This window comes from Brevibacterium sp. AGC70 (genome assembly GCF_057334195.1).
Genome location: NZ_JBHFIH010000006.1, coordinates 154,956 through 211,480 on the forward strand (window position 1 = coordinate 154,956; position 56,525 = coordinate 211,480).

Consider the following 56,525-nt stretch of genomic DNA (forward strand, 5'->3'; position numbering starts at 1 on the left):
AATCTGACTTCGACTGTGGAACACGGTGCTCGGATCTATCCACACCCTCATACGCGCAACTCGGAGGGCCCTCGGGCCTCACTCCCGGTGCAGCCAGGCCTCGTAGATCTCACGTTTGGACAGTCCGAACTGCTTCGCGACCTGCCCCGCGGCATCTTTCGCGCGCACTCCTGACTCCACGAGTTCACCGACGGCGTCGAGGTGGTCCTCTGGTGCCGTCTCGACCGCGGTTGCTCCGGCGAGTACGAGGGTCAATTCCCCGCGCAGTCCGTCGGCTGCAAGTTCGCGCAGCGAGGACACGGTGCCGCGCAGGGTCTCCTCGTAGGTCTTCGTCAGTTCGCGGCTGATGCTCATCGGTCGATCTGGCCCGATGACCGTGAGGAAGTCACCCATCGTGTCGGCGATACGGTGGGGGCTTTCGAAGAACACCATGGTCCGCTTCTCACCGCGCAGCTCCTCGAGGAGGTTCTTGCGTGCCCCGGATTTGCGCGGCAGGAAGCCTTCGAAGCTGAATCGGTCGCTGGGCAGCCCGGATACTGCCAGCGCCATGAGCACGGCTGACGGTCCGGGTGTGGAAGTGATAGGAAGTCCGGCCTCCGCGCATGCCTTGACGACGCGGTACCCGGGATCTGAAACAGCCGGCATACCAGCGTCGCTGAGCAGGACGACGGTCTGGCCGGAGCGGATGAGTTCGACCAGCTCGGGCGCGCGAGATTGTTCGTTGTGGTCGAAGACACTGATGACACGTTTGGTGTGCGTGAGTTCCAGACGCTGCGTCAGCGACAGAAAACGGCGAGTGTCCTCGGCTGCGATGACATCGGCGCCGGCGATGGCGCGTTGCATGCGCTCGCTCGCATCGCCGAGGTTGCCGATAGGAGTCCCGACTAGGACGAGTTTGCCGCCGGCTGAGGCTGAGGCTGGGTCAGGACCCGTTGGGTCGAACTCAACCTGCACCTCGTCCGCGTCCTCCTGCACAACCAGGGATGAGTCTGCATCATCGGCGGCGTGATCGTCGGCGGCGGCGTGATCGTCGGTGGCGGCGTGATCCTCGGCGGCGGTGTGATCCTCGGCGGCGTTGTCATGAGTGGCGTCGGCGTCCGGTCTTCCGGACATCAACCGGCCGACCCCGCACCGATCATAGCGGCCCCGAAGACGAGAACCATGATTCCGACGTAGCCGACCCAGAACAGCACCCACAATGCGGTGCCGACGTAGCCGACCCACAGCGCGGCTACGGCCATACCGTCTCCGCGTTCACCTGACTGCCGGATCTGCTTCCGGGCGATATGGCCCATGATGATTCCGGCGATGCCCGCGAGGAAGATGCTGCTCATCACTCCGAAGATCGAGGCGACGAGGGCAATGATCGCCAGAGTGTTCGTAGGAGGAAGCGGCTGATAGGCGTAGGCCGCCCCTGGTGCCCCACCGGTGTACTGGGCGTTGGGGTTATATGCGGCGTTGGGGTGATAGCTTGCAGCGCCGTAGTTGGCATTCGCATTGTTGTAGCCGCTGCCCGTTGCGGGGCCCGACTGCGGCTGTTGGTAATACATGTCTGGATTGTTCCAGTTGTTCTGACTGCTCATGGCGCGATCTCCTTGCGTATGCCTACAACGGTACCGAGTCGTTCTCTGGGACAAAAGATGAGGTTGTTACAGATGCGTCTCAGTTCAGTCAGTAGCTCGCTTCTTCAGCAGCAACGCCCGCCATGATTGCCAGCACCATGACCCCGATGTAGAGACCCCAGAAGATCAGCCAGAATCCAGCACCGAGGTAGCCTGCCCAGAGTGCGGTCAGCGCCATCGCGTCTCCCCGTTCACCCCGCTGACGTATCTGTCTGCGAGCGACATGGCCCATGACGATCCCCGCGATGCCTGCGGGGACAAAGGACGTCATGGCCCCTGCAAGTGACAACACCATGGCGATGATCGCCACCGTGTTGGTCGGCGCGATCGGCTGGTAGATGTACGTGACGGGGCCCGCGAACCCTGGGGCGGGTCCGAATCCTGGATTGGGTCCGAACCCTGGCTTGGGTCCGTATGCGGCCGACTGTGGGTAGGCGGAATAGCCTGAGTAGCCACCAATTGCCGAATGACCCGAAGCTGCTTTGCTGCCGCTGGCGGACAGTTGCCGAGTGTACATATCTGGTTCGCTCCTGTTGCTGTGGCTGCTCATGGGATGAGCCCTGTTGAAGGGATGCTCCCCTTGCGTCTGACTACAACGCTATCGAGCCGCACAGTTCCGACGGGGCCGAACCTGTTGCAATCCTGCACCACCGGTGTCGGGGCAGAAAATGGATTCTCATGAGCTGTGCCTCCAGAAGTCGGTTTCCCAGCACTTGGTTCCCCAGAATACGATCCTGACGTTCCCTCAGTAGCCCATCCCGGCAGCGAGGAATCCGAGACCCAGAACGCCGACGAAGACGACGATCATCAGCAGAGCGAAGCCGATGCCGATGTAGCCCATGACCAGCCCTGCGGTGGCCTGGCCTCGGCCGTCTTCGCCGGTTCTCTTGATCTGGCCGCGAGACACGTGGCCGAAGATGACGGCGAGGATCGGGGCGATCCATAGGAACATCGCCACGATTGAGAACAATATGCCGATGACAGGGACCAGGGAGAGGATGCTGCAGACCAAGCCGCCGCCGAGCCCGATGATGCCCATCCACATCGCCCAGCCCGACAGGGTGTTCACTGCTGGCCGCACCATCATCGGTGCCCCGTAGGTCATCGGCTGGCTGTATCCCGCCGGCTGGCTGTACCCGTACGCGTCCGGCTGGCTATAACCATACGTGCCCGGCTGGCTGTAGACCGCTGGGCCGGACTGGGTCTGCTGATACGGGTTCGGGTTCGAATACTGGTTCGGGTTCGAATACTGACCCTGGCCCTGATACTGGCCTGAGCCGTACCCCGTCTGCGGCTGTGACGCGCCGTACCCATTGTTGAACTGTTGGGATCCGACCTGTGGTGGATCGCTCGGGCGATAGTTCGGGTTGTATGACACGCTCTTCACCGTTTCATTCGTTTGCCGCCTGTTGATGACTACCCTAGTCGTCCCAAGGGCCCGAACGACAATACACCGACGTCCCCAACCCGCCGCTCGCGCCGATCTCCCGGCCCACATGAACGACTCACCCTGAGGACCAGATGGGAAGAAGCGTCTCCCCGGACCTTAAACTTGACGATAATGACTCAACCCGAAGATCCCCAGGCGCCGAGGTGGTCCACTGACCCCGCGGATGAGTCCACCGACCCCACACACTCCCCAACCGACTCCCCCTCATCCCCAACGACTCCGGTAACCGACGCACCCTCGTCTGCAACGGCTTCGCCTGCCGCCAGGCTCATCGCCCGGGAACGTCGTGCTGACCGGCGCGAATCGATCCGCGCCAATGCCGCTGCCATCCGCAGGCGCACCTTCAGCGCCGGAATGTGGGCGACTCGCGCACCGGTCTGGATGTGGCCGGCCCTGCTGATCATCACAGCTATCGGTGGTGTACTCCGACTCTTCAATCTCGACTTCCCTCACCGTCTGATCTTCGACGAAACCTATTACGTCAAGGACGCCTACTCCGTCTTCAAGTTCGGCTACGAACGCTCCTGGCCGGAGAATGCCGATGACTCCTTCAACGCCGGTGACCCGAGCGTCATCGAGTCCACTCCTGAATATGTCGTCCACCCGCCGTTGGGCAAATGGATCATCGGTGCCGGCATCCACCTCTTCGGCGCCGACGATTCCTTCGGCTGGCGGTTCTCCGTTGCCATCGTCGGCACCCTGACGATCTTCCTCATGGGCTTCATCGCGTGGAAGCTCTTCCGCTCCGCGTTCTTCGCCTGTGTGGCCGCTGGCCTGCTTTCGATCGATGGTGAGCACTTCGTGCATTCGCGCACGAGTCTGCTCGACATCATCCTCATGGCCTTCGTCCTCCTTGCCTTCGCCTTCATCGTGCTCGACCGAGAGTTCGTCACGAAGCGCCTCGCCCGTTTCACAGCGTCGGTCGCTCCCCCGGACCGATCGCGCTCGTACTCTCTGACTCCCGCCTCGGAACGGCGCACCCCCGCCGAGGCGGTCGAAGCCTCGCCGGCAGCCCCGAACGCTGAGTCCTCCGAGGCCGCCGCCCGGCCCCCTGAGTCCGCCGGGGCGCCACCCGCCTCGTCCGGCGACTCGTCGGCAACCTCTTCGGCGGGACTTCCCGTCCGCGGTCGCGACCGTCACCCATCGCGAAGCAAGGACCTGATCAATTTCGGGCCCCGCCTCGGCGTGCGCCCCTGGCTCATCGCCGCAGGCATCAGCCTGGGTCTGGCAATGGGAGTGAAATGGTCGGGGCTCTATGCCGTTGCCGCATTCGGGATCCTCGTCGTCGCCTGGGACGTGCATTCGCGCCACCGCTCCGGGACCGTCCACCCCTGGCTGGGCATGCTCATCCGCGACAGCATTCCTGCGTTCATCAAACTCGTGCCCGTGGCGCTGCTGACCTATGTCGTCACGTGGTCCGGGTGGATCCGATCCGATGATGCCTGGGACCGGCAGTGGGCGTTCGAGAACGGCGGCTGGTGGAGCGCACTGCCGGACTGGCTGCTGTGGCTCCCGTCTCTGGCCCACTACCACTACACGGCATATTCGTTCCATGTCGGCCTCGACTCGGAACACCCCTATATGTCGAATCCGTGGGGGTGGATCGTCCAGTGGCGGCCGACCTCCTTCTACTACGAATCCCCTGACCAGGGAAGCATGGGCTGCGCGGTTGAGCACTGTTCTGCGGCGATCACCTCGCTCGGCAATCCGGTCATCTGGGGGCTGGCGCCCATCGCCATCCTGGTCGCGCTGATCGCTTGGATCATCCGCAGAGATGTTCGCGCCGGAGTCATCCTGGCCGGACTCGCCGCGACGTGGCTGCCCTGGTTCGCCTACCAGGAACGCACAATCTTCACCTTCTACACGATCGTCATGGTCCCCTTCGTCGTCCTCGCGTACACCTACTGCCTGACGCTGCTGTGGGGCCGAGTCCCCACCGCTGCGAATGCGGCCCCGACGGCGGCGGGTAACCCTGCAGGCTTCTTCGACTCCGCGCCCAAACCGCGGGGCCTCGTGTTCGCCGGTCGCGGCACGCGAATCCCCTGGTCCCTGTTCGGCCGTCGGATGGCCGTGGGGCTCATCCTTGTGGCCGCGATCATGGCCTTCGCCTACTTCTGGCCGGTCTACACCGGCGAAGTCATTCCGTTCGACGCCTGGAACAACCGCATGTGGAACGTCACCTGGCGCTGACCGCTCCCAGCTGTTCCGGCGTCACCTGGCGCTGACCGCTCAGTCCCGCCTCGGGCGACAAACCCGGCCCCACGGCACCTCGACACACACCCGCCACGAAGGCGTCGCCTGTGCGACATTGCTCGTTCACCTGGGGGCCACATGCCGTCGTTAGCGTCGAATCATTGTGAACTACCAATCGACTCTGACTCCCCCAGCGCCCACCGATCGCGTGGCCACAGCGCCCGCTGACAATGAGAGCGCAGCACGGCCGCATCGGGCCGTGGCGATCATTCCCGCCCGGGGCGGCTCCAAGGGAATTCCGCTGAAGAACCTGCAGAAGGTCGCCGGGGTCTCGCTTCTTGCGCGCGCGATCAACGCAGCCAATTCAACACCGAGCATCGACCGCGTGGTCGTCTCGACCGATCATGAGGGCATCGCCGCAGAGGCGATTCGCGCCGGCGCCGAGGTGTGCCACCGTCCCGCTGACATCGCCGGTGACACCGCGACCAGCGAATCGGCCCTGATCTACACGCTGGCCAACCTCGGCGAGGAATTCGACACCACCGTGTTCATGCAGTGCACCTCGCCGTTCATCGACTCAGCCTCGATCGACAACGCGATCGCCGCCGTGCGAGACGGGGACGCCGACGTCGTGTTCTCCGCCGTCGAGGACCACTCGTTCCTGTGGCGCCTCGATGACGGCAATTCGGCAGTCGCCGTCGGTCACGAAGCCAGCTTCCGGCCCCGCCGCCAGGACCGTGCCAAGCACTACAACGAGACCGGCGCGTTCTACGTCATGCGCACCGAAGGCCTGATCGAACACGAGCACCGCTTCTTCGGCCGCGTCACGATCGAAGAGGTCCCACCCGAGCACGCCCGCGAAATCGACGACATGTCCGACCTGTCACTGGTCCGCGCGATCGCCTCCACGCAGGAGACCGCGCAGGTCATCGACGTCGACGCCCTCGTCACCGACTTCGACGGAGTCCACACCGACGACGGTGCCTACGTCGACGAGGACGGCAACGAACAGGTCCGCGTCCATCGCGGCGACGGCATGGGAGTCTCACGCCTCGTCAGATCAGGACTGCCTGTCATGATCCTGTCGAAGGAACGCAACCCAGTCGTCACCCGCAGGGCGGAAAAACTTCACGTAGACGTAACCCAGGGCGTCGACAATAAATCGAAGGTCCTGCAGTCGTGGATCGAGGAACAGGGCCTCGACGCAACCCGAGTGGCCTACGTCGGAAACGACATCAACGACCTCGAAGCCTTCGACGTCGTCGGCTGGCCCATCGCAGTCGCGGACGCCCACCCCAAGGTGCTCGCAGCGGCTCGAGTAGTCCTCGATCGGCCCGGCGGAAAGGGAGCGGTCCGCGAAGTCTGCGACCTCATTCCCGTGCCCGACCAGGCAACGCAGCAGCTGCCGACGCGGGGCCTGACATCCGTACTGGACTCCGACTCACACCACACCAATGCTCACCGACCATCCATCCAGCAGCAACAGCCGTTGCTCACGAATCACGCAGCAAGTTTGCGTACCAATCGAAAGCAGGTTTCATGACTGATCAACTCGCCCCCGTGGCCTTCGGAGATCACCTCGTCGGCCCGAATCAGCCCGTGTACATGATCGGCGAAATCGGCATCAACCACAACGGCGACGTCGAGATCGCGAAGCAGCTCATGGATGTCGCCGTCACCGCCGGTGCCCAGGCCGTGAAGTTCCAGAAGCGCAATCCCGATGTGGCTGTGCCCGAACACCAGAAGTCGAAGATGCGCTCGACCCCTTGGGGCGAGATGACTTACCTCGACTACAAGTGGCGCGTCGAGTTCGGCCAGGAAGAATACGCCGAGATCGACCGCTACGCCAAGGAAGTCGGTCTGCAGTGGTTCGCCTCCCCCTGGGACACTGACTCCGTGGACTTCCTCGAAAACGAGTTCGACGCACTGACCTACAAGGTCGCCTCAGCTTCGCTGACCGACTTCGAGCTCCTCCGTGCAATCGCCGCCACCGGCAAGCCCGTGTTGTGCTCCTCTGGCATGTCCGACTGGGCCACGCTCGATGCAGCCGTCGAGGTCTTCGACCGCGACAAGCTCGTCCTCATGCACGCCACCTCGACCTACCCGCTGCCTCCCGAAGAGGTCAACCTCAAGGCAATCCCGGCAATGCGTGAGCGTTACGGTGTGCCCGTGGGCTACTCCGGCCACGAGCTGGGCCTCGAGATCTCCTTCGCCGCCGCGGCACTGGGCGCCGTGACCATCGAACGCCACATCACCCTCGACTCCTCGATGTGGGGCTCGGACCAGTCCGCCTCGATGGAACCACGCGAGTTCACCTCGCTCGTCAAGGGCGTGCGCGTCCTCGAAACCGCCTTCGGCGACGGCGAGAAGCGCGTCATGCCGGGCGAAGAGTCGAAGATCGATTCCCTCCGCAAGGTCAGCGTCTGAGCAAGATCAGCGTCTGATCTGACCTGATCCTCGGCTGGTCTGATCGCGCTCTGACCTGATCAGCTGACAACGGCCCCACCACCTCGGCGAGGTGGTGGGGCCGTTGTCGTGTCCGCGCCTCAGCACCGGGTTCCTTGTCAACGGGAGCCTAGGCCGGGCGATGATCGCCGGCTCCGTCTTCCGAGGCGCGCCGTTCTTCAGCGCCCGAACTTGCGCTTGATTCTCCGCGCTCTCCAAGCCAGCCCATGCGCCGTCTTGTCGACGAGGACCTTCGCTTCGGCGGTGGCTGTACGGTCCGTGACCAACCTGAGCTGGGCATCAGATTTCTCGAGCCGCTTCCGCAGTCCGGCTGCCTCGCCGGCGTGACGATTCTTCTCAGCTGTTCGAGCATCGAGTTCTGTGGTCAGGGCGGCGAGCTCAGCAGATTGCTGCTCGAGCTGAGCTTCTTTCTGGCTGAGGTCATGTCGAAGGTTCTTGCGATCAGCTTCGAGGTCCTTACGCTGCGTGGCGGCGTTGTCGAGCTTCTGCTTGTGCTTGCGACGGATCTTCGAGAGTTCTCGCGTCTGAGCGGTGCTGAACTCCTCAGCCTCGGCGACTGCCGCGAGGTAGAATTCCTCGGCTCGGATGTCGAAGCCTGTACGCAGATCCACGTCTGCGCCCGGGCTCCCGGCATCCGCGGGAAAGTGCCCCACATCCGCACCGACACCGACACCGAGGCTTTCCGCATCTGTCCCCTGTCGTCCAGTGCCCGACGCGGGCCGCAGCGCATCGTGGATATCGGCGTGGTTCTCTGCCGTGATGTCGAAGAGCCTCTGCCGCGTCGATGCGAGGTCATCTTGCAGGTCATTGCCCTGCGCGTAGGCGTGCTCGATCGTGTCGACGATCCCCTGGGCCAAAGCTTGTACCCGCCGTGCGACGTCGCCGCTGACAGCGTCGCCGCTGACGCCGGTGCCATCACTGTCCTCGCCCGCACTTTCCGCCGTCATTCCTTCCTGCCCCACCGGCACGACGAATTCCGGGTGCCCGATGTCGTGTGCGAAGTAGCCCAGCTTGGCGTGCAGGTCGAGGGAGATCGGGATCGAGCCGACTCCGAACGGAATCATCTGCGCGTGCCCGCGACCGCCCAACACATAGGGGATTGTGGCGAACAGGTCGAAGCCGGCGAAGAACCCGACGTCGGAGCCATATAGCCTGACCTCCTCGATTTCGGGCACCTCGGCAATCAACTGCTGCGACACCTCGGCGTCATCAGGATGGAAGGGAACGCTGAGGATGGTCCACCCCTTGGCCACAAGCGTGCGGGCGGCTTCGATCGTTGCCCGGTGGATCACCTCGGCGTCATAGCCGGCAGCCTCTTGGCGCGGATGAACGAGCATCTGGATGGCCAGGACCTTCTGGCTCGGATCGGGACGTCGACCAAGCAGAGGTTCGTAGAGCAGACCCGCGATGGTCGTCGGGCAGGGTTGGAAGCGAATCGAGTCAGTCCTCGAATTCGACGACTCCCCCATACCGTCCTCTTCGATACCGAGGAACCGGGACATCGTCTCGATGCTGCCGGTGTTACGCAGGCCGAAGAACACGGACTGGTCGAGGACCTGGCTGACATGGGTGCGCATCAGTTCGTCGAATTCGGGCTGGCCGGGGAACCGGTTGTCGCCGAGCGCATAGACGATCAACGGGACCTCGATGGCGGCGAGCGCCTCGGCGGAGATCTTCCACTGCCAGCCAGAGAGCCGATTCGGGTTCGTGTCCTGGAGGAACAGTCCGCCACCGCCGATGACCACGGCATCGGCCGATGAATTGATCCGCTCGACCAGGGCCATGTCCACCTCGCGTCGCAGGGCTGCCGCCGAGGTGAAATCGACCTCTCCGACCGACTGCCCCGAGGAACCTGAGGCGGCCGAACCACCCGTGCCCATCACTCGGAAAGCGTCTCTGACCACGGGGAACAGGGCCTTGTCGCCATAGTTTCCCCAGGTCGGGATGTCGAAGTGGAACAGCTTCAGGTTCGGCATCACATCAGGCTATGAGTGGTCGACAACGTGATCGTGGGCGGCAAGCGAACGCCGGGTGAATTCGCGCTGTCTGAACCGTCAACCTCGGCGCAACCCACCGTTCGCTTAGGAATTCTACGATCAATCGAATGCGAACCACACAGCCCGTCCGCCCAGGAGAACACGTGCATGCACCAGCGCACGCGACGAGCTCCATGACAGAAGAGCACCACCGCGAAAGGACCCAATGACAGTCCCAGTCGTCAGTGTCATCATCGCTGCGAAGAACGCCGAGGAAACGATTGGCGGGAGCCTGAAGAGCCTGGTCAACCAGCGCTTCACCCGTGACGAACTGGAAGTCATCGTCGTCAACGACGGGTCCACCGATGACACCGCGGGAGTCATTGCCGAATTCGCCGACCTCCTCAACCTGGTGACCATCCACAACACGGAGTCACGCGGCGTCTCCACAGCACGCAACAGCGCGCTGGAAGCTGCCACAGGTGAGACGATCACCTACCTCGACGGCGACGACTGGTACGCCCCGGGCCATCTGCGCTCCCTGACAGATTCGATCACAGGTCTGGGCGTGGACTTCGTCAAGACCAACTACCTCATCGTCAACGGGTTCAAACGCAAACTGCGCACGGCCCCCTGCCTCACCCACAACACGGCGCTCAATCCCAGGGATTTCATCCTCCCCCACGATGCCTCGACGATGGTCGACTTCCCCGAGTGCTGGACCGGCATCTACTCCCGGTCCATGGCGCAGCGGGGCCTACTCGAGTTCAACCCGGCACTGCGGACCTGCGAGGATCGCCCCTGGACCTGGCGCCACCACCTCGAGACCGACAGCTTCGCCGTCGTCGACACCGCCGGCCTGTGCTATCGCAAGGGCAGCGCCACCTCGTTGACGGCGATCTTCGACGAACGTCAGCTCGACTTCATCCCCGCCTTCCGCTCCGTGTTCGCGATGCTCGAGGAGAAGCCGGAGTTCCGTCGCTTCGAACGCAAGGCCGTCCGCAACTTCCTCTCCATCCTCTACTTCCAGATCCATAACCGCGGCTCCTCGATGAGTCACGAGGTCAGGTCGAAGCTCAACGTGGGTGCGGTGAACACCTTGCAGGGCGTCGACAACGACATCATCGACCAGGCCCTGCACAACTACGGGGAGCACCGACTGCCCGTGATCGAGTCGATCGTCAGGAGGGCCCGCTGATGACCCAGATCATCCAGATCTCCACCCAGTACCAACTCGCGAACATCGTTGCCCTGATCCGCGCCGGACGCCTCGGTGAGGCGAAGGAGCGGCGGATCCTCGTCATCGCCAACAACTCCTTCGCCCCCGAGCTGACCCCGGCCGCCGATGACATGCCCGGCTCGGCCGGCCTGCTGACCCACTTCGATCTCATCATCGACTGGAACGCCACCATCTGGCCCAACCATCCGAAGGCCTTCGGCATCTCCGGCGAACGTGCCCCGCTCATGCAGCGCTCACTGCGCTCGGGATGGGCGATCGCCGATGACGAGCCCATCGATCTCATCGTCGAGTCCCTGCCCGGTCATCCGGCCGGTGTGCTCACCCAGATCTTCACCACGGCGAGGATCTCGGTGCACTCCGATGGGCTGATGAGCTACGGCCCGATCCGCAATCCGCTGTCCCTGCCGCAGTACCAGCGGCTGTCGACGATCTACTACACGGATCTTCTGCCGGGCATCACCCCACGTCAGCTTGCCGAGCACTCCCCCGATCGTGTGGTCCTGCCGGCTGCGGATCTGAAATCGGTCATCGAGGACATGGCCGCCGAGGTGGCTCCGGACCTGGCGGCGGCGCATCTCGCCGATCCGATCCCCGACGCTGCCATGGTCCTCGGCCAGTACCTCGCTCAGATCGACCTCATCACCGCCGAGGAGGAGCTGGATCTGCACCTGCAGATGATCGATGAGGTCAAGGCTCGCGGACTCTCCACTGTCATCTTCAAACCCCACCCCACCTCGGCGCGGACGACGATCGAACCATTGCGCCAGCGCAGCCACGAACTGGGACTGGAATTCGTCCTCGCCGATGTCCCCCTGCTGGCCGAGATCGTCATCGCCACCACCCGACCGCAGCTCGTCGTGTCCTGCTATTCGACGGGACTCGCGACCGCTCGTGCCCTGTTCGGGACCGCCACGGCCGCGATCGGCACCTCGATGATGCTGGAGGTCCTGGCTCCGTACCAGAACAGCAACCGGATCCCGCTGACGATCGTCGATGCCCTGCACTCGGGCGGATATGCCCTGAAGGACCTGGGCCCGCTCATCGACGCCGTCACCTACTGCATGCAGTCCGAGACCGCTTCCTACCTGCGGGACAACGCGATCGAGTTCCTCGAATCGGCCGTCGGCGGTGAGGACATGAAGTACTTCAAACGCAAGCGCCTGTCGAAGCTGGACCTGCCCGGACAACTGGAGATTCCAGCGCATCGCAAGGGGCTCAGCTCGGCCAAGCGGCGTCTGCGCACGCAGGCGAAGCGCGCTCAGCACACCCTGAAGACCTACGGGATCTCCATCGACACCCCGAAGCTCGTCCCGAAGGTGAAGTCGACGCTGAACTCGAAGCTGAGTATGAAACTCAGATCGGAGCCGGACCGATGATGTCCAAGAAGGGTTCGGCGAAGAAGGACTCTAAGAAGAAGCCGAGCAAGAAGCAGTCGGATAAGCAGAAGTCAGCTGAGAAGAAGTCAGACCCGAAGGAAGACGAGGTCACCATGACTATCACGCAGGATGCGCAAGCCCCCGCACAGAAGACGAAGAAGGCGAAGGAGATTCTGTTCGCTTCGATCGCCTTCGTCGAGTCTCCCCTGCAGTTCCTCTCCGCTCTCGAGGCCCACGACCCCGCTGAGGACCTGCTGATTCGGGCCCGCGCCAACGCGAAGGGCATGACCTCGTTCCTCGACGCCTTCGACTCCGCATGGCTGCCGGAGAACATCACCCTCGAACGTGTCGGAGCCAAGCCCGGAATCCTGCGCAGACAGAATTTCGACCGCATCTACATCGGCGACGCCTGCTCAGGGCAGGTCCACAAGGCCCTTGCGCTGGCCTACCTGGAGCGTCGCATGCCTGAAATCGTCATCCTCGATGACGGTCTGGCCACCTATTCGACCATCGAAATCCTCACCGCCAGACGTGGACCCCTTGTGCGTCCGAGGCAGAAGCTCAAGGCCTCCCGCGCAATCATGTCCGCACATGTCGCGGACCGTCTGCGCGGGCTGGCACCGGTAGGCAAACTGCGCTGGCACACCGCACTGCCGGTCTCGAAGGCCATGCGCAAGGCCTTCCTCAAAACTGGTGCGGAGATCACCCGCCACAAGTTCGAGCACCTGCAGACCCTGCCCACCGGCGGCAGCCACCCGCGGGACAACCCTGTCATCGGCTCGGCCCTGGTCGCCGACGGGCTGATCCACGCAGATTCCTACCGTGCCTGGCTCGAGGAACTGATGGCCAATGGTCCGATCACCTACTACCCGCACCGCCGCGAGACCGACGAGTTCCTCGCCGAGCTCAGCCGTGACGAGCGAGTACGCATCAAACACGTCGGTCTGCCGATCGAACTGCGCCTGGTCAACCTGCCGCCGAACTCCACCATCCGCAGCCTGCCCAGCACCGCAGCGATCTCCCTGGCAACGCTGAACCCGGACGTGACGATCTCCGTCACCGAGATTCCGGCAGAATGGTGGACCGGTGCCTCAGCCGATAGTCTGCGTAAGTCCCTCAACGCCCAATCGGTCAAGGCAGATGTCGATACCTGAACCACCATCGCGCTCAGACGCACCAATCCGAATCGTCTCCATCTCCGACAGCGAGTCCTACCTCAAATGGGCAACTCAGCTGCTGAGTTGCCTGCCCGGCGTCGAGGCCCATGTCTATCTCATCGACAGCCCGATCCTGCCCACCCCAGAGCAGATCACCCATGCCATCGCCGGCACCGCCTGGGCCGGTCGCACGATCCCCGTCGTGACACGCACCGACCTGGCCCGCATCATCGCCGACCATCACGCCGACATCGTGCTCGGGGCTGCCACCGGACCGATCGTCGCCCAGCTCTTCCTCACCGCGCATATGCACAAGCACCGCCCGGCACTGATCTCGGGCCTGCCCGGCATGGGGCTTCCAGCCAGCACCAAAGGCATGAACTATCGCCGTCTGATGGATGGGTTCATCACCCATTCCTTCGCCGAGGTGGCCCAATACACCGAGGTCAGCGCGCTCACTCAGGTGCCGTGCGAGATCTACCTGGCCCGCCTGCCGATGCTGCGCTCACCCGAAGTGCCTCAGCGTGCCGCCGCAGCTGCTTCCCCCGTCATTGCTGATGGTTCTGTGCCACTCAAGCGCACCGAAGTCCCCCAGACACTGGTATTCGCTCCGCAGGCCAAGGTGCCCGAGTCGCTGGAAGATCGCGAGGCGATCATTCGCGCCCTCGCCGAATTCGCCTCCCGTCACACAGACTCGAACGCGGTCATCAAGATGCGCTCGAGGCCCGGTGAACACGAAACTCATCACGAACAGCACTCCTACGTCGACATCCTCGACTCCCTGCGTGTACAGGGTGTGCCTGGCGCAGAGCGCATCGGGCTCGGCTATGGTCCTCTCGATGAGTTCCTCGTGCCAGGTGCCGCCCTGGTCACCGTGTCATCGACGGCCGCGCTGGAGTCCTTCGACCGGGGTGTTCCCACCCTGCTGATCTCCGACTTCGGCTACGACAGAGATCTGCTCAACGAAGCCTTTGCCGATTCCGGTGCCACCGGCACCCTCGCCGAGGTTGCGGCCGGGTCCATCGGATTTCCCACCTCGGCGTGGTTGGCTCAGAACTACTTCCATTCCGATGACGGGAGACTCCGTCACCATCTGGAGCTGCTGGCCACGCGTGCCCGGGCATGTCAGCTGCCGAACCGGCGCAGCGCCGTATGGAAGCAGAAGCGTCTGCTCATCCGCGCCGAGCTGCGCACCTTGGCCCCCACCTCAGTCGTCCGCGCCTACCGGAAACTGCGTACGCTGCGCTGACAAGGCCAGCTGGCGCGGGGCCACCTAGCCACTGCGCGTCGATACGACGGTGGAGCCCCCACAGCACTGTGCACGCACCGGAGTCTCGAAGCTCCGCCGTTGCGTCGATGGCACCAGCGCGGCAGGTTCAGGCACGTTTCTGCAACTGAGTCTCCACACCGAGGATGATGGTCTCGAGCCCGTATTCGTAGATCGCTCTGTGGCTGGTCACCGCTTGGTACTTCTCCCCCACAGCTGACCCCACCCTGCTCGATATGGGAAATGAGCCTGCGGGCATCACCTGTTCCAGCAGTGGAGCATTGGCGCTCCACCACTCGAGGTCGCTCACACCCGAACCGGCCATGAGCCTCTGCGCATTGATGCTGCCGGCCGCGCTGGCCGAGGCAAGCGATTCGATGAGCGAGACCGTGTGGTCCATGGCGATGTCGTCGAGTCCGGTGCCCTCGAAGGCCTCGAGCGCCCATTCATAGCGGGCCGAGATCCCGGGTCCGATCCACGGCCGGTGTGACTGTGTATCGACCAACCACGGATGCCGGTGATACTCGTCCCAGAGGATCCCCGAGAAGGTGCGCACCCGGTCCGCCAGCGACCCCGAATGCTCAGGCTGCGGACTGAGCCCGATGACCTTGTCGACCATGAGCCCGATCAGACCGGATCTGTGCGGCACGTAGCTGTACAGGGTCATGACCGAGACTCCGACCGCCTCGGCGACCTTGCGCATCGAGAGCGCCTCAAGTCCTTCCGCGTCGGCGAGGACGATCGCGGCATCGATGACCTGATCGACGCTGAGCTTCCGCCGCGGACCGCGCCGGCCTTGCTCCACGTCGAGATGCTCACGCCACAGCAGGCGCAGGACCACGTCGGCACTCTCCGGATCGAACCGTTGCGAGTCGGCTTCGGAATTCATTCTTGCAGTCTACTCCGTGCGGTGTACAATGTTTCAACCAGAACAATTCCGTACAGTGTTACTAGTTAGGAATCGGAATGCGCCAAACAGGCGAACGACACCTGGGAAGTCCGGCAGTGCGAGCCTCGGGGCTGATAAAGACCTACGGCAAGATGCGTGCTCTCGACGAACTCTCGATTGAGTTTCCAGCAGGACGGATCCATGGCCTGCTCGGACCAAATGGAGCTGGGAAGTCGACACTGATCAACATCCTGAGCACGCTCGTCGACGTCTCCGAAGGCAGCGCAGAGGTCGTCGGCTTCGACGTCAGCGCCCAGGCGACCGAGGTACGCCGGCGCATCGGACTGATCGGCCAGAGCGCAGCCCTCGATGAAGTCCTCGGCGGCCGCCAGAATCTTGTGATGTTCGGCCAGCTGTTCGGACTCTCTCGCCGTGACGCCAGATCGAGGGCCGATGAGCTGCTTGAGAAGTTCTCCCTCACCGAGGCGGCGGACCGTGCTGTGAGCACCTATTCGGGAGGAATGCGTCGACGCCTCGACATCGCCGTGGGAATGGTCCTTGACCCCGAGATCCTCTTCCTCGACGAACCGACCACCGGTCTCGATCCGCGCGGGCGCACAGATGTGTGGAACTCTGTGCGCGAGATCGCCAGCCGCGGCACGACCGTACTGCTGACCACCCAGTATTTGGAGGAGGCAGATGTTCTGGCAGATCGGATCTCGATCATGAAGTCGGGCAGGATCATCGCCGAGGGCACCCCGAGCGAACTCAAACAGCAGCGCGGAGGTGACCGAATCGAGATCACCGGAGGCGACGAGGCCAAGGCCCGGGCCATCCGCGATGCACTGCGCACCGGAGCAGCAGACGACGAGGCTGGCGAGATTGATCTGAACGAGGAGACCGGTGTCGTCACCTACCCTGCGACACACGGCTCGCGTGATCTCAGCACGGTCATCCGCCGCCTCGACAATGCAGGAGTCATCGCAGACGACATCATCCTGCGCCGACCTACTTTGGACGAGGTCTTCCTCGCCCTGACCGAGAAGGAGCATGCATGAACATTGTCAGAGAAGGCCTCATCCTCACCCGCAGAGACCTCGCCCATTGGGTGCGTCAACCGTGGTCACCGATCTTCGGCCTGCTGTTCACCATCATGTTGCTGCTCATGTTCGCATTCATCTTCGGCGGATCCATCCAATTGCCCGGTGGTGGCGACTACATTCAGTTCCTGCTGCCGGGCATGATGACGCTGGCGATGATGTTCGGACTCGAATCCACCATGACGACGATGGCGGCTGATGCGAAGAAGGGGATCACCAACCGCTTCCGGTCGATGCCCATCAGTGACGCATCTGTCTCGCTGGGACGAGTCGGCGCAGACACGGTCAGCTCGATGGTCGAGATCGCGATTCTCATCATCGGCGGTCTGCTGCTGGGGTGGCGGGCCACGAACTCGCCGCTGGCGGCACTGGTCGCAGTGGCACTGCTCCTGTGGCTGCGCTTCGCCGTTCTGTGGGTCGGCATCTTCCTCGGGCTCACTGCGGGGCGGAATGAGGGAGCGACCGTGCTTGTGCAGGTTCTCGTCTGGCCGGTCGGGTTCCTCTCGAACGTCTTCGTCGCCCCGGAGTTCATGCCCTCGTGGCTTGGAGCGCTGTCGACATGGAATCCGATCTCGGCCACCTCGACCGCTGTTCGCGAGCTGTTCGGCAATCCCTCCGGAATGACCGGCGGGTGGCTGGCCGACTACGGGATCGTGGCAGCCATCGCTTGGCCGTTGGTGATCACTGCCGTGTTCATGCCGCTGTCCGCTCGGGCCTACCGGCGGCTGAGGAAATGATCGTCAACGAACCACCAGCGTTCAGCTTGTCGCGTCGCGACGATCTCCACCGAGATGGTGAATTTCCTGGGACGGCCTCCGAGTCCCGCAGTCGTCGGCCCTCCAGGACTTGATCACCGCCGGTCCTCATCAATCTGGCGCTTATGGAAGATAACGAGATCCTCGATCAGGTCGGTCGGCAGCGGCTTTCTCAGCGTGAACTGAATCGCGTGCACAGTGGTCTTGTAATCTTCCAGTCGGTCCTTGAATTCTTCGATCGCCCATGACGACGGGAACAGGCTCATGTGCTTCTTCGAAGCAGTGAAGTACACCAATGCACGATCTTTGTACTTCAGGGTCGGCATGCGGTAGCTCATCGATTCTTCAACACTCGGTACGAGCTCGGTCACGAGCTCACGAATCCGTTGCAGCTGCGTTCGGAACGCCGGATCAACACCATCAAGATACTCGTCGACGGTCATCGCCTTTTCGCTCATCACAAATTCCCTCTGTTCGTTGTCATCCCCGCAAGCAACGATGCGTCAGTGAAGTCAGCGCTGCAACCCTACTGACGATCATCGGGAACGGTGCTCGGTTCGTCCATCTCCACGACCACCTCGGCGGCCGGCGTTGCTTCCTTGAATACCCAGGTCCGATAGGCGTAGAAGCGGAAGATCATGGCCAGGCCGACGCCGATGATATTGGTCGAAATGTTGTAGGTCAGCTGATCACGCATGTCGAGCAGGTACCAGGTCACGCCCAGCGGAATGACGGTGATGATCATTCCGGCCATGTTGACGGCGACGAAGAGCAAGATGCCGCGCAGATTCGAACCGGTCGTCCGGTCCCCGTAGGTCCAGAGTCTGTTGCCCATCCATACGACGGCCATCGAGATGATGGTGGAGACGATCTTGGCCTTGATCGGGCTGCCCTCGAGCACCGGGGGGATCGATCCCAGTCCGTAGGCGAGGACGTTGGAGAGTCCCACGTCGACGATGTATCCCAAACCACCGACAGTGAGAAACTTGAACGCTTCCGCCGCGAGGCGCCGCACACGGGCCGACAAAGACTCTTTCATTACAGTCACCGAGTCTAATCGGCCAGGTTTCGGACTCGCTGAATGTCCTCGATCGCGGCGTGCCCAGCGATCACGGGGCCTTCCCCTGATCCGAAGCGTCTGTGGCTGCAGGTGACTGCCGGGCTGCCGGTGCTCGCTGGGCTGCCGAACCTCGCCGAGCCCGCCACATCGCCAGGACGAACAGCAGTGCGGTGGTCACGGCGAGCGCCGGCCAGAACGTGTACCGGAAATGGTTCGACGGGACGATCGGAAAGTATCCGAACACATAGAACAGCGCCGAGGTGGACAGCATCGTGATCTCCGGCCAGAAGGTCCGTGCCCCGACAGCCTCCACCGACGTCGCGTGCCGGGCTCGAGCGCGGAAAGCGAAGACCAGGAGGAGACTCGCGAGAAGGGTCCAGAACCAGGGCTTGAACAGCATCGGGAATGTGTCGAGTGCGAAGTCCTCGACATAGGGCTTGACGATGTAGTCGGCCTTGACGCCCGCCTGCTTGAGACCGGCCTTCGCCGCGTCGAAGTGCCACTCGGCGGGCCAATACTCGAGAGCCGAAGAGAAGAAGTAGAAGGAGAATACGGCGGATCGGTACTCGACATAACGGAGCGGGTGGGTGATGACCTCGCTCAACCACAGGTCCTTCAGCTCATCCTGGTGAGCGATCGGTTCGAAATCTTTCCCTGTTGCGCCCTTGCCGTAGCAGTTCCAGTAGGCGTCCCAGATCTCGCCCTTCTCCAAGCATTTGTCTCGAGCTGTGCTGATCTTGTCCTTGAGCTCGGCTGGCGCGTCTGAGGCCTGGAGATCGCCGTCGGGCACGGAGAACATGACGTCGTCGAGGAAGATCTGCGAGATCTGACCGGTGGCCGCCACGTCCTCCTGCGATTCGATGGCCGCATCCGTGGCTTTGAGGCCCGCGCCCAGGACGATGAGGACCAGCAGAGAGGCCACAGCCGTGGCCACGCCTCGCCGTGCGGCCAACCGGGCACCGGCCCCTCCTGCGAACGTGGCGAAGCGTCGACTGCTGCGCAGCCGCTTGACCAACAGATAACCGAAATAGACGGCGATCGGGACGATGGCGAAGATGGCGTTCTTCCGCAGTCCGAACGCATACACGAGCAGCACCAGAGCCGGAATCCAGAGCAGCCACGTCTTCGGGATGAACCGGGTGATGATGAGGAGAACCACGGCCAGCAGCATGGCCACAGCCATCTGCGTGTCCTTCCACATCGTCGTCATCTGCGACATCACCCACGGGGTGGCCATGATCGCCGGCCCGACCAGCGACACCCACCGAGGTGCTCCCCACCGGTGCACGATCACGCCGAGGGCCCAGCAGGCGAATGCGAGTATGACGACCTGCAGGACGAACAGGCTTCCGGCTGCACCGGTGATGCTGATGAGAACTCGCCACACGGCGCTCATCACCGGTGGGTGCCAGTCGGAGAACGGGATATCGCCCGTGGCTTGGGCATACTGGTTGCCGATGTCGACATTGGCCCGCCCCGGGAGGAAGAGCTTGATGAAGACCAGGGAGGGCACGAGTGTCAGCAGCGCGAGGAAGACATCCCAGGCAAGCGCCGAGGCGAAGAAGCCTCGCAGCTTCGTTGGTTTCGGTGCCGTCATGAGGCGAGCGAGGTCCTCGTTGCTGGCGACTGACGAACAGTTTGACGCGGCAGGTCAAGTTCCGAGGTGCTGGCTTCAGGCACACTGACCGCCGGTAACCCCAGGTAGGCCAACCGCGAAGTCTCACGCCTGGCACGGCGCAGACCGTCCAAGGTCAGTCCCACACTGCCGAGCAGGAAGGCCAGTCCCATGAGGGCAGCGGCGAGGATAGCCGTCGGGAACCTGGGCACCAGTCCGGTCTGCCAGAACTCCCAGACCACGGGCAACCCGAACAGCAGTGACAATGCGGCCAGAATCGTGGTGATGACACCGTAGAACAGCCTCGGCCGTTCGTGTCTGACCAGGGCGGAGATGAGGCCGAGGATGCGGAACCCGTCCTTGAACGTCGAGAGTTTGGACTCGCTGCCATCGGGACGGTCACGGAAGTCGATGGGCACCTCGGTGCTGGGCAGACGCAACGACATCATGTGCACGGTCAGCTCCGTCTCGATCTCGAAGCGCTTGCTGATAGCGGGGAACGACTTCACGAACCTGCGGGAGAACACCCGGTAGCCGGAGAGCATGTCGGTGACCTGGGATTGGAACAGCCACCCGGTGAGCCGATTGAACATCATGTTCCCGGCTTCGTGCCCGGGCCGGTAGGAGGTGGACTCCTGATTGTCCTGGCGCACCCCGAGCACATGGTCATACGGCCCGGAGACCAGGGTCTCGATCATCTCGGGAAGGTGGGAGGCCTCGTAGGTGTCATCGCCGTCGATCATCACGTAGATGTCGGCCTCGATATCGGCGAAGGCACGCCTGACGACGTTGCCCTTGCCCGGGGAGTTCTCCTTGCGAACGATCGCGCCCGCCTCGGCGGCTCTCTGCGAGGTCAGGTCGGTGGAGCAGTTGTCGTAGACGTAGACGGTGATCCCGGGGACAGCCTTCTTCAGGTCGTTGACCACCGTCGCAACCGTGATCTCCTCATTGTGGCAGGGGACGATCGCAGCGATCCTGGTGGTGTCCTCGAGCATGCGGTATTCCCATCGTCGTCCTCGCCAGACCACCGTGCCGAGACAGCAAGCGGCCATGAGCCTTAGCTACTCAGGGATACGGGCGCGAAGTGACGGTGAGGTTACGAGAACGCGAACTGCGCCGCTGCTTTCCCCCAGCTTCCCCCAACGTTCACACTCCCGTCACTTCCCCACCGAGGTTGTCCATCGATCCCGCGAAGGTGGGGCGCACCAATAGATCCCGTCTTACTCAGCGAACTCCTGCTGCATACCCATCGCGCTGTGGATCGGCGGCTCCGGAAAGCACTCCGTTGTGACGCGTGATCGCATGAACTCCAGCGAACGCGTAACTCAATGGAGAGCGTCTGACCTCATAGCCGCGATCGTGCAAACCGAGTTCCGTCGAGCGCGGGATCCTGTTGGAGATATCGATCGTGTTCGAGGTGGCCACGGCTCGGGGTGCCAAAACGGAGTCCTGGACGTTCATCCCAAAATCGATGACGTTCGAGATCGTCTGGACAATGGCCGGCGTGATCCACGAGGCCCCCGGTGCGCCGATCGCCATCATCGGACCGGCATCATCGAACACGATAGTGGGGCAGGATGTGGTGTTGCGCCTCCGCCCCGGCTCGATCGAATTCGCTGTTCCAGGACGAGGATCAAACGTACTCATTCCGCCGTTGAGCATGAATCCGAGATCGCGAGGAATATAACCGGAGGGGTTTCCCAGCGTATGCGTCATCGAGACGGTGAAGCCTTCGGCATCCATGGCATTGAGATGAGTTGTGTTCCTGGACTCGTACCGTGGACCGTCAACGTCTACCTTCTCACCATTCCGGATCCGATGTGCGGTCTCATCCAATCTCGAAGGATCGAGTAGCGCGGAATAGTCGTCGTCCGTGGATTGGCCACGATTCCACAAGTCCTCCTTGTCGCGCAGTGCATGCTTCATTGCTTCAGCGATAACCGTCAGGTGCTCGGGGCTGTTGTGATCCAGGGTCGAGAAGTCGAGGTGATTCATGATGCCCAGTGTCTGCATGGTCTGCACACCTCCAGCGGGCTGTGGAGGAAGTGACAGCTCGAGCCCGCGGTAGTGTCCGGTGATAGGCGTCAGGTCTTTCACCGTGTATTGGGCCAGGTCATCGGCGCTGAGAACGCCGCCGTCGAGTTGCACACTGTCACTGATCGCCTGCGCCAGTTCTCCGTGGTAGAAATCTTCTGCACCTTCAGCAGAGATATGCTTCAGCACCTCGGCAAGGTCAGGATTGGAAATGATGTCGCCCAACTTGGGTAACCCTCCGCTCGGGGCATAGATTCGCTGACCATCAGGCGTCGAGGTTAATTTATCGCCGAAGTTCATGCGGCCGTATTTGGTCTCATCCTGAACCATCAAGGTCTGCAGGTGGGGACGTACTATCCAACCGCTCTCGGCCAACCGCAAGGCCTCACCGAACAGATCCGACCAGGGCAGAGAACCGAAACGCCCGTGGACAACGGCGAGAGTCTTCAGGGTTCCAGGGGTCATGATCGCCTGGGCGCCGGTTTCGTTTACGTAGTCTTTTGTTCTGTATCCGAATCCATCGGGAGTTGGGCCCAGAAGATCGGCTTCCCACATGTCGGGCGTGACAGCCGCGGGGCTAGATCCCAAACCGTCGATAATGATTCGCTGCCCGTCGGGCGCAGTGATGTTGATAACGGCCATGCCGCCGATTCCACACATCAGCGGATCGACAACCGATTGAACAAGAGATGCCGCAACGATTGCATCGACGACGTTCCCGCCGTTGCCCAGGACCATCGCGCCTGCATCGGTGGCCTCAGGCTGTGGCGTGACGATCATTGACCTGTACGAGTTCTTTCGGGGAACGGGGGTGAAATGCAAGGGGCCTCCTCGGTATGGCTCAGCGGTGAGCGAAGATCGTGACTTCAGTTGTTCAGAGTTATCGGTCAACTTGTAGGGAATTCAATGGTGGACGGACCGTTGACTCCGAACTTCAAATGAGGCGGGCGACCGTGCGGACTTTGAGTTGCATGGTCGGCATCAGCGCCGGCAAGGGACAGGCGAATTGAGCTGCCCGGTGAAAAACGCCAGGCCGTGGGGAGGAGCGGAATGCGAACTGATTCCAGTTTGCCCGGGATCATTGGCTGCGCATCGCTTTCATTGAAGGAGCGATAAGGCCAGGTTGTCTCTATGGTGCCTGGATTATCGGACTCCACTCGGTGAATGAGGCGCAGCAGCCCCTCGGTGACGTAGCGTTCGGTCCCATCCGCCTCCACTTCGGTGAGGTAGACGAACACCGTGCCATCGGCCTGATCGCTCGACAATTGGAGGGAGACAATTGCATGTCCCACGAGTTCGATGTTCTCGTTCAATGCAGATGTTTCGAAGACGAGGTGGTGGTCAGTTCGGCCCTGCCAATCGGAGTAGTACCTCGATACCGACTTACCAGCAATGCGCTCAAATCTTGTACTGTTTCCAGTCCCCGCACCAAAATCGACCGCGTAGTCGACCAGGTCACAATCGCGTGTGATCGTCGAATGCTGGTCAGCCCGTACGTTCGACTGGGCGACCAGCTCACTTGCCACGGCAGTCTTCGGCTGCAGTTTCAAACTTCCATCAGCGGCAAGTTCATACCGTGTTGTCGCGGAGGCCAATGGCCAGGACGTGCTCGATCGCCATTCTTCCGCATGCATGGTGTAGTAGTGGACCGGAGCCTCCTCGCGAATGCCGGTGTCCTGACCAGCGAGATATTCGTCAAAGAAACGGAGTATCTCGAACCACCAGACCTCATCGGGTTTCCCCTCGTCGCTCCACGGCGAAACATGACTGCGCGCACCATGGTCCCAGGGCCCGAGCAGCAAGTGATGCGGGTTCCGATTCTTCGTCAGAAAGCGCGCTATCGCTCCGTTGGCATACCCGGCACCATCCATCCAACCGGATACCGAATAGATTGCGACGTCCTCTCGAATGCCGTCGCTATAGAAGTAGGGACTGAAGCTGGCCGACGAGTAGTCCGGATCATAAGGCAGTGGCTTCTCCCTCATCACGAACTCGCGCATCATGTCGGCATGACGATAGTTCGCCCGGTGATCAAGAAGCGCTGCATCCCGGTCCACTTCGTTGAGGCCCTCATCAACAGGAGCAGGACCGTCGAATGCTGGGTGTGCGTATGATTCGAACGGTCGAATTGCCTCCCGATCGTCCTGGTCCAGTCCGATCATCAACTGCGAATAGGACTCGATAAGATCGAAGAGTTGGACTCCACCGGGAAAATAATTGTTCTCATAGGTGTCCCATACCGAGAACAGGGGTGCGATTGCCTTCACCGCCGGATGTCCGGTGCTCGCAAGGAAGTCAGCTGCTGCGCCGAGGTAGGAGATTCCGGTGACGCCTATTCGCCCGTCCGACCAGCTCTGTCGGCACACCCATTCCGCCACCTCGTAATAGTCATTGCGTTCGGTGGGCGAACGAAAGCCTTCCCGATGGCCGAAGCTTGCGCCAGTGCCGCGCACATCAACGACGACGACGTTGTATCCGGCGGGTGTGAACAAATCGCGATAGCGGGCGGTGTTGGGTGACGTTTCTACCGCTGACGAATCGGCGTCGGCCTCGAGCGCGAATCGGCGGTAGTACGGAGTGAAGATCAGTATGGTTGGACGTTCTCCCTCCGCTGGCGCCCCAGACACCGAGGGGAGGAATACGTCGGCCGCCAGCCGAACCTCGTCAGCCATGGAAATGTAGAGAGATTGCGGGGTGACGGGTACCTCAAAGTCGAAACTGCGTTTGGCGCTGTATGCCGTCGGTGAGAGTCGCCAACTGGAATAGGCGTTGCGATCGGTGGCCGACTGTGGGGCAGTGCGTGGTTCGTTCACTTCATCTCTTTCGTTTCCGGGTTCGTTCGACAGCATTCACTAACGAGTTCAACGAATTGGTGCGCCAGGGCCGAGTGGGAGACCAATGAGGTACCACAGCGCGAAGACGACTGTCCACACGGCGAAGAGCGCGATCGATAGAGGAAGGGTCAGTGAAAAGAGACTGCCGATTCCGATGTCTTTGCGATATCCACGCATGATTCCGATGGTCAGCGCGAAATAGGGGCTCATAGGTGTCAGGATATTGGTACAGGAATCGGCGATCCTGTAAAGCGCAGTAGTTGTCTCTGGTGAGATATCCAAGAGCATGAACATCGGGACGAAGACGGGACCAACGAGAGACCATTGAGCGCTTCCACTGGTGATGAAGAAGTTCATGACGCTGACGATGACCAGCATGCCGCCGAAAATGATCGGTACGGGAGCATCGATACCTTCGAGAAAATGCGCGCCGCGAGTGGCGATGAGAGTTCCGATGTTGGTCCAATTGAAGTAGGCAAGGAACTGAGAAACGGCAAAGAACAGCACCAAGATGGGTGTGATGTCTTTGAGTCCGTCGGCGGCAAGATCTGGAATGTCCGAGCTGGTCCGGATCTTCTTGATCGTGATTCCATATACCGTTCCTGCGATGGCAAAGAACAGTGCTAGGAATACTGCGACGCTTTTGATCAGCACCGAATCAATGACGCCGCCGTCCTCTCCACGCAGAGGAGATCCGGCCGGTATCATCGCGAGGACGATGGCGATCGTATACGCGACTAGGGCGATTCCGACATTCCGCAGTGCCTTGATCTCAATGGAAGATAGAGGTTCATGGTGAGCTTCTTCGAGCTTGGCGGTGTCGACAGGAAGTCTTGCCTCGATGCGTTTAGATAGAAAACCATCGACAACGACGGTGATGACAAGGGTGAGAAACAGAGAGGAGACGACGGTGAAGTAGATGTTGCCGACTGGAGTCATCACGTAGTTCGGGTCGACAGTCTGTGCGGCTGCGGTTGTCAATCCGGAGAAGATGGCGTCATTGGGAATGAGGATCGGGCTTGCTGACGATCCTCCGGAGAGCGCCGCCAATGCGACGAGTGCACCGGTGATAGGGCTTCGCCCCATTGAGCGGTAGATGATTCCTGCAAGTGGGATGAGGATGATGTACCCAGCGTCACCCGCCACGTGTGCCACTGAACCAGTGAAGGCAACGACGGGCGTGAGAAACCGCGGTGAGACCCGTGCCAGCGATTGGCGCATGAATGCCGTGATCAACCCAGAACGATCTGCCACCGCCAGTCCGAGCAGGGCGACGAGAGCAACGCCCAGAGGCGGAAAGGTCATGAAGTTGTCGATCACGCTTGATAAAGCGAAGCGGATGCCATCAATGCTGGCAAGATTGTTGATGGGTACTTCTTCGCCATCTGGCTTGACTGCGATGACTCCGCCGAGGTTCAACAAAGCGCTGGCCAGCGCGAGCACGATCGAAAGTACAACGAAGAGCCAGACTGGGTGCGGCAGTCGGTTTCCTACATTTTCTATTACATTGAGCGTACGGATTCCGACCCCGGGTCGGCTCAAGGTGTGCTTGTCGGACATGTATGAGTTCCTCAACATCTGGTGGGCACGACTCTGTGACAAACACGAGGCTATATTGCAAAGTAGGGATTATGCAATACGAAAGTTCTGATGAAGACCGTGAATTTCAGTCTGCCGACCCAGTGAGTCGCGTTGAGGAATGGATTCTCTCCAAGCTCGGACATCGCCGCCTGGGGAAGCAATCGTCGCGCGTCGTTCGAGCATTAGCGGGCTCGCCGCAGTATGCAACGTCTGCGACGGTCGCTGACTTCGCTCGTCGCGTCGGGGTGGACCCGGCCACCGTAATGCGCAGTGCAAAACTACTCGGATGCAATGGATGGACCGATCTGCAGCAGGAGCTGCGCGCAATGTTTCTCGCCGACCTCGATGCCAATGACCTATTGGAGATCCATTCCAATCATGAAGGTTCTGTCATCGACGCGGCGCTTCTCTCCGATGTCGTGACCATGAACAACTTGAGGAATTCACTCGACCCCGAGATGTGTCGCAATTTTGCGCACAACCTCATCCATGGCACTCATGAGCACCCCGAAGCATTGGCGAAGATTCTCCTCTACGGGTCGGGAAGCTATTTGGGCCCGTTGACACAGTTCGCTCATGTCGGTGCGCGACTTGGCCTCACTACGATACCCGTGGGATGGGGCGGCAGGGCCGCTCACACTGCGATGTCCTCCGCCGACATCGGAGATGTCATCCTCATCATGAATTTTTGGCGCACTCCCGCCGAGTTCGAAGCAATTGCCAGGGTAGCCAAGGACCGTGGGCTTCGGGTCATGCTCATCTCTGACACCCGATTCTCCCACCTGACGCCTTACATCGATGACATGCTGGTCATCCCTGCCGAGGGAAGTTCACATTTCCCTTCACTTGTCGCAGCATCAGCCCTCATCCATGTTCTTCTTGCTGTGATCACAGAGGAGTTAGATGGACTAGGGGTTGACTCCATTCGGGCTCATGACGAAATCTATTTCGCTCTCGAGGATGCCCGTGCCAAGAAGTCACCCTGAGCATCGCTCCCGCGAAGGTGGGGCGAATGCACCCAAACCGCGTGTCCTTGGTCACGAACGCCCGGTTGTGCGTCTTTTTATGACGCCACTGCCCGAGGCAGAGCGGACTCCTTGACATGCTGAATCATCGGCACTACTGAACCGTAGGTTCATGTCGCCATTCCCCCATCCCACCCACATGAGGAGACGCCTGTGATCGAGCTGCGCAGTCTGCGGAAGGTGTTCGGAGACACCGTCGCTCTGGAGGAGATCGATCTGTCGGTCCCCGCCGGAGAGATCCATGGCATCGTCGGCCGCTCCGGTGCCGGCAAATCCACGCTCATTCGGTGTCTGACCGGACTCGAACGCCCGAGCTCCGGCACTGTCTCCATCGACGAGGTGGACATCACCGACCAGTCCGGTTCGGGACTGCGCGAGGCTCGCCGCAGCATCGGCATGGTCTTCCAGCACGTGAACCTCCTCGATTCGCGCACCGCCCTGCACAATGTGGCCCACCCACTCCAGATCGCCGGCGTCGCCAAGGCTGAACGTCTGGCCAAGGCCCGTGAGCTGCTCGAGATTGTGGGCCTCGGCGACCGTGCCGACAATTACCCCGCCCAGCTCTCCGGCGGACAGAAACAGCGCGTGGGCATTGCCCGGGCGCTGGCTGCCGAACCCAAGGTCCTCCTGTGCGATGAGCCCACCTCGGCGCTGGATGCCACCACCACGGACCAGATCCTGGGCCTCATCCGCTCCCTGCGCGATCGCCTGGGCATCACCGTTCTCATCATCACCCACGAGATGTCCGTCATCCGCGAGATCTGCGACTCGGTGACTCTCCTGGCCGATGGTCGCGTGGCCAAGACCGGCAAACTCGCCGAGGTGATCTCCGAACCCGGCTCAACCCTGGCCAAGGATCTCGTCCCCCTTCCGCCCATCGGCCTAGATGACAAGGGTGCGGCTGAGGGTTCCGAGTCCGGGGCTGCCCGACTCGTCGAGGTCTCCCTGGCCGGCACCAGCCTGCCGGATGTCCTCACCCGCGCCCAGTCCGTGGGAGTCAGCGCCGATGCGATCCTCGCCGGTGCCGTCGAGACCATCGAGGGCAGGCAGGTCGGGCGGATCCGCTTCACGGTCGGCTCGGCCGCTGCGTCGAAGGAGCTCATCACGGCCTTGGAAGCAGACGGAATCTATGCGGAGGAGGCAGCCTGATGAACGATCCGACTTGGTTCGACAACCCGGCGATCACGCAGCAGATGCTGCCGGCGACCATCGAGACCCTGCTCATGACCCTGTGGTCGACCGGGCTGGCCGTCCTCATCGGACTGCCGCTGGGGATCTGGCTGTTCACCAGCTCAAAAGGCGGGCTCAAAGCGCGTCCCGTGCTCTACCGAGCACTGTCGATCATCGTCGACATCACGCGCTCAATACCCTTCATCATCCTCATCATCGCCCTCATCCCCTTCGCCCGCTTCGTCGTGGGCTCAGCCCTGGGCTGGCAGGCGACCGTGGTGTCGCTGACCATCGGTGCGATCCCCTTCTATGCTCGCCTGGTCGAGAACTCTCTGCGTGAGGTCTCGGAGGGCAAGGTCGAGGCGGCACTCATGATGGGGGCGTCGAACGGACAGGTGGTCCGGCAGGTCTACGTCCCCGAGGCGAAGCCCGGCCTGATCGGAGCGGCAACGGTCACCTCGGTGACCCTGGTGTCCTACACGGCCATGGCTGGTGCCGTAGGAGGAGGCGGACTCGGTGCGTTGGCGATCTCGTACGGCTATCAGCGCTACCAGGCGGACACGATGATCGCCTGCATCATCGTCCTCGTCGTCATCGTCACACTCATCCAGTTCATCGGCGACCGCATCGCCCGCGCCGTCGACCACCGCTGAGGCTGCACCACCTGAAATCTCGTCACTTCGACGAACCACATCACTCAAGGAGAACCATGAAGACCAAGCTCATCGCCATCGCTGCGAGCGCGACCCTGCTGCTCTCGGGCTGCGGTCTCGTCGGCGGCGGATCCGACTCCGTCGGCGAGAAGGACGGCGACATCACCAAGCTCACAGTCGGTGCCACCCCGGTGCCGCAGGGCGACATCCTGAAGTTCGTCGACGAGAACCTCGCCGAGGATGCCGGCCTCGACATCGAGGTCACCGAATACACGGACTACACGCTGCCGAACAAGGCTCTGTCCGACGGTGACATCGACGCCAACTACTTCCAGCACAAGCCCTACCTCGACTCCGAGGTCGAAGGCCAGGGCTACGAGCTCACCGCGTTCGACCCGATCAACCTCGAACCCTTCGCCCTCTTCTCCAACGACATCAAAGACGTCAAGGACCTGCCCAAGGGTGCGAAGATCGGCATCAACAACGATCCTGCGAACCAGGGTCGTGCACTGAAGATGCTCGAAGAGGCCAAGGTCATCACGCTCAAGGACGGTGTCGACGCGGTCGATGCGAAGCTCTCTGATGTCGAGGGCAACCCGAAGAAGGTCGAGTTCGTCGAGGCCGACGCCGCTCAGCTGGCGCGCACCCTCGAAGACGTCGATGCCTCGGTCATCAACGGCAACAACGCCCTCGAAGCGGGACTCAGCCCTGCCAAGGACGGAATCCTGCTCGAAAAGGCCGAAGACAACCCCTACGGCAACTTCCTCGCCTCCCGTACCGAGAACAAGGACGACGAGAACATCAAGAAGCTCGACGAACTCCTCCACTCCCCCGAGGTGAAGAAGTTCATCGAGAAGAAGTGGTCCGACGGATCGGTTCTTCCCAGCTTCTGAACCCAGAACATTCATCTGCGATAAGAGCAGTCGCCTCATCTGCGAACAGAGCAGTCGCTGGAATCAACGGTTGGCGCCTTCTCTTCGAAATCTTGACGATCTTCGAAGCGAAGGCGCCAACCGTTGAGTACATTTCCGAACGGGTCGGATCTGAGGGTCGGACCTGAATTGAGCGAATACAACCGGGACAGGTGATTCGATCAGTGTTCGCATGCTGGGCGCGGCCTCGCACGAGGCAGAAAGACCTCACCTGATCGCATCGTGCAGTGCCCGAGCGGCCGCGCCGAGAGCCGCCTCCGCAGCCGGCTGCACAGCAGCTGGGTTTCTCGACTCACTGAGGACGACGACAGCGATCGTCTGCCCATCGGCGTGCTCGACAACTCCGATCTCGTGCCGAAGGTGCAGCAGAGTCCCAGTCTTCGATGACCACCGAGCCGCATCGGACATGAGATCAGGCGCCAAGCGGTGCCGCACGACGTTGCCTGCCATAAGCTCACGCAAGCGGGTGGCAACCGCGGGACTGATGCGATCCGGACGCCACAGCTGAGCAAGAAGTTCTGTCAACACGGAGGCTGTGGCAACATTCGCCTGCGCAGAGTCGAGTTGCCAGATCCTATGGCCGGCTCCTGCTGAGAGACCCGCGTGTGCAAGCTCGAAGGCCAAGTGAGCCTCTGGTGACGGAAGACTCTCCAGCGGTGTCCTCACGAGAGCATCGAGATGGTGCCTGACCTGGATCTCGCCGAAACCCAGGTCCGCGAGTTCGCGTTGGACCAGCTCGATCGGCACGAGTTGAAGCAGGGCATCGGTGGCCGTGTTGTCGCTGAAGCACACCGAGAGCATGAGCAGGTCATCAACGGCAATCCGCGCGGGATGGCGAAAGCGACTCGTGCCCGTCGAACTCGCCGGCTTGAATCGACCAGGTTCAACGAGCACCTGACGATCAGCGTCCAGCTTTCCACTGGCGATGCGGCTGAGTACTGCGAGGGCAATCGGAACTTTCACAACGGAAGCCAGCGGCAGGGAAACGTCAGATCCTACTGAGATCTCAGCCTGCGAGTCGAGGTCCCTGACCATGATCCGAGCCCGCAATCCGGCCGCTTCGAGCTGATCACCGACCTCCCTGACGAGGCGAGCTGCGGTCGTCATCTGGCCTCCCCTGCCGCCGTATCTCCTGACGTCGACTCGGCCTCGGACACACGATTCGAGGTACCGCCGAGGCAGTCTGCGATCTCCTCACCGAAGTCCCCGAGTGCCGAAGCGTCTTCCGCGGAGGTGGCCGAGAGCACATATCCTCGCTCAACGACAGGGTCGACCAGCGGGGACCACGAGAGACCGAACTGCCTGGCTTCATCGATGCCGCAGATCAGCAGATCACCGGCGGCGAGGACTCCGGCGACGGCTGCGGGATCAGAGGGCCCGACGAGCACCTGGTAGGGAAGCAGACCGGCTTCTTCGGATGCTCTGCGGATACGACCTCGCACGTGCGGAACATCATCCTCGTTGAGCAGTCTCAGCCGCTGACCGGCCAGCCTCGCTCCGCTTCCCGGAATCGGCGCGCGGGATCGTCGCAGATCGGCAACGCGCACGCCAGGCAAGGTCTCGGAACGGTGGGCGCATCCCAGCGGGACTGTCCATCTCCCCTCAGCTGCGGGAACGGATCGAAGCGCTGCTCGGACTCGTCGAGCAGAGAGGTCCTCGACTCTTCGTCCGGGCGTGCCTGGATGGAAATCGATGCGCAGTCCCCGAGCATTCGCCGAGGCAGCCAGTACAGCGAGATTTCTGGTCGAGCACGAGTCGGGCACCGCCAGCGACACCGGCCGCAGCTTTGCCCGGTCGGCATCGAGCATCATCTCGTCGGCCAGCTCGACCAGCCGAGCGGCAGAGGACAGCATGTCCCGCCCGAAGGGTGTGAGACTCACCCCTCGACCGGTCCGCTCGAACAGACGAGCACCGAACTGTCTCTCAAGCCCGGCGATGCGACGACTGGCCACCGGCTGTGGGACACCATTGGCCGCGGCTCCGAGTGTCATGCTGCCGAGTTCGCTGACCGCAGTGAATGTGCGGCAGGCTTCAACCAGGTCCATCACCTCATGATATGCGCTTTTGATATGAATATGGAAGAACTGATCTTCGACAGCATGAGCAGAGTGCAGAAGAGTAGTTTCCATCCAGCCCGACAGGGCTGAAGAGACTGACGAGAGATTGGATCAACCCGATGAATGTACGACCGTGGAGACTGCTGACTGCAACGACACTGACCTGCGCGCTGGTCGCAGGCTGCTCACCTGCTGATGCGAAATCGGAACCGGGTACCCAGACACCGAATTCGGACCGAAGCAGCCAAGAAAAGGTCAGCAGCGAACTCGAGTCCCTTGAAGAGGATTTCGAAGCACGAATCGGAGTGAGCGCCGTCGACACGGGAGACGGGACCAGTGTCGACTACAGGTCCGATGAACGTTTCGGCTTCGCCTCAACTCTCAAGGTGTTCGCAGTCGCCGAGCTGTTGGCTCGCACCACGTCCGCTGACCTTGACGAACAGGTGACATGGACCCAGGCAGACGTCGACGAGGCCGGTTGGACCCCGGTGACGGAGAAGCACGTCGACACGGGACTCCCACTGAGGGACGTCGCCGAGAGCGCGCTGCGTGTCAGTGACAATGCAGCCATGAACATCGTGCTCGACGAGATCGGTGGACCTCAGGGACTCGACGCAGCACTCGAAGACGCCGGCGATCCGACCACCGAGGTCATCGACGAGGAGCCGGAGCTCAACGACGTCGACCCCGACAGCTCCGATAACACCACGACCCCCAAGGCCTACACCGCTGATCTGCAGGGGCTGCTGGACTCCGATCGCCTGCCCGACGACGACCGTGAGGTGCTCCTCGAATGGATGTCAGACAATGAGACCGGCGATCCCCTCATCCGCGCCGGCGCGCCGGAGGGATGGACGGTGAAAGACAAGTCCGGCCACTCGGATGGAATCCAGAACGACATCGCCGTCGTCTACCCTCCCAACGAGGATCCGATCATCATCACCGTGCTCACACAGAGCGAGGACCCCGACTCCGAGGATGGCCCGGCCCTTGTCGCGGCAACAGCTGAGGCCGTCTTCGACTCCTTCGCCTGAGGGCAGCCTCAGCGCGGCGCACTGGGCACAGCGATGACACGGTGCGAATCGGCGCGGACCTGAGAAATCGGTAGAGTTGCCAGCATGACTGAATCTCTCACATTCGCCGATTCCATCCTCGTTGCGGCCGACCCGGCAACCGTCTACGCAACCGTTTCAGACGTGACTCGAACCGGCGAATGGTCACCGATATGCAGGGAGTGCTGGTGGGACGAGGGCGACAGCCCTCGGATCGGAGCCTGGTTCACCGGACGCAACGTCACCTCGGACCGCGAGTGGCAGACCCGCAGCCAGGTCATCGTCGCCGATGAGGGACGTGCGTTCGGGTGGAGCGTGGGACCGGGCCGGGTTCACTGGACATACAGTATGCAGGAAGCAGAAGGCGGCACACTGCTCACCGAATCGTGGGAGTTCCTTCCGGAGGGCCAAGCCTTCTTCGGCGAGAAGTACCAGGACCAAGCCGCCGAGCAGATCGCCGAACGAACCTCAGCTGCGCGGTCAGGAATCCCCGAGACTCTCAAAGCGATCAAGAAGGTCATCGAAGCCCGCTAGAGCTTCATCGGCTCTGGACGCGGCCTGACATGAATGCTATTGAATGGACGAGGCGGGATCTCCACGCCGATCTTCTCAACGGCGTTTCCAGGAGGCAGTTCATGAGTACAAGCATCGGGATCATCGGAGTCGGCGAGATCTCCTCGGCGATAGTGCAAGGTGCGTGCTCAAGCGATGACCACCCGGATTTCTTCCTCTCACCTCGGAATGCCCAACGTTCGGCACAACTTGCCAGCGATTTCGACCGGGTCGAGGTGTGCACGAGCAATCAGGACGTCGTCGATCGCAGCGAACACATCATCCTGGCCGTGCTGCCTGAGCAGACTGAGGCTGTGCTTTCCGAGCTCAGCATTCCGGCCGACCGCACCATCGTGAGCGCAATCGCCGGGATCTCAACCGATATCCTCGCCTCGCTTCTCCCGAAGAGTCCGAACATCGTGCGCGTCATCCCGCTGCCGCCCGTGCGCGAACGCCGCGGTGTCACCCCGGTCTACCCTGGCCACTCGGAAGTCGAGAAGTTCTTCGATACTCTCGGCGGCACCGTTGTGGCAGCGACCGAAGAACTTTTCAGCACCTTGTCGGCCACAACAGCCACGATGTCGTCCTACTATGCCTTTCTTCAGGGCGTTGCCGACTGGCTCGTCGAACAAGGATGGGAGAGGGCAGCGGCCGAACGCATCGTACGCGGCCAATTCGCCGGTTTGGGCAATACCCTCGCGACTACCGAGACCCCCTTCGCTGATCTGGTCAAGGGCCATGAAACCCCTGGCGGCCTCAACGAAATGCTCCACCGGGAGTGGATGGACGCGAACAACCACGCCGCACTCTCCCGATCACTTGATCGGATCTTCGCACGCGTGAGCGGAGACGACTGACCAGAGATCTGCCGACGCGGTGATGCATGCGCGATTCGATAAGAGTGTGGTTCGGCAAGGATGGGAGCCTGCAGGGCAGACTTCGCTAAAATCTCCTCTATATCCCAACATTCTCCGATCACTGTGTCGATCACGCGCACCGTTCTGCCCGAACATCATCGTCGGTTCAATGCCTGGGTGCAGGCCGGGCAGGAGCTGGTGCGTGAACGGCGCGGCTATCTGGGATCCGGGTGGATAAGGGCCGCGGCGAACTCGGACGAGTGGCACGTGCTGTACCGGTTCTCCGACGAGAAGTCGCTGCGAGCCTGGGATGAATCCGAGGATCGCCGCTGGTGGATCGACAGCGCGGCCGAACTCGTCGAGACCACGCGAGTCGAGCATCGCACGGGCATCGAGGGATGGTTCGAACCGCAGGGCGAGGAGACTCTCACGATCCCTGAGACAGTCGTTCCCCCTCGGTGGAAGCAGGCAGTGAGCATCTTCCTGCCATTCTTTCCGCTGAGTCTGCTCTCGACGTTGCTCCTCATGCCTCACCTCGAAAGTTGGCCGACGGTCCTGGCCGTGCTGCTCAACATCTGCATTCTCACGCCGCTGATGACCTACATATTCCTACCGGTGAGCACCCGGCTGCTGCGCCCGTGGCTGCAGAAACCTCGCCGCTGACTGCCAACCCGCCCCGAGAACCGCACGCAGTGCCGAATATCGGGTGCGTGCGTGCGGTTCTCGGAGCAGAGCCCGTTTCTCGACGTCCCGGGCAGATGACTCAGAACAGTCCGGTGATGTTCCCGTCTTCGGTGACGTCGATCTTCAGAGCCGAAGGTTCCTTGGGCAGGCCGGGCATGGTCATGATGTCTCCGGCGATGACGACGACGAAGCCGGCACCGGCCGAGAGGCGCACGTCCTTGACCTCGATGATGTGATCCTTCGGCGCCCCACGCAGGGTGGCATCGGTGCTCAGGGAGTACTGAGTCTTGGCGATGCAGATAGGGGCGTCGCCATAGCCTTCGTCCGTGAATTGCCCCAGCTTGCGCTTGACCTGCGTCGGCAGCTCAACGTCAGCGGCACCGTAGATCCGCTGGGCGATCGTCCGGATCTTCTCCTCCAGTGGCCGGTCGAGCTCATAGCTGTACTGTGCCCGAGGCGATTCTGCCGCCGACTCACCCGGAGGTGGGGCCTGCGCGTCGCCCGAGGCTGTTCCCGCCACGAACACCGAGCCATCGTCGACTGCCGGCCCCGCATTTCCGGCACCACCGGCGGCTTCGACGACCGCCTCGGCGAGGCCCAGCGCACCCTTGCCGCCATCGGCCCAGTGGGTCGATTCGACGGCCGAGATCCCCTTGGACCGCAGATGTGCGATCGCGTCCGCCATCTCCTCGTCCGTGTCGGTGGGGAACCGATTGAAGCACACGACCGGGGTGATTCCGTAGATGTTGAGGAGATTGCCGCAGTGGTGCTCCAGGTTGCTCATGCCGTCGATGACGGCGTGACTGTTCGGCGTCTGCACGTCTTTGACCTCGATGCCTCCGTGGTACTTCAGCGCCCGCAGGGTGGCGACGACGACCACGGCCGAGGGCCAGATACCAGCGGCGCGGCATTTGATGTCGAGGAACTTCTCTGCACCCAGGTCGGCACCGAAGCCGGCCTCGGTCACCGTCCAATCGCCTAAGGTCAGCGCGGCCTTCGTCGCCAGCAGGCTGTTGCAGCCGTGGGCGATGTTGGCGAACGGGCCCCCGTGGATGAATGCCGGCGAATGCTCGAGGCTCTGGACGAGGTTGGGCGCCAGCGCGTTGCGCAGCAGAGCAGTCATCGCGCCGGCAGCACCGATGTCGGCGACCGTGATCGGGGTTCGTGAGCGGCTGTGAGCGAGGACGATCCGTCCCAGGCGTTCCTTGAGGTCGGTCAATGAGGTGGAGAGACAGAAGACCGCCATGACCTCGCTGGCGACGACGATGTCGAAGGCGTCTTCGCGGGGCACTCCCCCGTTGATGCCGCCGAGACCCACAACGACGCCACGCAGTTCTCGATCGTTGAGATCGACGACGCGACGGATGTGGACGCGTCTGACGTCGACGTCGAGTTCGTTGCCGTGATGGATGTGGTTGTCGAGCATGGTCACGGCGAGATTGTTCGCAGCTGCGATCGCCGCGAAGTCCCCGGTGAAGTGGAGGTTGATGTCCTCCATCGGCACCACCTGGGCGTATCCACCGCCGGCTGCTCCACCTTTCATGCCGAAGACCGGACCCATGCTGGGCTCGCGCAGAGCCAAGACTGCCTTGCCGACCTCAGGCTTCGACCGGGCGAGTTCGTTGAGTCCGTCGGCAAGACCGATGCTCGTCGTGGTCTTTCCCTCACCGGCAGGAGTCGGACTCATAGCCGTCACGAGGATGAGTTTCCCATCCGTGGCGGCCTCGGCGGCGGAGTCAAGAACATCGATGGGGACCTTGGCCTTGGTCCATCCGTAGGGAATGATGTCTTCTGGCTGCAGACCCAGTCCAGCGGCGACGTCGATGATGGGATCGAGCTCGGCACTGAGCGCAATTTCTAGATCAATGGTCATAGTGCCATCATGCCGCTTCTGCGGTGTTTTGTGACCACCCTCGAAGGATGAAATTCACCCGACAACGAGGTGGCGCTGCTCATCAATCGCGTACGCCATTTCTCGTCTTCGCCTCGGGCTCTGGGCATCAGGCCTGCGAATACTGCGAGCACTCCGGACACCTGGCCATGAGGTCGTGCCGGCATTGCCGAACATGGAGCAGGAATCTCTCGGCTGAGTCAAGTGAAGAGCGTTGGGCCCGGATGGCGGCGATCCGGGCCGCGATGATCTGTGCACGCCCCGCCTCACCACGGTGCACGATCGCCCGGATCTCCGCCAGACTCATCCCCACCTCCTGGCAGGACAGCACGATCCGACACCGTGCCAGATGCTCGGACCCGTACAGTCGGTGGCCTGTGACCGTGCGGTCCGGGACCACGACCCGTTCGTCTTCCCAATGCCGCAGCACATGTGCGGCGATCCCCAGGCGCCGCGCCGCTTCACCGATCTTCATGACACCATGATGACACCTTGACTTCAGGTTGACCTGAAGTTCTAGATTCGGATCATGAACGAGCAGACGCACGAACCTGAACCTTCAGTTGAGATCACGACTCGACGAATCATCCTCAGTGACGGAACCGAGGCGGCAACCCAGACAATCGGGCCGGCACCAGGGCACGACAACCTCGGCGATATCGTCATCTGTCACGGAACACCATGGTCATCGCGGATGTGGCTGCCGATTGCCCGCGAACTCGGCCGCAGCCATCGCGTTCTCCTGTGGGATATGCCCGGATACGGTGAATCCATCGCCGAGGCGGCCCTCCCTGTCGATCTCGTCACCCAAGGTCGCCGGCTGGCGGAGTTGATGACGGTCTGGGATGCGCAGTTCCCTCAGGTCATCGCCCACGACATCGGTGGGGCGGTGGCGTTGGGCGCGCATTTGTTCGGAAGGTGCGAATTCGCATCGCTGTATCTGCTCGACATTGTGACACTGCCGCCGTGGGGCTCTCCGTTCTTCCGCCTCGTGGCCGACAACGAATCGGTCTTCACGTCCTTGCCACCACAGCTGCATCGTGCGCTGGTCACCGAGTACATCGCTGGAGCCGGCGGAGCACGCCTCGAACGCAGCTGGGCCGAGATCCTCGCAGAACCGTGGTGCACGGTTGCAGGCCAGGCCGCCTTCTACCATCAGATTGCGAGCCTTCGCCCCGAGCATACGGAGCCGATAGCCAGGCGTCTCGGAGAGGTGCGATGCCCCGTTCGAATCGGCTGGGGTGCCGAGGATCCGTGGATTCCCTTTGGGCAGGCCGAGCAGTTGGCACAGCGGCTGCCGGGCACAGCGGACATCACCTCGTTCAGAGACGCCGGCCACCTGGTGCCTGTGGAGTCAGCGCAAGAGCTGAGCGACGACCTCGCCGCTTGGTTAGGCTCCGCGCCGCTCAGTACCACGCAGATCAATGCCACGTAGCTCGGTACCAGGCGGTTCGGTGCCGCAGACTTCGGAGGCGCATACTTCGAATCAGCATTGCCCTGGCCGCCCGATTATCTTACTATCTTCGTATGTACGCAGATAAGAAGACATGCTCTCTCACCGCCGACAGCGAGTTCGTCGATCTGGCCGTCGAGGTGTTCACTCTCCTTGCCGATGCCACTCGGGTGAAGATCATCCTGGCTCTGCGCGATGATGAGCTGTCGGTCAATCACCTCGCCGACATCGTCGACAAATCGCCGACATCTGTTTCACAACATTTGGCGCGCCTGCGCATGTCCCGAATGGTCACGACCCGGCACGAGGGCACGAAGGTGTTCTACCGTCTCACCGATGAACACGCTCGCCGCTTGGTCGTCGACGCCATCGAGCAGGCCGAACACACCATCGGACGCCCTCATCACCACACCGCAGACAGTGCAGACCGGCTCTGACATGGCGGTCGGCGACCATCTCCACCACGACCACGGCCACCATCGTCACCAACCTCACGACCGTGGTCACAACCATGACCACGGTCACCACCATCCGCGCGGCATCAAGGGTGTCCTCCACGGCCTCTTCGTCCCGCATAGCCATGACGCCAGCGACTCGATCGACGACGAACTTGAAGCGAGCACTCAGGGGATCAGAGCCGTCAAGATCTCTCTGGTCGCGCTCCTCATCACCGCTGTGCTTCAGGTCAGCGTCGTTGCAATCAGCGGCTCGGTCGCGCTGCTGGCCGACACCATCCACAACTTCGCCGACGCACTGACGGCCATTCCGCTGTGGATCGCCTTCACGCTCTCACGCCGACCTCCGACCAGGAGATTCACCTTTGGGCTGGGCCGCAGCGAGGATCTGGCCGGCCTGTTCATTGTGGCGATGATTGCCGCCTCTGCAGTTCTGGCCGGCGTCGAATCGATCCACCGCCTCATCGAGCCCCGCACGATCGAGCACACGGGCTGGGTGTTCGCGGCCGGAGTTATCGGCTTCCTCGGCAATGAGATAGTCGCCGTCTATCGGATCCGCGTCGGTCGGAAGATCGGTTCGGCTGCCCTCGTCGCCGACGGTGTCCATGCCCGAACTGACGGATTGACCTCGCTCGCCGTCGTCGTCGGTGTCATCGGAATCTGGATCGGACTGCCCTGGGCGGATCCGGTTGTCGGCATCGTCATCTCCTTAGCCATCTTCGCCCTGCTCGTCTCCACGGCCAAGGACATCGGCCAGCGCCTGCTCGACGGGGTCGACCCTTCCCTGACAGCGCGAGCCGCCGAGGCGATCCACGAGTTTCCCCAAATCGTCGGAATCACTGATCTGCAGGTGCGCTGGATCGGCCATCGCCTCCACGTCCACGCCGTCATTGACGCAGACAGCAGACGCCCTGAATCTGAGTCCAGCCCCGGCCCCGGTGGACTTTCGCTCGCCGAGTTTACTGAGCTCCAGCGCACTGTGGAGGATCGCCTCCGACAGGCACTGCCGAGTGTGGGTGAGGTCGTCGTCGCTCCGGGATCCACCGACTCGGCGTGAGTGGTCTCAGGTCAGCTGGAGACCGGTGATGCAGGTGGCGCCGTCGTCCTTCGTCGAGAAGTCAGCCGTTCCGTCCTTGCCGCCGGAGGAGATCTCGACAGTTCCTGTGATGCCCCGGGGAACCCAGAATCCGACGAATCCATTGTCGAAGGTCGTCGCAGTCTCGTCGACGACCTCTTCTCCTGTCGCCGCGTCGGTGATCGTGACGTCGACGGCCTCTCCGCTCAGCTCACCAAGGCAGGTCGTCAAGCTGTGGTAGAAACATTCGTGGCTCTGGTCGACGAACGGCGCAATCGAAATGTAGCTTCTGTCCTCAGGCAGGTCCAGCCCGAGTTCCGCCGACTCATCCGACAGCTGCAGCTCGTCCGGCTGGACGGAGGCCATGAGAGTCGTCGATCTCTCGTCGACGGGAACACGGTCGAGGTGGTCGATGATTTCGGTAACGTCCATATCGTCGAGGCCGTGGCCAGAGAGCAGGCCCGCCGGGCCGTTGTCACCCGGCTCCCCTGCAGCGTCCGAGCCTCCGGTCGAGCAGCCGCTCAGGAGCAGAACCAGTCCGGCTCCCGCCATCACGATCTTCCGCATACCCGTCATTTCCCCGCCTTCAGCCACACAGCACATACCGTTCTTCTACACATCGTAGTATCGGCCACTGAGGTTCGAAAATCACACACCCCTGGTCGGAGAGACCACGACCCGGCGGTGCGGCGTCAGCCCTTCTCCGGTTCCATCCCTGCGGCCTCGACAGCGCTGCGCACGATCTCGTCGAGGTCGAACTCGGCCTTCCAGCTCAACTGCGCGCCGATGCGGGAGACGTCGGCGACGAGTGCAGGTGGGTCACCTGCACGACGCTCGCCCATTTCGGGCACGATCTCACGTCCGGTCGCCTCGGCGATGGCATCGATGACTTCCTTGACGGAGGCACCGGTGCCGGTGCCCACGTTGAACACCGTCTCCGAGGTGTCCCCGGACTTCATGTAGTCAAGCGCGGCGATGTGCGCCTCGGCCAGATCCTTGACGTGAACGTAGTCGCGGATGCATGTGCCGTCAGCGGTATCGTAGTCGTCGCCGAATACGATGGGGGCTTTGCCGTCTGCGATGCGTCCGAGGACGATCGGGATGAGGTTCATGACAGCCGTGTCGGCGAGCTCAGGCCAGCCGGCTCCGGCGACGTTGAAGTAGCGCAGCTTCACGGCGTTGAACTTCGCACCGCGCATCCTCGCCGAGGTGATCGCATTGTCGATCATCCATTCGCCGATGAGTTTCGTCTGCCCGTAGGGGTTGATCGGTCGGCAGTCGAGGTCCTCGGCGACCATCTCGACATCGGGCATGCCGTAGGTCGCAGCCGAGGATGAGAAGACAAGGGATTCGATGTTGGTGCGTTCGGCGGCGGCGAGGACATTCGTGAGTCCGCCGACGTTCTGGCGGTAGTACATGATGGGTTCTTCGACCGACTCCCCCACCTGCTTCTTCGCAGCGAAGTGGATGATCGAGTTCACCGAGTGCTCCTCGATCGCAGCGACGAGACGATCCTCGGCGTCGGCGGCGGCAAGGTCGATGTTGACGATCGCCCGGCCGGTGACGCGAGCCTCGATCCCGGTGGAAAGGTCGTCCACGACAAGGACGTCATCGCCGCGCTCGGACAGCAGCCGTACTACGTGGGAGCCGATGTATCCGGCACCTCCCGTCACCAGAACACTCATGTGCCGATCTCTCTTTCACTAGCTCTCTCACAGCGGTCGATACGCTGCGTCATACCCACATCAGAATACGTGACCCGTCCAGCATCCCAGACATCAAGGCGCACTGAACGACCAGTGTGGAGTTGCCCGAAGTCACGACCATGCGGACCCAGCCTCTGGTCAAACACCACCATCCCTGCGAAGGTGGAAATGTCGGCGATCAAGGACGAGTTCGAAGAAGTCCTGCGGCAGAGCTTCGACGCCGATGTTCATGTCGACACGTGCACCGAGACCATTCGGGTGCGGACAGACCACCAACTGGAGATGTCGACTCTCGACTCGGTGGTGAACAGATATCCCAGCGCGGACCTCGTCATCATGTTCACGGATATTCCTCGCCACACCCAGGACAAACCACTCATCGCCGAGGTCCTACCGAGGCGCAAGGTCGCCGTGGTCTCGAATCCGACCCTCGGCGCATTGACGACGAGACGTCGCCTACTCAAGATCTTCATGAGCTGTGCGAACCAGCTGCTGCCCGACGGCCATACGGCCCCGAAGCATAGTCTGCCCAGGTGGGGTCAGTGGTCGAGTCGAGCCGATTCCGGGCACCGCACCCTGCACGCGCACACCTTCACCGGCGGAACTCGCCTGGTGTTGGGAATGACGACGGCCAATGAACCGCTGCGCATGGCGCGCAAGCTATCCCGGGCCCTGGCCGTCGCCTCGGCGACGGGGGCTTTCGGAATCTTCTACAGCTCGATCTGGCAGATGTCGCACCACCTGTCGACGGCTCGGCTGGTCTCCATAGGCATGATTGCGATTGCAGTGATGGTGGGGTGGCTGCTGACCGTCAACGGCCTCTGGGACAGACCGGTCAGGGGACGTCGTGCTCAGGTCGTCTTCTACTACAACCTGTCCACTGTTCTCACCCTGATCATCTGTGTGGGTGCGCTCTATGTTCTGCTGGTTGCGGGAATTCTGGTGGGCAGTCTCATCGTCATCGACCCGGATTTCATGGCCCAGATCATCCATCGCCCGGAAGCGAAGTTCACCAATTATCTGGACATCGCCTGGCTCAGCGCCGCGATGGGCGTCGTCGCCGGTGCTCTGGGCTCGACCTTCGACAGCGATGTCGACGTCAAGAACATGACCCACGCTCAACGCCTGCGCTCACGTGTCTACGTCGCGGAGAATAGTTGAGCGTTCGGGAGTGGCACGACAGCCGGCCGAGGCCTGAGCACAAGTTTCGCACTCAGACGATGCTGATCAGCACCGTCTGAGTCCGCCGTTGCGCAGCCTGAGATGGGTCGACCACTTTCTCGGCGCTCTGCTGCTTGAAGTCGCGACTGCAGGCGCGACGATCAGCCCTGATGAAACCTCAAAGCTTGAGAAGGGCTCCCTCGCACGAGCCATCCCATGATACTAGGTCCAAGTCCTTTCGGACACGATGGTCCTACTTCCCGGCGGCAGATCCAGAGCGGAGTCATCGAGGAATTTCAGCGCAATGGGGCAGGTGACGGTGACCTTCATATGGCGATTGAGCACATCCTTCAACGATCTGGCCATGAGCTCCTTGCAATGACGGGTTGCTTCATGGGTTTCAATCGCCTCGCAATAGATGAACATGACCTCCTTCTCGTCGATCGTGTAGTGCAACGACGCCACAAGCTTCCCCGGAAGATAGAGATCGAACTTCGACGCTTCCTGATTATTCAGCAGTGTGTACATATTGAATCCTTTTAATGTGACCGGCACTGCTCGACTCGTTCGATGATTCTGAGGTCGTGAGTTCTCGCGTCGGTGCCGTTGGTTGAAGGTCAGCCAGGAACGTTCGTGCCCACCGGTGAATATCGTGACGCTCAACGACTTCAGCCATGGAGGCCATCCGCTTACCGGCTTCCGCGGCTGGCATTTCCACTCCGAGCCGAATGGCGTCCTTGAGTCCGGCGATGTCGTGAGGATTGACCAGCAGCGCGTCGTGCAGTTCGGCTGCCGCACCGGCGAATTCAGAGAGCACGAGAGTACCATTGTCGTGTCGCGCGGCCACGTATTCTTTGGCAACGAGATTCATCCCATCACGCAGTGAAGTCACCAGGAGCACGTCGGCTGCGAGATAGAGAGCCACCGTCGACTCAAAGGAATATGAATGATGGAAATAGTGAACGGCAGCACCGTCCAAGGCGCCGAAACTGCCGTTGATGTTTCCCACCAGCTGCTCAACGTCATCGCGTAAGTCTTGGTACGACTCAACCCCCTCCCGGGACGGCTCGGCGACCTGGACGAATGTCGTGTCCTGCGGGTCGAGCACCCCGTCTTCGAGGAGTTCCTGGTAGGCACGCAACCGGTGGAGGATGCCTTTGGTGTAGTCGAGGCGGTCGATGCCGACGATGAGCGTTCGCGGATCGCCAAGCTCCACCCGCATCTGCCGCGCCAACTCCTGTGTCTCTTCCGCTTCAGCCACCTCATGAATCGCCGCAGTATCGATTGAAATCGGATAGGCGTGGACGGTGTTCGACAGCCTCTCACTGTCGATGTCCAAATACCGCGAGACTGCACTGCGGAAGTTCTTCACATCTGATGCGAGTTGAAAACCAATCACGTCGGCACCGAGCAGGGCCCGCAGGATCGAATCACGCCACGGGAGCTGAGCGAATATTGTCTCCGAAGGAAAGGGAATGTGATTGAAGAATCCGATTCGAACGTCGGGCCGTTGGGCTCGAATCATCTCTGGCACAAGTTGCAGGTGGAAGTCGTGGATCCACACCGTCGCCCCAGGGGCGGCGGAATCCACAGCCGCCTGAGCAAATCGAGCATTGGTGGAGCGATATGTTTGCCACCAGGAGCGATGGAACTGCGGCGGTACGACCAGGTCGTGGTAGAGGGGCCACAATGTGGCGTTGGAGAACCCTTCGTAGTACCTCTCGTGTTCCTCTGCTCCGAGGGCAACGGGGACGAGACTCATCCCGTCGAACTCGAACGGCTCGAACTCCTCTTCGCTAGTTCCGCCCCACCCGATCCATGCTCCGTGGCTCTCCCTGACCATCGGCGCCACCGCCGAGACAAGTCCGCCCGGAGAAGGCGACCAGCTTCCCTCAGAGCGATACGCCGGTAAGCGGTTGGCAACCACTACCAGAGAATGATTTCCATATATCACTGCATTCACCGACCCTCCCGAGGCGCGGATCGATCGTCCTGAGGTCGCAGACCGACTGGCGCATTGACTGCAGGGCTTCGACTCCGTAGGGCGTCCTGCCCGGGCAGTCGACACGACGCCGACGTTTACTGTGTAAACGTATCGTTCGTCACATTACCATAGTGATTTCGCTTGGAGACTCGTCCACGGCACATCCACAATCGCTCATACTCCTCGGCTCGAGGGGGGACTTTTCCCAACAGAATCCGTATTCTGGACGCAACTCGCACCATGAGGCTCCTCACGATTCCAGACTGAGAAGGCGCTGATGTCCGAAACGACGAAGAAAACCTTGCATGTGCTCATCATCGCCGACCCCGGGGCTGCAAGCAGGAGGATCGACTCGCTCAAGAATCAGCTCGAAGAGCGGCTGCGCCAGATCTTCGACATGGATGTTCAGATCGAAGCGTGCACCCAAACCATCCGGGTGCAATCGGATCATCAACTGGAACTGACGGTTCTCGACTCATTCATGCGCAGCTACCCTGATGTCGACGTGATTCTCATGCTGACGGGCATCCCCAGGCATACGCACGGAAAACCACTCGTGGCCGAGATCCTGGCTGGCAGGAGGGTCGCTGTCGTCTCGTTTCCCACGCTGGGGGCCTGGCCGTCGAAACGACGAGTCACGCGGGTGCTGACCACTTGCGTCAACCAGCTTCTCCCTTACGGTCCTCCCTCAAGCACCTACCCGTTCATGCCTCGATGGGGCCAGTGGTCGGACGGAAAAGAGTCGGGGAACCAAACCCTTCACGCACACACCTTCACCGGCGGTCCACGCCTGATACTCGGGATGACCAGCGCGAACAACCCTGTGCGGGTGGCGTCGAAACTCTCGCGCGCTCTGGCTGCGGCCTCAGCAACCGGCGCGTTCGGCATTTTCTACAACTCCATCTGGCAGATGTCGCACCATCTGTCGACCATGCGGCTGATCTCAATCGGTTTGATCGCTATCACAGTCATGGTCGTGTGGCTCATTTCGGTCAATCACCTGTGGGATCGCCCCGTTCGCGAACGCTTGGCTCCAGTCGTCCTTTACTACAACCTCTCGACGGTTCTCACTCTGTTCCTCTGCGTGGTCGCATTGTATTGCTCGCTTGTTGCGGGAATTCTCCTGGGCGGCCTGATCGTCATCGATCCCGACTTCATGAGCCAGACCATCGAGGCCCCCGCAACCTTCATCAACTATCTGGACATCGCATGGCTCAGCGCCGCGATGGGAGTAGTTGCCGGTGCTTTGGGGTCGAGCTTCGATTCCGATGCAGACATCAAGAATCTGACTCATGGGCAGCGAATGCGAATGCGGGTCTATTCAGAGGAAGAATCTGATTGAATGCTGCAACGATCACATGCCGACTCGTGCCCACGCACGGTGCTCAGAAAGCGCTTTGACCAACTGCTTCGTCACTCCACCAGGATCTGATTCGCAGAAAATCCCCGGAGCATCGAGCATGATCCTTGGTTCTTCCAGCAGATGTTTGGCTTCGCCGCAGGTGGCTATTGCCTTGAGGTGACGCCAGGATCCACTGATCTCATCGTGGCGTACGTGCGCTCCACCGCGACCGATCGATCGCTGCGAGGTTCTTCAGTTCGCGGTGCCGAATCGTCTCCTCATATTATTTGCCGAGCTCGAAGATGAACGCGCGGAACATGTCGTTGACGGGGCATCGGGGACGGTTGATCGGCAGCTCACTGAAGTTCGGCCCACCGAGGCGGCTGATCTGCGTATCGAGATAGGAGAATAGGCGCCCCTGCAGCAGGGGGGGTAATTGGTGGCATCGATTCCCGGTACGAGGTGACCCGGATGAAACGCCACTTGCTCGGTTTCGGCGAAATAGTTCTCCGGATTCCGATCGAGGGTGAGCACCCCACTGCTTTGACCGGGGCGAGTTCCTCGGACACAAGCTTGGTGGGGTCCGATAGGTCGATTCCCTTGGACATTTTGTCTTCGGTGTCCGACATCACCTGCAGACCCAGCTCCCACCTGGGGAAGGCGCCCGTTTCGATAGCATCGGCAAGGTCTCTGCGATGGAAATCGGAATCGAATCCATCGACCATCTGAGCGTCCTCCCAGAGAAGGGAGTGGACCCCGTTCTGCGGTTTCCAATGGAACTTCACCAAGGAAGTCTCCCCGGCCGCATTCTCGAGGCGGACGGTGTGGACGCCTGTGTTGGGTCGCTTCGGTATGCAGAGACACGAAGTCCCAGAATGTATCGTGAGCACTCTGTGCCTGTGGAATCTCTCGGTCCGGGTGGGGTTTGGCAGCGCGGACGATATCGGGGAACTTCAACGCGTCTTGGATGAAGAACACCGGAAAATTGTTGCCCACGAGATCAAACACTCCTTCGGAGGTGCAGAACTTCGTGGCGAAGCCTCGTGTGTCTCGAGCGACATCGGCTGACCCGCGTGATCCGACGACGGTTGAGAAGCGTGTGAAAACCTCGGTCTGAGCAGCGGGCTGGAGGAAGCCTGCCTTCGTCACGTTGCTCGCAGTTCCGTATGACACGAAGGTCCCGTGCGCGGCTGCACCACGGGCATGGGCGACCCGTTCCGGGATGCGCTCATGGTCGAAGTGGGTGATCTTCTCCCGCAGGTGATGGTCCTGCAAGAGCACCGGCCTTCGGTGCCCGGCCTAAAGCGAATGGTTCGTCTCAGACAGTCTGCCGCCTTGCGCCGTCGTGTGGTATTCGCCTTGCTGTCCTTGTTCGGCCTGCCCATCGGCGCTGTCGGCTCCGGTGGGAGTCGTCGGCCTGAGCCCACTCTGGTCCGACTTCGGCGACGGAGGACCTTGCGGATGCAGTGGCTCATCGAACTTCGGCGTTGAGGACGCCGGTTTACCTGGGATGAACGGGCTCTCTTCGGATGGCATCTCTGCTGTCTTCACCTCGGCGATTGCTCCTGTTCAGGGTCACGCTATGACTAGATTCCCGCGAAGACAATCCCCCTTACGGAGATTGTGTATGTGAGCTATCCTGACGACAACCGTGACCTCTACACGTGGTGAGGAGACGTGGTCATCATGCCGAAAACCACAGCGTCAGGAAAACCCAAGAAGTCGGAGCTGCCGTCCACCCTGAAGAAGTCGGACCAGAAGGCTCAACGCACGTTCGCCAAGGCGTACGACTCCGCTTTGAAGGAGTACAACGACGAGAAGCGCGCACACCAGGTTGCCTATGACGCGCTGAAGCACACCTATGAGAAGGTCGGCGACAGTTGGGAGCCGAAGAAGTCTTCCGGACCATCAGACGCACAGAGCGCTGGTGGAAAGAATACGAATCGCGAGACCGCTGGTGGTATCGATGCAAATGCGTCGAAGGACCATCTGTACAAGGAAGCTAAGAAGCTCGACATCTCCGGGCGATCGACGATGACCAAGAAGCAGCTCGTCGATGCCCTTGAGAAGGTGAGCAATCGGGCGACCAGTAAGAGCTCGTGACAGTCATGTCAAGGTGATTCACGACCGTGGCCTGATTCTTTCATATCGGTGGTGCCGTGGGGATGTGAGAGCTCCGAGGGCGCCGCCGATTCCACCTCGAGCTGCATAGCCGTAACCGAAGGGCTTTCTCATGACAACGCAGTGGACCGATCAGCTCACCGGCACGGCGCCGAGTCCGCGTGGTCCCGCCAGCGACACTTTGATCAGAATCATCACCGGAAGAAGTGAGACGGCCGATGTCGAGCTGAGCTCCCTTGCCGACAATGTCTCCACCGCTCTCCGCGCCACTGAGGACCTCTTGTCCGATGATGACCTGCAATTGACGCTTTTCCTCTTGTATGTCCTACACTACGGCCCCGCAGAATATGTTGAGGGCGACTGGGAATGGAACCCTCGGCTGATCGGTATTCGTCAACTCATCGAGGGTCAACTCGAGAACGTACTGCGACTGCACAACCCGGTCCCTGCAGTTCTGCCGGTCACTGGCGAAGAGGTTGCCGAGACCTTGTTCTCCATGACTGCAGACGCGGCGCGACCCAGCCTGGCCACGTGGATGGCCCGACATGCCACTGTCGAACAGCTACGCGAATTTCTCATCCACCGGTCCATCTACACTCTCCGCGAAGCCGACCCGCATACTTGGGTGATTCCTCGTCTCAGAGGTCGAGCCAAGGCAGCGCTCGTGGAAATCCAGTCCGATGAATACGGTGGAGGCAAACCAGATTGCATCCACGCAGAGATCTTCGCTCGAACCCTCCGCAATTTCGGATTGGACGACCGCCCGGATGCCTACATTGACGTTGTTCCGGCCGTGATCCTCAATTCGATGAACACAATGAGCTTCTTCGGGCTCAACAGACGTCTGCAGGGCGCCACCATCGGTCATCTGGCAGCTTTCGAAATGACTTCGTCGATCCCCAACAAGTACTACTCCCGCGCTTTTGCTCGGCTCGGCTACGACGAGGACGTCACGTGGTACTTCGACGAGCATGTCGAAGCCGATGCCGTGCACGAGCAGATCGCCGGACGCGATCTTGCGGGAGGGGCCGCCGAAGACGACCCCCGACTGATTGCCGATATTGTCTTCGGCGCCTCAGCCTGCTTGTTTGTCGACGATCTCGTCGGCAAACGCCTCTATGACAGATGGACCAACGGAGAGACCGCACTGAGAACTTCACCCGGGCACGAAGGATGAGATCGATCCGTGAAGAAGGGTCAACACGTGAAGAATGACAACACTAGCCCGGTGACCATTACTGCATGCCCTGATGGTCCGCTTCTCGTACGAGGCGATTTCTCCCTCGCCGAAGCACCAGGGCGCACACCCGAACGGCCAGACCGAAAAGTTGTGGCACTATGCCGCTGCGGCAAAACAGGAATCGCGCCCCTATGCGATGGCTCTCATAAACTGACGGGATTCCGTGCGCCGTCACCCCCGATCACCCCGTAGTGACCTGAGGCTCTGGAGTTAGTTTGTCGCGATCATGCCACTCATCCGAACCTGCCAGAGTAACGCTACGGCGAGAAGATCGGCACCGCGAGTCGCGATTTGCCAGGCCTCAAATATCTCTTAGCTGAGGAAGGAACTCCTCCGGGAGCGACTCAACGGGCACCAGGACGATGTCCTGGATCCGCCAGGCAATCTCGACACACTGTTCGCGCGCCCGTGCTAGCTCACCCAGACTCGGGGTTCGGCTGTCACTGGGTACGACGAAAGCCTCGACATGGAGGACATGGCCCTGGTCGCGGATACGGCAATCGGCTTCCTCAACCCAGTCGACTGCCAACAGCGTATCCACGATTTCGGTGGTGATCGGGTCCGGGTCTGTGCCGTCGTACTCCGTGGCCCGCGCGTCCATCAGGTCACTGATCGAACCGCGGAGGTTCTTCCAGCCATCGCTGACGATGCTGAAGGATATGAAGATCGCGGCAGCAGCGTCCGCCCACCACAGGCCGATGCCAATCCCCAAGATGCCCACCACCGTGGCCAGAGAGGTCATCCAATCGGCCTTGTTCATCTGGGCATCCGCGTAGAGGACCTTATCGTGCAGGATGGCGGCAAGCCTGAGCTTGAGTCGACCGAATATGACTGGAGGCACCGCCGTAGTCGTCATCACTATGATCATCAGCCACCCCAACCAGATCGGAGTACCGAAAATCTCCATCACACCGATCGGTGGATGCTCAGCGGCAAGAAGACCGACTGCAGAGTCGATGATGAGGTAGGCACCCATCGCCAGGAGAGCGACGGCTGCGACCAGATGGGCGATTCCGATGGAGCGGTGATAACCGTAAGGGTGTCGAGCAGTGGGCATGCGACGAATGAATCTGGCGGCTACCAGGAATGCAAGCGGTGGGAGCAGCGACAAAGCGTCCTCGACCCATGCGGCCTTCATGGCCTGGGAGCTTCCTGCCACCAGGATGACGAGAAGGAGTGTCACTGTCATGATCGCGAGAGTGATGCTCTCAAGACGAATTGCCCGGCGCAGTGCGTTGGCCTGTTCGTCGGGCAATTCTGTGTGTCCGAAGCGGGCGTTCATGGCTGAACGCCCTGTGCGAGGAGGAATTTCTCAAGTTCGGCCATAAATGCGTTCTCGCCCATTCGGACGGCCATCACATGTTTCTCCTTCTTCCCGTCAGGGCCGGCGCTCTCTGTATACGAGGTGGTGAGCGCAGCGTGGGAAGTCCAGGGAGATTTGTCAGTGATGCCGCCGATGATCATATCGAGCTGATCGTCCTTGAGCATCGTCATCAGCTCTTCTTCACTTCCGGCATGCCAGGCGACATCCGCGTCGATGCTGGAGGCGAAAGCTTCAACGAGTTCCACTTCTGTGCCGCTGGGTTCATCTGGCTTCGAAATATCGGTCCAGGGAGGACGATGCGAAATGCCTACTACCAGTTCACCGTTCTTGGCTCGGTTGAGCGTGTCGTCAGGGTCGCTGGGGATGCGCATGCCGCATCCGGTCAGACCGACGAGCGTGACCAAGACGAGAAGTAGACGCAATGGTCTCATGAATACAGTCTGACACGATTGGCCCAGGTAGCGCAGTAGGCTGTTCAATCTCGGTGTCGGAGAGGGTACGTCATTGAACGAGGCGTTTCACGTCGTCTCGGAAGCGCGGCAGCCTACGCGTCGCGGGAAGCCAACCGATGGCCGGAGTAATTCAGCAACGCAGGTATCCCACCTTCTGCGACGACTTCACGCTGGCGGGCTGCACCGGTGCCGAATCGGAGCAATCGTCGGATTCCTACCCGGACACGTTCTTCGTCCCCGCTTCGAAGCAGGTCTGGCTGAGCCCGTTCGAACACGGTCCACGCCGCTGTAGCCGCGGGCACATTTCTCTGAGCGTCTGCATCCATCAGATTACCCGTCAGCCCGAAACGTGCAGCTTGCCAATGAGCAATGTCGATGTGTTCAGAAGAGACTATGTTCGCAACTGGGCTATCGATCTCGACGTTGACGAGGGCCCGGATAAGCAACGCGAGCGTTAAAGCATCTTCTGCGTGCAGTTGTACATCACAGGCTCTGATCTCCAACGTCTGATGACGGGAAGACAATCGAACCAACCAGCCCACCACCGCCTCACCGGGCACCACCTCAGAGCGGATTAGCGCTGCAACCTGAGATTCGTAATCGTCGGCGTTGCGAAAGTGGGGAGGAGTACCGTAGATGATCCATCGGCGATACTGTATCGATCGCCAGCTCGCGAAACCGCTGTCAATACCGCGCCACATAGGGGAATTGGCGCTCAGGGCTGTGAGCGCAGGGAGCCATCTGCGCATTCCGTTGAGCGCGAGCACAGCGGCTTCTCTGTCAGGGACACCGACGTGTACGTGCATGCCATTGATGAACTGCTCAGTCGCAATTGCAGGAGCCAGCTCGGCCATCTCACGGTGGTGCAGGCCATCGCTGATGACGGGTGGAACGCTCGAAATCTGAGGCGCAGTTCCCAATGCTGTGGCGATCAGACCAAGTTCTTGGGCTGTCGAAGAGAGCCGTTCTCGGAAGGTGATCAGCGATTCGAGAGCTTCCGCTGCGGTTCTCAGCACTGGGGTGGCGTACTCGATCTGACAGTCGAGCCATTCAGAAGTGCACCGCCCATTGTGGGACGTCAGCGCCATCAATGCCTTCTTCTGCTGATTCGTTGGCGACGCAGGCAACAAGGTAGAACGGTCAGCGAGGATGAACTCCTCCTCGATACCGAAAGCAGACATCTGACCTCCTCATGTCGGAGCTTTCCTAGTAGGCACAGGCTCATTCTGCGACCAACTGGGTTGAGAGTCCTCGAGTCGTCTGTGAGAAATGGTGAACTTGGTCGAGCACTTCAACCGGCGCATCATTGCTATTGATCGTGCAAATATACTGCTCGCCGCTCAACTTGACCATGGCTTGGGCAAAGACAATGCACCGGCGGGGTTGATGCTCGCGATTTCGTGATGTCCAGTGCCATCTTCCATCGGCTTCCACGTGCGCTGTCGAGGTTGTCACTCCGAATTGACAACGCACCGTGCTTCACGTCCTCACCACCGACCGTGGACCAGAGTAGAGTACGTAGGTGACCAGCTATAAGAAGCACGAGAAGAATGCTGCCAAGATCGCCGGCAGTCTTGCTGAGCTGTGTGACGAGCACGGCGTCCGTGTGGCCGTCGCCGAATCACTCACCGGCGGCAAGATCTCCAGCCAGCTAGCTGCCGCACCTGGTTCGGGGAGCTGGTTCGCTGGCGGCTTGGTGGCATACTCGAGCGAGGTCAAGCACCATCTTCTCGAGGTGCCGCGCGGTTCGGTCATCTCCCAAACCTCGGTTGAAGCGATGGCGCGTTCCGTCTGCAGCTTGATGGGAGCCGATGCCGCTGTAGCCGCCTCCGGCGCAGGCGGCCCAACCAGCCAGGACGGGCAGGAGCCGGGAACCACGTGGATCGCGGTTCTCGTTGCCGACGAGGTGCAGTCCGAACTTCACAGATTCCGAGGGGATCCGATCAACATCCTGTCCAACACCGAGGAACGCGCGCTGGCAATGCTGTTCGAGGCGCTCCAGAAACGCTACGACAATTTGGCGGAACAGACGCCAACGAGCTGACGGCAGACTAGTCGGCGACCAAAAGTGTTTTCGGCTGGTGCCGGTACGCCGTCACTGCAAATGAGCGGTTGGGTCAGACCGTCCTTGTTGTTGAGGCCCTGTCAGCTCCCGAAAAGTCCCTTCGGTCCTAAGCACCCACGGTTGATCGCATCCCTTGCTGCTTCTGCGCCTGGTCAGTTACCACGCATCTTCAGGGGAATCAGAACAGCACCAGGCAGAACGGTCGGCCGACCGGATCGGCATAAACCCGGAAATCAGGGTGCTGTGTGGAATCATCGATCAGTTTCCCGCCTGCAGCGAGGACGGCCGGTTCGGCATCTTCATAGGAATCGACCCGAATGTCGATGTGCACCTGCAATGGGACGGTGTTGTCCGGCCAGGTCGGAGCCACATAGTCGTCTGCCCTTTGGAAGGACAGAATCTGCCTCCCTGACGGCTCGAACAGGTTGACCCAATCCGTGTCCTCGTCTGGAGAGATGTAACCGCCGAGGAGCGCCTGATAGAACTTGGCGGAGTCCAAGGGAACGGGGCAGTCCATGACTGTCGTGTTCAAGGTACCGATCATCGTTGATCCTTCTTCCGTCCGACGGCGTGCTGCTGATGTCCATCTTGGTCGTCAGGCGGTCGATCGGCAAGCCCCGTCTGCAGAGCAGATGTGGGAAGCCGAGCGGGCTCGCGACCCGCTCAGAACTGAGTCTCGGCCCCCGAGCTCTCGGCGTCGGAGGCTCGACTGGGCCCCGACCAGTTGGTCGTCTGTGTGAGAAGCGGAGGGGGCAGATCGAGATCGCGAGGCCGCAGCGGAATTGTTTCGGCCCCCTGCCCATCGGCCATGCCTTGGAGTAGATCACACACCGCCTCGTTGGCATTGTACTTTGGGCGCCAGCCGAGTTTTTGCTTGGCACGCGAGTTATCCATTCGGGGCACGGCCACGCCCATGTCCAGCCACCTCGCGTCGGCTGCTACCAGTTTCGTCCCGTGGCCCACGCCCAAGGCGGTGCGAAATACGTGCGTCGGCAGTTTCACGAATCGGCCGTGATCGATCAGATCTGCAAGCTCCTGGGCGCCGAGCAAATTATCTGCGCAGATGTTGAGTGCCCCGGGGATGCGGTGAAGGACGCTGGCCACATAGGCACGTGCGACGGCTGAGGAATGTACTGCTTGAACACCTCGCAGATCTTTCGGAACTGGGAGGAACGGCAGACGGCCCGAGCGGAGCAGCTGCAAGGGCATCCAGGGGGCGAGGAAGTAGCGCTGTATCTCCGATGCTGCGTCAGCTCCGAAGATCAGCGCCGGAGGCAATCGAGTCACTGTGATGTCCGGGTGAGCGCCAGAGAAGCGATCGAGCACGTCTTCTTGGGCAGCTTTGTCCACGCTGTAGTGCGAGGTGCTGATGCCGGTCGTCGGCCACGCCTCAGCACGTCGTTCGAGGGTGTCGTCGGAAGAATATACGCCCACGGATGAAGCGACGACGAGGTGCGGCACGTTCGCCTGCGCTGCCGCTTCTGTCACGCGGCGGGTGCCTTCGACGTTGACACGGCGAAGCAGATCACGGTCGCTGTTGGGTTGGATCAGCCACGCGAGATGGATGACGGCATCGACACCGGCCAGTACCTCGGCGAGCTGCTCGATGGCCACACTCTCGCTGCTGGCGGCAGCGATGTCGATCGACTTCCATTCACATGCGGAGTATGGGGAGAAGGAGGTGTCGGACATTCGTCTGGCGATTCCCACCACCGAGGTGACCTCTGGGGTCTGCGCGAGGACCTTCAGGATCGCGGTGACACGTTGCCGGTGGCTCCGGTGATTGCGACTCTCAAGTGCTCTCCTGAGTTTCGGGCTTCTGCGCTTCGGGGCCGGACATGTCAGCGACGGAATCGGAAATATCTGCGAACGAGTACGGTGGCCACGGCCCCAGGAAGCGGATCTCAGTGTCAGTGAGCTCATTCTGGATGGCGGTGAGTTCGGCTCCGAGGTTCTGGATGCCGGGCTCCGTCACCAGACAAGACGCCGTGAGAATGGGAGTCTTGCCCGCGTTACGGGCCGGCCTGCGGTACTCCTCGATGGCCAGACACTGCTCCGCGATTCGGGCTCTCAGGGCAGGATAGAGGTCGTCGGCCTCTCGATCTGCAAGCTCCTTCTCGGTCTTCTCCAGTCGCTTCTCCAGCAGTCGACGGACTCCAGCTGGGCGGCCTTCCATGTCGTCCTTGATTCTCCTAACCTCGTCGTTGGCTTCGACGAAGGTGTCTCGGTCCAGCGAGATCTCGACTCGCAGCTCCGAAGTGCCGTCCAATTCGCCCAATCGCTTGGACAGCGCACCCTTCGACTCCCCCAGCCACCCTTCGAGCTGATCGGTCGACGTTGCCCCCGATTCGGCGTCCGGGCGCACGATGACGTTGAAGGAGACTGGAAGCACGCTTCCAGCTCCCTGCCATCCGTCTTCGACGACCTCGCTATGCTGCAGAACCCATCGCTTCACGTCGTCGTCGGCCCCGTCGTAGGGCCCGCCATCATGTGTGTGGACGATCGCACGGGGCCCCTCGGTGTCCCCGATCAGATGCACCGGCGAACCGTCGATGCCATTGACCTTGGGTGTGTAATCACCGGCGGGCACAATAGCGTAGACGTAGAGCTTGGACGGCGCAGCTGCAATCGTTCCTGATTCTTCGCTGTGCCTCGCGCT

Annotated in this window: 55 protein-coding genes and 1 pseudogene (1 of these 56 only partly in view); 27 read left to right on the forward strand and 29 right to left on the reverse strand. The window is 61.4% G+C overall.

Annotated elements, in window-relative coordinates; translation table 11 throughout:
* Nucleotides 1–78: 78 nt before the first annotated feature.
* From rsmI to ACE03M_RS04690, 4 genes are all read right to left on the reverse strand, one after another.
* Nucleotides 79–1,113, reverse strand: coding sequence for a 16S rRNA (cytidine(1402)-2'-O)-methyltransferase (rsmI, locus tag ACE03M_RS04675; RefSeq protein WP_485932917.1), 1,035 nt, complete (start codon nt 1,111–1,113; stop codon nt 79–81).
* Nucleotides 1,113–1,583, reverse strand: a complete 471-nt coding sequence (locus ACE03M_RS04680; protein WP_485932918.1) for a DUF4190 domain-containing protein — start codon at nt 1,581–1,583, stop codon at nt 1,113–1,115. The genes rsmI and ACE03M_RS04680 overlap by 1 nt, the downstream gene beginning before the upstream one ends.
* 88 nt (nt 1,584–1,671) lie before the next feature.
* Nucleotides 1,672–2,139: a DUF4190 domain-containing protein gene (locus ACE03M_RS04685; RefSeq protein ID WP_485932919.1), complete on the reverse strand. Its 468-nt coding sequence runs from the start codon at nt 2,137–2,139 to the stop codon at nt 1,672–1,674.
* 228 nt (nt 2,140–2,367) lie between these two features.
* Nucleotides 2,368–3,009, reverse strand: a complete 642-nt coding sequence (locus ACE03M_RS04690; RefSeq protein WP_143924281.1) for a DUF4190 domain-containing protein — start codon at nt 3,007–3,009, stop codon at nt 2,368–2,370.
* 174 nt (nt 3,010–3,183) lie between these two features.
* Here ACE03M_RS04690 and ACE03M_RS04695 point away from each other — a divergent pair, with 174 nt between their 5' ends.
* The 3 genes from ACE03M_RS04695 to ACE03M_RS04705 all read left to right on the forward strand — a co-directional run bounded on the left by ACE03M_RS04695 (nt 3,184) and on the right by ACE03M_RS04705 (nt 7,692).
* A complete protein-coding gene (locus ACE03M_RS04695; protein ID WP_485932920.1) occupies nt 3,184–5,262 on the forward strand; it encodes a dolichyl-phosphate-mannose--protein mannosyltransferase in 2,079 nt (692 codons plus the stop codon).
* A 166-nt stretch (nt 5,263–5,428) separates the two neighbouring features.
* Nucleotides 5,429–6,808 (forward strand): cytidylyltransferase domain-containing protein, encoded by a 1,380-nt coding sequence (locus ACE03M_RS04700; RefSeq protein WP_485932922.1) that lies wholly within the window; start codon nt 5,429–5,431, stop codon nt 6,806–6,808.
* The gene (locus ACE03M_RS04705) at nt 6,805–7,692 is read left to right on the forward strand and encodes an N-acetylneuraminate synthase family protein (RefSeq protein WP_143924283.1); all 888 of its coding nucleotides are present in this window, start codon (nt 6,805–6,807) and stop codon (nt 7,690–7,692) included. The genes ACE03M_RS04700 and ACE03M_RS04705 overlap by 4 nt, the downstream gene beginning before the upstream one ends.
* A 197-nt stretch (nt 7,693–7,889) precedes the next feature.
* Here the strand turns inward: ACE03M_RS04705 and ACE03M_RS04710 are convergent, their stop codons facing one another.
* Nucleotides 7,890–9,707 carry a polysaccharide pyruvyl transferase family protein gene (locus ACE03M_RS04710; RefSeq protein ID WP_485932924.1) on the reverse strand — a complete coding sequence of 606 codons (1,818 nt, stop codon included), beginning with the start codon at nt 9,705–9,707 and terminating at the stop codon, nt 7,890–7,892.
* A 226-nt stretch (nt 9,708–9,933) separates the two neighbouring features.
* Here ACE03M_RS04710 and ACE03M_RS04715 point away from each other — a divergent pair, with 226 nt between their 5' ends.
* Genes ACE03M_RS04715 through ACE03M_RS04730 form a run of 4 tightly spaced genes read left to right on the forward strand, consistent with a single transcriptional unit; the run spans nt 9,934 to nt 14,729 of the window.
* Nucleotides 9,934–10,905, forward strand: coding sequence for a glycosyltransferase family 2 protein (locus tag ACE03M_RS04715; RefSeq protein ID WP_143924285.1), 972 nt, complete (start codon nt 9,934–9,936; stop codon nt 10,903–10,905).
* Nucleotides 10,905–12,323 carry a polysialyltransferase family glycosyltransferase gene (locus ACE03M_RS04720; protein ID WP_485932925.1) on the forward strand — a complete coding sequence of 473 codons (1,419 nt, stop codon included), beginning with the start codon at nt 10,905–10,907 and terminating at the stop codon, nt 12,321–12,323. The genes ACE03M_RS04715 and ACE03M_RS04720 overlap by 1 nt, the downstream gene beginning before the upstream one ends.
* A complete protein-coding gene (locus ACE03M_RS04725; RefSeq protein WP_485932927.1) occupies nt 12,320–13,477 on the forward strand; it encodes a hypothetical protein in 1,158 nt (385 codons plus the stop codon). The genes ACE03M_RS04720 and ACE03M_RS04725 overlap by 4 nt, the downstream gene beginning before the upstream one ends.
* Nucleotides 13,464–14,729: a DUF6716 putative glycosyltransferase gene (locus ACE03M_RS04730; protein ID WP_485932929.1), complete on the forward strand. Its 1,266-nt coding sequence runs from the start codon at nt 13,464–13,466 to the stop codon at nt 14,727–14,729. Before ACE03M_RS04725 ends, ACE03M_RS04730 begins: the two co-directional genes overlap by 14 nt.
* A gap of 127 nt (nt 14,730–14,856) precedes the next feature.
* Here the strand turns inward: ACE03M_RS04730 and ACE03M_RS04735 are convergent, their stop codons facing one another.
* A complete protein-coding gene (locus ACE03M_RS04735; protein ID WP_143924287.1) occupies nt 14,857–15,636 on the reverse strand; it encodes a TetR/AcrR family transcriptional regulator in 780 nt (259 codons plus the stop codon).
* Nucleotides 15,637–15,713: 77 nt separating this feature from the next.
* Here ACE03M_RS04735 and ACE03M_RS04740 point away from each other — a divergent pair, with 77 nt between their 5' ends.
* Both ACE03M_RS04740 and ACE03M_RS04745 read left to right on the forward strand, forming a co-directional pair.
* Nucleotides 15,714–16,694, forward strand: a complete 981-nt coding sequence (locus ACE03M_RS04740) for an ATP-binding cassette domain-containing protein (protein ID WP_485932931.1) — start codon at nt 15,714–15,716, stop codon at nt 16,692–16,694.
* Nucleotides 16,691–17,473 (forward strand): ABC transporter permease, encoded by a 783-nt coding sequence (locus ACE03M_RS04745; RefSeq protein WP_485932932.1) that lies wholly within the window; start codon nt 16,691–16,693, stop codon nt 17,471–17,473. The genes ACE03M_RS04740 and ACE03M_RS04745 overlap by 4 nt, the downstream gene beginning before the upstream one ends.
* Nucleotides 17,474–17,586: 113 nt before the next feature.
* On the opposite strand, the gene ACE03M_RS04750 is transcribed toward ACE03M_RS04745, so the two are convergent.
* From ACE03M_RS04750 to ACE03M_RS04780, 7 genes are all read right to left on the reverse strand, one after another.
* The gene (locus ACE03M_RS04750) at nt 17,587–17,949 is read right to left on the reverse strand and encodes an iron chaperone (protein WP_485932933.1); all 363 of its coding nucleotides are present in this window, start codon (nt 17,947–17,949) and stop codon (nt 17,587–17,589) included.
* A 68-nt stretch (nt 17,950–18,017) separates the two neighbouring features.
* Complete coding sequence (locus ACE03M_RS04755) at nt 18,018–18,530, reverse strand: GtrA family protein (RefSeq protein ID WP_485932934.1); 513 nt, start codon at nt 18,528–18,530, stop codon at nt 18,018–18,020.
* A gap of 70 nt (nt 18,531–18,600) precedes the next feature.
* Nucleotides 18,601–20,148 (reverse strand): hypothetical protein, encoded by a 1,548-nt coding sequence (locus ACE03M_RS04760; protein WP_485932935.1) that lies wholly within the window; start codon nt 20,146–20,148, stop codon nt 18,601–18,603.
* Nucleotides 20,145–21,161 (reverse strand): glycosyltransferase, encoded by a 1,017-nt coding sequence (locus ACE03M_RS04765; protein WP_235350957.1) that lies wholly within the window; start codon nt 21,159–21,161, stop codon nt 20,145–20,147. Before ACE03M_RS04765 ends, ACE03M_RS04760 begins: the two co-directional genes overlap by 4 nt.
* A 229-nt stretch (nt 21,162–21,390) precedes the next feature.
* Complete coding sequence (locus ACE03M_RS04770) at nt 21,391–23,022, reverse strand: gamma-glutamyltransferase family protein (RefSeq protein ID WP_485932937.1); 1,632 nt, start codon at nt 23,020–23,022, stop codon at nt 21,391–21,393.
* A 65-nt stretch (nt 23,023–23,087) separates the two neighbouring features.
* Nucleotides 23,088–25,013: a CocE/NonD family hydrolase gene (locus ACE03M_RS04775; protein ID WP_485932938.1), complete on the reverse strand. Its 1,926-nt coding sequence runs from the start codon at nt 25,011–25,013 to the stop codon at nt 23,088–23,090.
* Nucleotides 25,014–25,061: 48 nt separating this feature from the next.
* On the reverse strand, nt 25,062–26,594 hold the full coding sequence (locus ACE03M_RS04780) for an AbgT family transporter (protein WP_485932940.1): 1,533 nt from the start codon (nt 26,592–26,594) through the stop codon (nt 25,062–25,064).
* 284 nt (nt 26,595–26,878) lie between these two features.
* Between ACE03M_RS04780 and ACE03M_RS04785 the strand changes: the two genes are divergently transcribed.
* The 4 genes from ACE03M_RS04785 (at nt 26,879) to ACE03M_RS04800 (ending at nt 30,356) form a co-directional block, all read left to right on the forward strand.
* Nucleotides 26,879–27,601 (forward strand): MurR/RpiR family transcriptional regulator, encoded by a 723-nt coding sequence (locus ACE03M_RS04785; RefSeq protein WP_485932942.1) that lies wholly within the window; start codon nt 26,879–26,881, stop codon nt 27,599–27,601.
* A gap of 192 nt (nt 27,602–27,793) precedes the next feature.
* Nucleotides 27,794–28,789, forward strand: a complete 996-nt coding sequence (locus ACE03M_RS04790) for a methionine ABC transporter ATP-binding protein (protein WP_485932944.1) — start codon at nt 27,794–27,796, stop codon at nt 28,787–28,789.
* Nucleotides 28,789–29,463 carry a methionine ABC transporter permease gene (locus ACE03M_RS04795; RefSeq protein WP_143924295.1) on the forward strand — a complete coding sequence of 225 codons (675 nt, stop codon included), beginning with the start codon at nt 28,789–28,791 and terminating at the stop codon, nt 29,461–29,463. Before ACE03M_RS04790 ends, ACE03M_RS04795 begins: the two co-directional genes overlap by 1 nt.
* Before the next feature lie 56 nt (nt 29,464–29,519).
* On the forward strand, nt 29,520–30,356 hold the full coding sequence (locus tag ACE03M_RS04800) for a MetQ/NlpA family ABC transporter substrate-binding protein (protein ID WP_485932947.1): 837 nt from the start codon (nt 29,520–29,522) through the stop codon (nt 30,354–30,356).
* A 246-nt stretch (nt 30,357–30,602) separates the two neighbouring features.
* Here ACE03M_RS04800 and ACE03M_RS04805 read toward each other — a convergent pair whose 3' ends face one another.
* Nucleotides 30,603–31,502, reverse strand: coding sequence for a serine hydrolase (locus ACE03M_RS04805; protein ID WP_485932949.1), 900 nt, complete (start codon nt 31,500–31,502; stop codon nt 30,603–30,605).
* A complete protein-coding gene (locus ACE03M_RS04810; protein WP_485932951.1) occupies nt 31,499–32,440 on the reverse strand; it encodes a LysR family transcriptional regulator in 942 nt (313 codons plus the stop codon). The genes ACE03M_RS04805 and ACE03M_RS04810 overlap by 4 nt, the downstream gene beginning before the upstream one ends.
* Nucleotides 32,441–32,571: 131 nt before the next feature.
* Here ACE03M_RS04810 and bla point away from each other — a divergent pair, with 131 nt between their 5' ends.
* The 4 genes from bla to ACE03M_RS04830 all read left to right on the forward strand — a co-directional run bounded on the left by bla (nt 32,572) and on the right by ACE03M_RS04830 (nt 35,576).
* Nucleotides 32,572–33,486, forward strand: coding sequence for a class A beta-lactamase (gene bla, locus ACE03M_RS04815; protein WP_485932952.1), 915 nt, complete (start codon nt 32,572–32,574; stop codon nt 33,484–33,486).
* A gap of 84 nt (nt 33,487–33,570) precedes the next feature.
* A complete protein-coding gene (locus tag ACE03M_RS04820) occupies nt 33,571–34,038 on the forward strand; it encodes an SRPBCC family protein (protein WP_485932954.1) in 468 nt (155 codons plus the stop codon).
* Between the two features lie 101 nt (nt 34,039–34,139).
* Entirely contained in the window at nt 34,140–34,913 is a 774-nt protein-coding gene (locus tag ACE03M_RS04825) for an NAD(P)-binding domain-containing protein (protein ID WP_485932956.1), read from the forward strand.
* A 99-nt stretch (nt 34,914–35,012) separates the two neighbouring features.
* Nucleotides 35,013–35,576 carry an antibiotic biosynthesis monooxygenase gene (locus tag ACE03M_RS04830; RefSeq protein ID WP_143924302.1) on the forward strand — a complete coding sequence of 188 codons (564 nt, stop codon included), beginning with the start codon at nt 35,013–35,015 and terminating at the stop codon, nt 35,574–35,576.
* A 100-nt stretch (nt 35,577–35,676) separates the two neighbouring features.
* Here the strand turns inward: ACE03M_RS04830 and ACE03M_RS04835 are convergent, their stop codons facing one another.
* Together ACE03M_RS04835 and ACE03M_RS04840 are read right to left on the reverse strand one after the other, a co-directional pair.
* The gene (locus tag ACE03M_RS04835) at nt 35,677–37,470 is read right to left on the reverse strand and encodes a formate--tetrahydrofolate ligase (protein ID WP_485932958.1); all 1,794 of its coding nucleotides are present in this window, start codon (nt 37,468–37,470) and stop codon (nt 35,677–35,679) included.
* A gap of 127 nt (nt 37,471–37,597) precedes the next feature.
* Complete coding sequence (locus tag ACE03M_RS04840) at nt 37,598–37,963, reverse strand: MerR family transcriptional regulator (RefSeq protein ID WP_143924304.1); 366 nt, start codon at nt 37,961–37,963, stop codon at nt 37,598–37,600.
* A gap of 54 nt (nt 37,964–38,017) precedes the next feature.
* Between ACE03M_RS04840 and ACE03M_RS04845 the strand changes: the two genes are divergently transcribed.
* The 3 genes from ACE03M_RS04845 (at nt 38,018) to ACE03M_RS04855 (ending at nt 40,453) form a co-directional block, all read left to right on the forward strand.
* Nucleotides 38,018–38,923, forward strand: coding sequence for an alpha/beta fold hydrolase (locus ACE03M_RS04845; RefSeq protein ID WP_485932959.1), 906 nt, complete (start codon nt 38,018–38,020; stop codon nt 38,921–38,923).
* A gap of 92 nt (nt 38,924–39,015) precedes the next feature.
* On the forward strand, nt 39,016–39,378 hold the full coding sequence (locus ACE03M_RS04850; RefSeq protein WP_485932960.1) for an ArsR/SmtB family transcription factor: 363 nt from the start codon (nt 39,016–39,018) through the stop codon (nt 39,376–39,378).
* Nucleotides 39,278–40,453 carry a cation diffusion facilitator family transporter gene (locus tag ACE03M_RS04855; RefSeq protein ID WP_485932961.1) on the forward strand — a complete coding sequence of 392 codons (1,176 nt, stop codon included), beginning with the start codon at nt 39,278–39,280 and terminating at the stop codon, nt 40,451–40,453. The genes ACE03M_RS04850 and ACE03M_RS04855 overlap by 101 nt, the downstream gene beginning before the upstream one ends.
* A gap of 6 nt (nt 40,454–40,459) precedes the next feature.
* On the opposite strand, the gene ACE03M_RS04860 is transcribed toward ACE03M_RS04855, so the two are convergent.
* On the reverse strand, nt 40,460–41,047 hold the full coding sequence (locus ACE03M_RS04860) for a CueP family metal-binding protein (protein WP_485932962.1): 588 nt from the start codon (nt 41,045–41,047) through the stop codon (nt 40,460–40,462).
* Nucleotides 41,048–41,163: 116 nt separating this feature from the next.
* Nucleotides 41,164–42,156 carry a UDP-glucose 4-epimerase GalE gene (gene galE, locus ACE03M_RS04865; protein WP_485932963.1) on the reverse strand — a complete coding sequence of 331 codons (993 nt, stop codon included), beginning with the start codon at nt 42,154–42,156 and terminating at the stop codon, nt 41,164–41,166.
* Between the two features lie 189 nt (nt 42,157–42,345).
* On the opposite strand from galE, the gene ACE03M_RS04870 reads away from it, so the two are divergent.
* On the forward strand, nt 42,346–43,338 hold the full coding sequence (locus tag ACE03M_RS04870) for a hypothetical protein (RefSeq protein ID WP_485932964.1): 993 nt from the start codon (nt 42,346–42,348) through the stop codon (nt 43,336–43,338).
* 222 nt (nt 43,339–43,560) lie between these two features.
* On the opposite strand, the gene ACE03M_RS04875 is transcribed toward ACE03M_RS04870, so the two are convergent.
* Both ACE03M_RS04875 and ACE03M_RS04880 read right to left on the reverse strand, forming a co-directional pair.
* Nucleotides 43,561–43,866: a hypothetical protein gene (locus ACE03M_RS04875; protein WP_485932965.1), complete on the reverse strand. Its 306-nt coding sequence runs from the start codon at nt 43,864–43,866 to the stop codon at nt 43,561–43,563.
* On the reverse strand, nt 43,847–45,322 hold the full coding sequence (locus tag ACE03M_RS04880; protein WP_485933008.1) for an alpha,alpha-trehalose-phosphate synthase (UDP-forming): 1,476 nt from the start codon (nt 45,320–45,322) through the stop codon (nt 43,847–43,849). The genes ACE03M_RS04875 and ACE03M_RS04880 overlap by 20 nt, the downstream gene beginning before the upstream one ends.
* A 277-nt stretch (nt 45,323–45,599) precedes the next feature.
* Here ACE03M_RS04880 and ACE03M_RS04885 point away from each other — a divergent pair, with 277 nt between their 5' ends.
* On the forward strand, nt 45,600–46,664 hold the full coding sequence (locus tag ACE03M_RS04885) for a hypothetical protein (RefSeq protein WP_485932966.1): 1,065 nt from the start codon (nt 45,600–45,602) through the stop codon (nt 46,662–46,664).
* Nucleotides 46,665–46,676: 12 nt separating this feature from the next.
* On the opposite strand, the gene ACE03M_RS04890 is transcribed toward ACE03M_RS04885, so the two are convergent.
* The gene (locus ACE03M_RS04890) at nt 46,677–46,898 is read right to left on the reverse strand and encodes a type 1 glutamine amidotransferase family protein (protein ID WP_485933010.1); all 222 of its coding nucleotides are present in this window, start codon (nt 46,896–46,898) and stop codon (nt 46,677–46,679) included.
* A 76-nt stretch (nt 46,899–46,974) separates the two neighbouring features.
* Nucleotides 46,975–48,200, reverse strand: a pseudogene (locus ACE03M_RS04895) (catalase); the annotation flags it as partial.
* A 150-nt stretch (nt 48,201–48,350) separates the two neighbouring features.
* Here ACE03M_RS04895 and ACE03M_RS04900 point away from each other — a divergent pair.
* The 3 genes from ACE03M_RS04900 to ACE03M_RS04910 all read left to right on the forward strand — a co-directional run bounded on the left by ACE03M_RS04900 (nt 48,351) and on the right by ACE03M_RS04910 (nt 50,217).
* Nucleotides 48,351–48,767, forward strand: coding sequence for a ChaB family protein (locus ACE03M_RS04900; RefSeq protein ID WP_143924507.1), 417 nt, complete (start codon nt 48,351–48,353; stop codon nt 48,765–48,767).
* 130 nt (nt 48,768–48,897) lie between these two features.
* Nucleotides 48,898–49,962 carry an iron-containing redox enzyme family protein gene (locus tag ACE03M_RS04905; RefSeq protein WP_485932968.1) on the forward strand — a complete coding sequence of 355 codons (1,065 nt, stop codon included), beginning with the start codon at nt 48,898–48,900 and terminating at the stop codon, nt 49,960–49,962.
* 51 nt (nt 49,963–50,013) lie between these two features.
* The gene (locus tag ACE03M_RS04910; RefSeq protein WP_485932969.1) at nt 50,014–50,217 is read left to right on the forward strand and encodes a CDGSH iron-sulfur domain-containing protein; all 204 of its coding nucleotides are present in this window, start codon (nt 50,014–50,016) and stop codon (nt 50,215–50,217) included.
* A 109-nt stretch (nt 50,218–50,326) separates the two neighbouring features.
* Here ACE03M_RS04910 and ACE03M_RS04915 read toward each other — a convergent pair whose 3' ends face one another.
* From ACE03M_RS04915 to ACE03M_RS04925, 3 genes are all read right to left on the reverse strand, one after another.
* Nucleotides 50,327–51,307, reverse strand: coding sequence for a cation diffusion facilitator family transporter (locus ACE03M_RS04915; RefSeq protein ID WP_485932971.1), 981 nt, complete (start codon nt 51,305–51,307; stop codon nt 50,327–50,329).
* Entirely contained in the window at nt 51,304–51,780 is a 477-nt protein-coding gene (locus ACE03M_RS04920) for a transporter substrate-binding domain-containing protein (protein ID WP_485932972.1), read from the reverse strand. Before ACE03M_RS04920 ends, ACE03M_RS04915 begins: the two co-directional genes overlap by 4 nt.
* Nucleotides 51,781–51,893: 113 nt before the next feature.
* Nucleotides 51,894–52,982 (reverse strand): carboxylate-amine ligase, encoded by a 1,089-nt coding sequence (locus ACE03M_RS04925; protein WP_485932973.1) that lies wholly within the window; start codon nt 52,980–52,982, stop codon nt 51,894–51,896.
* Nucleotides 52,983–53,070: 88 nt separating this feature from the next.
* Here ACE03M_RS04925 and ACE03M_RS04930 point away from each other — a divergent pair, with 88 nt between their 5' ends.
* Entirely contained in the window at nt 53,071–53,205 is a 135-nt protein-coding gene (locus ACE03M_RS04930; RefSeq protein ID WP_485932974.1) for a hypothetical protein, read from the forward strand.
* A 118-nt stretch (nt 53,206–53,323) separates the two neighbouring features.
* The gene (locus tag ACE03M_RS04935) at nt 53,324–53,845 is read left to right on the forward strand and encodes a CinA family protein (protein WP_485932975.1); all 522 of its coding nucleotides are present in this window, start codon (nt 53,324–53,326) and stop codon (nt 53,843–53,845) included.
* Between the two features lie 199 nt (nt 53,846–54,044).
* On the opposite strand, the gene ACE03M_RS04940 is transcribed toward ACE03M_RS04935, so the two are convergent.
* The 3 genes from ACE03M_RS04940 to ACE03M_RS04950 all read right to left on the reverse strand — a co-directional run.
* Nucleotides 54,045–54,410: a VOC family protein gene (locus ACE03M_RS04940; RefSeq protein ID WP_485932976.1), complete on the reverse strand. Its 366-nt coding sequence runs from the start codon at nt 54,408–54,410 to the stop codon at nt 54,045–54,047.
* A gap of 119 nt (nt 54,411–54,529) precedes the next feature.
* Nucleotides 54,530–55,558 (reverse strand): NAD-dependent epimerase/dehydratase family protein, encoded by a 1,029-nt coding sequence (locus tag ACE03M_RS04945; protein ID WP_485932977.1) that lies wholly within the window; start codon nt 55,556–55,558, stop codon nt 54,530–54,532.
* A gap of 100 nt (nt 55,559–55,658) precedes the next feature.
* Nucleotides 55,659–56,525 carry the 3' portion of a GvpL/GvpF family gas vesicle protein gene (locus ACE03M_RS04950; protein ID WP_485932978.1) on the reverse strand. The gene runs 12 nt beyond the window's last position, so 867 of the gene's 879 nt are visible here — the last part of the coding sequence; its start codon lies off the right edge, out of view — the gene reads right to left on this strand; its stop codon occupies nt 55,659–55,661.

Coding starts and splice junctions, on each gene's coding strand:
- rsmI (WP_485932917.1), bottom strand. CDS start 1,113: ATGTCCGGAAGACCGGACGCCGACGCCACTCATGACAACGCCGCCGAG.
- ACE03M_RS04680 (WP_485932918.1), bottom strand. CDS start 1,583: ATGAGCAGTCAGAACAACTGGAACAATCCAGACATGTATTACCAACAG.
- ACE03M_RS04685 (WP_485932919.1), bottom strand. CDS start 2,139: ATGTACACTCGGCAACTGTCCGCCAGCGGCAGCAAAGCAGCTTCGGGT.
- ACE03M_RS04695 (WP_485932920.1), top strand. CDS start 3,184: ATGACTCAACCCGAAGATCCCCAGGCGCCGAGGTGGTCCACTGACCCC.
- ACE03M_RS04705 (WP_143924283.1), top strand. CDS start 6,805: ATGACTGATCAACTCGCCCCCGTGGCCTTCGGAGATCACCTCGTCGGC.
- ACE03M_RS04710 (WP_485932924.1), bottom strand. CDS start 9,707: ATGCCGAACCTGAAGCTGTTCCACTTCGACATCCCGACCTGGGGAAAC.
- ACE03M_RS04715 (WP_143924285.1), top strand. CDS start 9,934: ATGACAGTCCCAGTCGTCAGTGTCATCATCGCTGCGAAGAACGCCGAG.
- ACE03M_RS04720 (WP_485932925.1), top strand. CDS start 10,905: ATGACCCAGATCATCCAGATCTCCACCCAGTACCAACTCGCGAACATC.
- ACE03M_RS04725 (WP_485932927.1), top strand. CDS start 12,320: ATGATGTCCAAGAAGGGTTCGGCGAAGAAGGACTCTAAGAAGAAGCCG.
- ACE03M_RS04730 (WP_485932929.1), top strand. CDS start 13,464: ATGTCGATACCTGAACCACCATCGCGCTCAGACGCACCAATCCGAATC.
- ACE03M_RS04735 (WP_143924287.1), bottom strand. CDS start 15,636: ATGAATTCCGAAGCCGACTCGCAACGGTTCGATCCGGAGAGTGCCGAC.
- ACE03M_RS04740 (WP_485932931.1), top strand. CDS start 15,714: ATGCGCCAAACAGGCGAACGACACCTGGGAAGTCCGGCAGTGCGAGCC.
- ACE03M_RS04745 (WP_485932932.1), top strand. CDS start 16,691: ATGAACATTGTCAGAGAAGGCCTCATCCTCACCCGCAGAGACCTCGCC.
- ACE03M_RS04750 (WP_485932933.1), bottom strand. CDS start 17,949: ATGAGCGAAAAGGCGATGACCGTCGACGAGTATCTTGATGGTGTTGAT.
- ACE03M_RS04755 (WP_485932934.1), bottom strand. CDS start 18,530: ATGAAAGAGTCTTTGTCGGCCCGTGTGCGGCGCCTCGCGGCGGAAGCG.
- ACE03M_RS04760 (WP_485932935.1), bottom strand. CDS start 20,148: ATGACGGCACCGAAACCAACGAAGCTGCGAGGCTTCTTCGCCTCGGCG.
- ACE03M_RS04765 (WP_235350957.1), bottom strand. CDS start 21,161: ATGCTCGAGGACACCACCAGGATCGCTGCGATCGTCCCCTGCCACAAT.
- ACE03M_RS04780 (WP_485932940.1), bottom strand. CDS start 26,594: ATGTCCGACAAGCACACCTTGAGCCGACCCGGGGTCGGAATCCGTACG.
- ACE03M_RS04785 (WP_485932942.1), top strand. CDS start 26,879: ATGCGCAGTGCAAAACTACTCGGATGCAATGGATGGACCGATCTGCAG.
- ACE03M_RS04795 (WP_143924295.1), top strand. CDS start 28,789: ATGAACGATCCGACTTGGTTCGACAACCCGGCGATCACGCAGCAGATG.
- ACE03M_RS04800 (WP_485932947.1), top strand. CDS start 29,520: ATGAAGACCAAGCTCATCGCCATCGCTGCGAGCGCGACCCTGCTGCTC.
- ACE03M_RS04805 (WP_485932949.1), bottom strand. CDS start 31,502: ATGACGACCGCAGCTCGCCTCGTCAGGGAGGTCGGTGATCAGCTCGAA.
- ACE03M_RS04810 (WP_485932951.1), bottom strand. CDS start 32,440: ATGGACCTGGTTGAAGCCTGCCGCACATTCACTGCGGTCAGCGAACTC.
- bla (WP_485932952.1), top strand. CDS start 32,572: ATGAATGTACGACCGTGGAGACTGCTGACTGCAACGACACTGACCTGC.
- ACE03M_RS04820 (WP_485932954.1), top strand. CDS start 33,571: ATGACTGAATCTCTCACATTCGCCGATTCCATCCTCGTTGCGGCCGAC.
- ACE03M_RS04825 (WP_485932956.1), top strand. CDS start 34,140: ATGAGTACAAGCATCGGGATCATCGGAGTCGGCGAGATCTCCTCGGCG.
- ACE03M_RS04835 (WP_485932958.1), bottom strand. CDS start 37,470: ATGACCATTGATCTAGAAATTGCGCTCAGTGCCGAGCTCGATCCCATC.
- ACE03M_RS04840 (WP_143924304.1), bottom strand. CDS start 37,963: ATGAAGATCGGTGAAGCGGCGCGGCGCCTGGGGATCGCCGCACATGTG.
- ACE03M_RS04845 (WP_485932959.1), top strand. CDS start 38,018: ATGAACGAGCAGACGCACGAACCTGAACCTTCAGTTGAGATCACGACT.
- ACE03M_RS04850 (WP_485932960.1), top strand. CDS start 39,016: ATGTACGCAGATAAGAAGACATGCTCTCTCACCGCCGACAGCGAGTTC.
- ACE03M_RS04855 (WP_485932961.1), top strand. CDS start 39,278: ATGAACACGCTCGCCGCTTGGTCGTCGACGCCATCGAGCAGGCCGAAC.
- ACE03M_RS04860 (WP_485932962.1), bottom strand. CDS start 41,047: ATGACGGGTATGCGGAAGATCGTGATGGCGGGAGCCGGACTGGTTCTG.
- galE (WP_485932963.1), bottom strand. CDS start 42,156: ATGAGTGTTCTGGTGACGGGAGGTGCCGGATACATCGGCTCCCACGTA.
- ACE03M_RS04870 (WP_485932964.1), top strand. CDS start 42,346: ATGTCGGCGATCAAGGACGAGTTCGAAGAAGTCCTGCGGCAGAGCTTC.
- ACE03M_RS04875 (WP_485932965.1), bottom strand. CDS start 43,866: ATGTACACACTGCTGAATAATCAGGAAGCGTCGAAGTTCGATCTCTAT.
- ACE03M_RS04885 (WP_485932966.1), top strand. CDS start 45,600: ATGTCCGAAACGACGAAGAAAACCTTGCATGTGCTCATCATCGCCGAC.
- ACE03M_RS04900 (WP_143924507.1), top strand. CDS start 48,351: ATGCCGAAAACCACAGCGTCAGGAAAACCCAAGAAGTCGGAGCTGCCG.
- ACE03M_RS04905 (WP_485932968.1), top strand. CDS start 48,898: ATGACAACGCAGTGGACCGATCAGCTCACCGGCACGGCGCCGAGTCCG.
- ACE03M_RS04915 (WP_485932971.1), bottom strand. CDS start 51,307: ATGAACGCCCGCTTCGGACACACAGAATTGCCCGACGAACAGGCCAAC.
- ACE03M_RS04920 (WP_485932972.1), bottom strand. CDS start 51,780: ATGAGACCATTGCGTCTACTTCTCGTCTTGGTCACGCTCGTCGGTCTG.
- ACE03M_RS04925 (WP_485932973.1), bottom strand. CDS start 52,982: ATGTCTGCTTTCGGTATCGAGGAGGAGTTCATCCTCGCTGACCGTTCT.
- ACE03M_RS04930 (WP_485932974.1), top strand. CDS start 53,071: ATGGTGAACTTGGTCGAGCACTTCAACCGGCGCATCATTGCTATTGAT.
- ACE03M_RS04940 (WP_485932976.1), bottom strand. CDS start 54,410: ATGATCGGTACCTTGAACACGACAGTCATGGACTGCCCCGTTCCCTTG.
- ACE03M_RS04945 (WP_485932977.1), bottom strand. CDS start 55,558: ATGTCCGACACCTCCTTCTCCCCATACTCCGCATGTGAATGGAAGTCG.